This is a genomic window from Microbacterium sp. cf332 (assembly GCF_900102175.1).
Lineage (GTDB): Bacteria > Actinomycetota > Actinomycetes > Actinomycetales > Microbacteriaceae > Microbacterium.
Genome location: NZ_FNKN01000002.1, coordinates 830,633 through 885,490 on the forward strand (window position 1 = coordinate 830,633; position 54,858 = coordinate 885,490).

The 54,858-nt window shown below is 71.5% G+C and carries 54 protein-coding genes and 1 tRNA gene (2 of these 55 only partly in view); 32 read left to right on the forward strand and 23 right to left on the reverse strand.

What is annotated here, in order from left to right; all coding sequences use genetic code 11:
- The 9 genes in view from BLT21_RS10940 to BLT21_RS10980 are tightly spaced (at most 4 nt apart) and all read left to right on the forward strand, a layout consistent with a single transcriptional unit that may run on beyond the window.
- On the forward strand, positions 1–177 hold the end of the coding sequence (locus BLT21_RS10940; protein ID WP_091501885.1) for an ABC transporter substrate-binding protein. It extends 1,434 nt beyond the left edge of the window; the window shows 177 of its 1,611 coding nt (coding positions 1,435–1,611); its start codon lies beyond the left edge, outside the window; it ends in the stop codon at positions 175–177.
- A 1-nt stretch (position 178) separates the two neighbouring features.
- Positions 179–1,144 (forward strand): ABC transporter permease, encoded by a 966-nt coding sequence (locus BLT21_RS10945; protein WP_091501887.1) that lies wholly within the window; start codon positions 179–181, stop codon positions 1,142–1,144.
- On the forward strand, positions 1,141–2,025 hold the full coding sequence (locus tag BLT21_RS10950; protein ID WP_091501889.1) for an ABC transporter permease: 885 nt from the start codon (positions 1,141–1,143) through the stop codon (positions 2,023–2,025). Before BLT21_RS10945 ends, BLT21_RS10950 begins: the two co-directional genes overlap by 4 nt.
- Entirely contained in the window at positions 2,022–3,014 is a 993-nt protein-coding gene (locus tag BLT21_RS10955; protein ID WP_091501890.1) for an ABC transporter ATP-binding protein, read from the forward strand. Before BLT21_RS10950 ends, BLT21_RS10955 begins: the two co-directional genes overlap by 4 nt.
- A complete protein-coding gene (locus BLT21_RS10960; protein WP_091501892.1) occupies positions 3,011–3,781 on the forward strand; it encodes an ATP-binding cassette domain-containing protein in 771 nt (256 codons plus the stop codon). The genes BLT21_RS10955 and BLT21_RS10960 overlap by 4 nt, the downstream gene beginning before the upstream one ends.
- Positions 3,778–4,797 carry a P1 family peptidase gene (locus BLT21_RS10965; RefSeq protein ID WP_256336035.1) on the forward strand — a complete coding sequence of 340 codons (1,020 nt, stop codon included), beginning with the start codon at positions 3,778–3,780 and terminating at the stop codon, positions 4,795–4,797. The genes BLT21_RS10960 and BLT21_RS10965 overlap by 4 nt, the downstream gene beginning before the upstream one ends.
- Positions 4,798–4,800: 3 nt before the next feature.
- Complete coding sequence (locus BLT21_RS10970) at positions 4,801–5,442, forward strand: FMN-binding negative transcriptional regulator (RefSeq protein ID WP_091501894.1); 642 nt, start codon at positions 4,801–4,803, stop codon at positions 5,440–5,442.
- On the forward strand, positions 5,439–6,506 hold the full coding sequence (locus tag BLT21_RS10975; protein ID WP_091501896.1) for a C45 family autoproteolytic acyltransferase/hydrolase: 1,068 nt from the start codon (positions 5,439–5,441) through the stop codon (positions 6,504–6,506). Before BLT21_RS10970 ends, BLT21_RS10975 begins: the two co-directional genes overlap by 4 nt.
- 4 nt (positions 6,507–6,510) lie before the next feature.
- Positions 6,511–7,113, forward strand: coding sequence for a hypothetical protein (locus BLT21_RS10980; protein ID WP_091501898.1), 603 nt, complete (start codon positions 6,511–6,513; stop codon positions 7,111–7,113).
- Positions 7,114–7,563: 450 nt separating this feature from the next.
- Here the strand turns inward: BLT21_RS10980 and BLT21_RS10985 are convergent, their stop codons facing one another.
- Both BLT21_RS10985 and BLT21_RS10990 read right to left on the reverse strand, forming a co-directional pair.
- Positions 7,564–8,208, reverse strand: a complete 645-nt coding sequence (locus BLT21_RS10985) for a TetR/AcrR family transcriptional regulator (protein WP_091501900.1) — start codon at positions 8,206–8,208, stop codon at positions 7,564–7,566.
- A 58-nt stretch (positions 8,209–8,266) separates the two neighbouring features.
- Positions 8,267–9,565, reverse strand: a complete 1,299-nt coding sequence (locus BLT21_RS10990) for an MFS transporter (RefSeq protein ID WP_218125790.1) — start codon at positions 9,563–9,565, stop codon at positions 8,267–8,269.
- A gap of 207 nt (positions 9,566–9,772) precedes the next feature.
- Between BLT21_RS10990 and BLT21_RS10995 the strand changes: the two genes are divergently transcribed.
- Entirely contained in the window at positions 9,773–10,756 is a 984-nt protein-coding gene (locus BLT21_RS10995; RefSeq protein ID WP_091501904.1) for an NAD(P)-dependent oxidoreductase, read from the forward strand.
- Positions 10,756–11,400, forward strand: a complete 645-nt coding sequence (locus BLT21_RS11000; RefSeq protein ID WP_091501906.1) for an RraA family protein — start codon at positions 10,756–10,758, stop codon at positions 11,398–11,400. The genes BLT21_RS10995 and BLT21_RS11000 overlap by 1 nt, the downstream gene beginning before the upstream one ends.
- Positions 11,401–11,585: 185 nt before the next feature.
- Here the strand turns inward: BLT21_RS11000 and BLT21_RS11005 are convergent.
- The 6 genes from BLT21_RS11005 to BLT21_RS11030 all read right to left on the reverse strand — a co-directional run bounded on the left by BLT21_RS11005 (position 11,586) and on the right by BLT21_RS11030 (position 17,551).
- Positions 11,586–11,659 (reverse strand) — tRNA-Gly (locus tag BLT21_RS11005).
- A 25-nt stretch (positions 11,660–11,684) separates the two neighbouring features.
- Complete coding sequence (locus BLT21_RS11010; protein ID WP_143024974.1) at positions 11,685–11,984, reverse strand: hypothetical protein; 300 nt, start codon at positions 11,982–11,984, stop codon at positions 11,685–11,687.
- Positions 11,985–12,027: 43 nt separating this feature from the next.
- The gene (locus BLT21_RS11015) at positions 12,028–14,250 is read right to left on the reverse strand and encodes a beta-xylosidase/alpha-l-arabinosidase (protein WP_091502272.1); all 2,223 of its coding nucleotides are present in this window, start codon (positions 14,248–14,250) and stop codon (positions 12,028–12,030) included.
- Between the two features lie 78 nt (positions 14,251–14,328).
- Positions 14,329–15,225, reverse strand: coding sequence for a carbohydrate ABC transporter permease (locus tag BLT21_RS11020; protein WP_091501909.1), 897 nt, complete (start codon positions 15,223–15,225; stop codon positions 14,329–14,331).
- The gene (locus tag BLT21_RS11025) at positions 15,222–16,238 is read right to left on the reverse strand and encodes a carbohydrate ABC transporter permease (protein WP_091501911.1); all 1,017 of its coding nucleotides are present in this window, start codon (positions 16,236–16,238) and stop codon (positions 15,222–15,224) included. The genes BLT21_RS11020 and BLT21_RS11025 overlap by 4 nt, the downstream gene beginning before the upstream one ends.
- An 8-nt stretch (positions 16,239–16,246) precedes the next feature.
- Positions 16,247–17,551, reverse strand: coding sequence for an ABC transporter substrate-binding protein (locus BLT21_RS11030; protein ID WP_091501913.1), 1,305 nt, complete (start codon positions 17,549–17,551; stop codon positions 16,247–16,249).
- A gap of 205 nt (positions 17,552–17,756) precedes the next feature.
- Here BLT21_RS11030 and BLT21_RS11035 point away from each other — a divergent pair, with 205 nt between their 5' ends.
- The gene (locus BLT21_RS11035; protein WP_091501915.1) at positions 17,757–18,770 is read left to right on the forward strand and encodes a LacI family DNA-binding transcriptional regulator; all 1,014 of its coding nucleotides are present in this window, start codon (positions 17,757–17,759) and stop codon (positions 18,768–18,770) included.
- A gap of 36 nt (positions 18,771–18,806) precedes the next feature.
- The gene (gene dcd / locus BLT21_RS11040; RefSeq protein WP_091502274.1) at positions 18,807–19,412 is read left to right on the forward strand and encodes a dCTP deaminase; all 606 of its coding nucleotides are present in this window, start codon (positions 18,807–18,809) and stop codon (positions 19,410–19,412) included.
- 64 nt (positions 19,413–19,476) lie between these two features.
- On the opposite strand, the gene BLT21_RS15680 is transcribed toward dcd, so the two are convergent.
- A complete protein-coding gene (locus BLT21_RS15680; protein ID WP_091501917.1) occupies positions 19,477–20,118 on the reverse strand; it encodes a MarR family winged helix-turn-helix transcriptional regulator in 642 nt (213 codons plus the stop codon).
- Positions 20,119–20,230: 112 nt separating this feature from the next.
- On the opposite strand from BLT21_RS15680, the gene BLT21_RS15865 reads away from it, so the two are divergent.
- The 3 genes from BLT21_RS15865 to BLT21_RS11060 all read left to right on the forward strand — a co-directional run bounded on the left by BLT21_RS15865 (position 20,231) and on the right by BLT21_RS11060 (position 23,048).
- Positions 20,231–20,791, forward strand: a complete 561-nt coding sequence (locus BLT21_RS15865) for a MarR family winged helix-turn-helix transcriptional regulator (protein WP_256336036.1) — start codon at positions 20,231–20,233, stop codon at positions 20,789–20,791.
- 78 nt (positions 20,792–20,869) lie between these two features.
- The gene (locus BLT21_RS11055) at positions 20,870–22,537 is read left to right on the forward strand and encodes a BCCT family transporter (protein ID WP_091501919.1); all 1,668 of its coding nucleotides are present in this window, start codon (positions 20,870–20,872) and stop codon (positions 22,535–22,537) included.
- Positions 22,538–22,601: 64 nt separating this feature from the next.
- On the forward strand, positions 22,602–23,048 hold the full coding sequence (locus tag BLT21_RS11060) for a GNAT family N-acetyltransferase (protein ID WP_091501921.1): 447 nt from the start codon (positions 22,602–22,604) through the stop codon (positions 23,046–23,048).
- Positions 23,049–23,053: 5 nt separating this feature from the next.
- Here BLT21_RS11060 and BLT21_RS11065 read toward each other — a convergent pair whose 3' ends face one another.
- Together BLT21_RS11065 and BLT21_RS11070 are read right to left on the reverse strand one after the other, a co-directional pair.
- Complete coding sequence (locus BLT21_RS11065; RefSeq protein ID WP_091501923.1) at positions 23,054–24,508, reverse strand: MFS transporter; 1,455 nt, start codon at positions 24,506–24,508, stop codon at positions 23,054–23,056.
- 109 nt (positions 24,509–24,617) lie between these two features.
- Positions 24,618–25,337, reverse strand: a complete 720-nt coding sequence (locus BLT21_RS11070; RefSeq protein WP_091501925.1) for a response regulator transcription factor — start codon at positions 25,335–25,337, stop codon at positions 24,618–24,620.
- A 333-nt stretch (positions 25,338–25,670) separates the two neighbouring features.
- On the opposite strand from BLT21_RS11070, the gene dnaK reads away from it, so the two are divergent.
- From dnaK to BLT21_RS11095, 5 genes are all read left to right on the forward strand, one after another.
- Entirely contained in the window at positions 25,671–27,539 is a 1,869-nt protein-coding gene (gene dnaK, locus BLT21_RS11075; RefSeq protein ID WP_091501927.1) for a molecular chaperone DnaK, read from the forward strand.
- Between the two features lie 2 nt (positions 27,540–27,541).
- Positions 27,542–28,165 carry a nucleotide exchange factor GrpE gene (locus BLT21_RS11080; RefSeq protein WP_091501929.1) on the forward strand — a complete coding sequence of 208 codons (624 nt, stop codon included), beginning with the start codon at positions 27,542–27,544 and terminating at the stop codon, positions 28,163–28,165.
- Between the two features lie 11 nt (positions 28,166–28,176).
- Positions 28,177–29,184 carry a DnaJ C-terminal domain-containing protein gene (locus BLT21_RS11085; protein WP_091501931.1) on the forward strand — a complete coding sequence of 336 codons (1,008 nt, stop codon included), beginning with the start codon at positions 28,177–28,179 and terminating at the stop codon, positions 29,182–29,184.
- 83 nt (positions 29,185–29,267) lie between these two features.
- Positions 29,268–29,708 carry a heat shock protein transcriptional repressor HspR gene (locus BLT21_RS11090; RefSeq protein WP_091501933.1) on the forward strand — a complete coding sequence of 147 codons (441 nt, stop codon included), beginning with the start codon at positions 29,268–29,270 and terminating at the stop codon, positions 29,706–29,708.
- A 189-nt stretch (positions 29,709–29,897) separates the two neighbouring features.
- Positions 29,898–30,518 carry a hypothetical protein gene (locus tag BLT21_RS11095; RefSeq protein ID WP_256336037.1) on the forward strand — a complete coding sequence of 207 codons (621 nt, stop codon included), beginning with the start codon at positions 29,898–29,900 and terminating at the stop codon, positions 30,516–30,518.
- A 132-nt stretch (positions 30,519–30,650) separates the two neighbouring features.
- Here the strand turns inward: BLT21_RS11095 and BLT21_RS11100 are convergent, their stop codons facing one another.
- Positions 30,651–31,253, reverse strand: a complete 603-nt coding sequence (locus tag BLT21_RS11100) for a hypothetical protein (RefSeq protein ID WP_091501935.1) — start codon at positions 31,251–31,253, stop codon at positions 30,651–30,653.
- Between the two features lie 228 nt (positions 31,254–31,481).
- Between BLT21_RS11100 and BLT21_RS11105 the strand changes: the two genes are divergently transcribed.
- A complete protein-coding gene (locus tag BLT21_RS11105) occupies positions 31,482–32,630 on the forward strand; it encodes a glycosyltransferase (protein ID WP_091502278.1) in 1,149 nt (382 codons plus the stop codon).
- Between the two features lie 2 nt (positions 32,631–32,632).
- Positions 32,633–33,754 carry a glycosyltransferase gene (locus tag BLT21_RS11110; RefSeq protein WP_091501937.1) on the forward strand — a complete coding sequence of 374 codons (1,122 nt, stop codon included), beginning with the start codon at positions 32,633–32,635 and terminating at the stop codon, positions 33,752–33,754.
- Here the strand turns inward: BLT21_RS11110 and BLT21_RS11115 are convergent.
- Complete coding sequence (locus tag BLT21_RS11115) at positions 33,684–33,980, reverse strand: hypothetical protein (protein WP_091501939.1); 297 nt, start codon at positions 33,978–33,980, stop codon at positions 33,684–33,686. The genes BLT21_RS11110 and BLT21_RS11115 overlap by 71 nt on opposite strands.
- Positions 33,981–34,051: 71 nt before the next feature.
- Here BLT21_RS11115 and BLT21_RS11120 point away from each other — a divergent pair, with 71 nt between their 5' ends.
- The 3 genes from BLT21_RS11120 (at position 34,052) to BLT21_RS11130 (ending at position 38,558) form a co-directional block, all read left to right on the forward strand.
- Positions 34,052–35,050, forward strand: coding sequence for a helix-turn-helix domain-containing protein (locus BLT21_RS11120; RefSeq protein WP_091501941.1), 999 nt, complete (start codon positions 34,052–34,054; stop codon positions 35,048–35,050).
- Positions 35,051–35,114: 64 nt separating this feature from the next.
- Positions 35,115–37,343 (forward strand): ATP-dependent Clp protease ATP-binding subunit, encoded by a 2,229-nt coding sequence (locus BLT21_RS11125; protein ID WP_091501943.1) that lies wholly within the window; start codon positions 35,115–35,117, stop codon positions 37,341–37,343.
- A gap of 390 nt (positions 37,344–37,733) precedes the next feature.
- A complete protein-coding gene (locus BLT21_RS11130) occupies positions 37,734–38,558 on the forward strand; it encodes a UbiA family prenyltransferase (protein ID WP_091501944.1) in 825 nt (274 codons plus the stop codon).
- Positions 38,559–38,650: 92 nt separating this feature from the next.
- On the opposite strand, the gene BLT21_RS11135 is transcribed toward BLT21_RS11130, so the two are convergent.
- The 4 genes from BLT21_RS11135 to BLT21_RS11150 form a co-directional block, all read right to left on the reverse strand.
- Entirely contained in the window at positions 38,651–39,874 is a 1,224-nt protein-coding gene (locus BLT21_RS11135; RefSeq protein ID WP_091501945.1) for an FAD-dependent oxidoreductase, read from the reverse strand.
- On the reverse strand, positions 39,867–40,565 hold the full coding sequence (locus tag BLT21_RS11140) for a methyltransferase domain-containing protein (RefSeq protein WP_091501947.1): 699 nt from the start codon (positions 40,563–40,565) through the stop codon (positions 39,867–39,869). The genes BLT21_RS11135 and BLT21_RS11140 overlap by 8 nt, the downstream gene beginning before the upstream one ends.
- Positions 40,556–41,800, reverse strand: coding sequence for a type III polyketide synthase (locus tag BLT21_RS11145; RefSeq protein WP_091501949.1), 1,245 nt, complete (start codon positions 41,798–41,800; stop codon positions 40,556–40,558). Before BLT21_RS11145 ends, BLT21_RS11140 begins: the two co-directional genes overlap by 10 nt.
- 211 nt (positions 41,801–42,011) lie before the next feature.
- A complete protein-coding gene (locus tag BLT21_RS11150) occupies positions 42,012–42,593 on the reverse strand; it encodes a nitroreductase family protein (RefSeq protein WP_091501952.1) in 582 nt (193 codons plus the stop codon).
- 134 nt (positions 42,594–42,727) lie between these two features.
- Between BLT21_RS11150 and BLT21_RS11155 the strand changes: the two genes are divergently transcribed.
- Positions 42,728–43,117, forward strand: coding sequence for a VOC family protein (locus BLT21_RS11155; protein ID WP_091501954.1), 390 nt, complete (start codon positions 42,728–42,730; stop codon positions 43,115–43,117).
- 83 nt (positions 43,118–43,200) lie between these two features.
- Here the strand turns inward: BLT21_RS11155 and BLT21_RS11160 are convergent, their stop codons facing one another.
- The 3 genes from BLT21_RS11160 to BLT21_RS11170 form a co-directional block, all read right to left on the reverse strand.
- Positions 43,201–44,289 (reverse strand): ABC transporter permease, encoded by a 1,089-nt coding sequence (locus BLT21_RS11160; protein WP_091501957.1) that lies wholly within the window; start codon positions 44,287–44,289, stop codon positions 43,201–43,203.
- Positions 44,286–45,182: an ABC transporter ATP-binding protein gene (locus BLT21_RS11165; protein ID WP_091501959.1), complete on the reverse strand. Its 897-nt coding sequence runs from the start codon at positions 45,180–45,182 to the stop codon at positions 44,286–44,288. Before BLT21_RS11165 ends, BLT21_RS11160 begins: the two co-directional genes overlap by 4 nt.
- 131 nt (positions 45,183–45,313) lie before the next feature.
- A complete protein-coding gene (locus BLT21_RS11170) occupies positions 45,314–46,678 on the reverse strand; it encodes a glucose-6-phosphate dehydrogenase (RefSeq protein WP_091501961.1) in 1,365 nt (454 codons plus the stop codon).
- Positions 46,679–46,765: 87 nt separating this feature from the next.
- Here BLT21_RS11170 and BLT21_RS11175 point away from each other — a divergent pair, with 87 nt between their 5' ends.
- On the forward strand, positions 46,766–48,595 hold the full coding sequence (locus BLT21_RS11175) for a glycoside hydrolase family 15 protein (RefSeq protein ID WP_218125791.1): 1,830 nt from the start codon (positions 46,766–46,768) through the stop codon (positions 48,593–48,595).
- 80 nt (positions 48,596–48,675) lie between these two features.
- Positions 48,676–50,010: a glycosyltransferase 87 family protein gene (locus tag BLT21_RS11180; RefSeq protein WP_091501966.1), complete on the forward strand. Its 1,335-nt coding sequence runs from the start codon at positions 48,676–48,678 to the stop codon at positions 50,008–50,010.
- Positions 50,011–50,023: 13 nt separating this feature from the next.
- Here BLT21_RS11180 and BLT21_RS11185 read toward each other — a convergent pair whose 3' ends face one another.
- The 3 genes from BLT21_RS11185 to BLT21_RS11195 all read right to left on the reverse strand — a co-directional run bounded on the left by BLT21_RS11185 (position 50,024) and on the right by BLT21_RS11195 (position 52,996).
- On the reverse strand, positions 50,024–50,719 hold the full coding sequence (locus tag BLT21_RS11185; protein WP_091502280.1) for a response regulator: 696 nt from the start codon (positions 50,717–50,719) through the stop codon (positions 50,024–50,026).
- A 56-nt stretch (positions 50,720–50,775) separates the two neighbouring features.
- Positions 50,776–52,062 carry a sensor histidine kinase gene (locus tag BLT21_RS11190; protein ID WP_091501969.1) on the reverse strand — a complete coding sequence of 429 codons (1,287 nt, stop codon included), beginning with the start codon at positions 52,060–52,062 and terminating at the stop codon, positions 50,776–50,778.
- A gap of 94 nt (positions 52,063–52,156) precedes the next feature.
- Positions 52,157–52,996: an exodeoxyribonuclease III gene (locus BLT21_RS11195; protein ID WP_091501971.1), complete on the reverse strand. Its 840-nt coding sequence runs from the start codon at positions 52,994–52,996 to the stop codon at positions 52,157–52,159.
- A 205-nt stretch (positions 52,997–53,201) separates the two neighbouring features.
- On the opposite strand from BLT21_RS11195, the gene BLT21_RS11200 reads away from it, so the two are divergent.
- The 3 genes from BLT21_RS11200 to BLT21_RS11210 all read left to right on the forward strand — a co-directional run.
- The gene (locus BLT21_RS11200; protein ID WP_091501973.1) at positions 53,202–53,696 is read left to right on the forward strand and encodes a metallophosphoesterase family protein; all 495 of its coding nucleotides are present in this window, start codon (positions 53,202–53,204) and stop codon (positions 53,694–53,696) included.
- 67 nt (positions 53,697–53,763) lie between these two features.
- Positions 53,764–54,342: an orotate phosphoribosyltransferase gene (gene pyrE / locus BLT21_RS11205; protein ID WP_091501975.1), complete on the forward strand. Its 579-nt coding sequence runs from the start codon at positions 53,764–53,766 to the stop codon at positions 54,340–54,342.
- Between the two features lie 142 nt (positions 54,343–54,484).
- Positions 54,485–54,858, forward strand: partial view of an alkene reductase gene (locus tag BLT21_RS11210; protein WP_091501977.1) — the 5' portion only. Its footprint extends 718 nt past the window's final position; only the first 374 of its 1,092 coding nucleotides appear in the window; the start codon lies at positions 54,485–54,487; its stop codon lies beyond the right edge, outside the window.

Consider the following 54,858-nt stretch of genomic DNA (forward strand, 5'->3'; position numbering starts at 1 on the left):
CGGGCGGCGACCTTCGCCGACCTGTGCTCGCTGGCCGATGAGCAGAGCGAGATGGTCCCGCTCGTGCTCCGGCCGTCGACGATCGGGTGGAACACCGCGTCGCTCAGCCCCACGCTGAGCGCCGACGAGGGCTACGGCGACTTCCTCCGACGCATCACCGAATTCCGCGCCGGCTGACATGACCGTCATCCTGTGGTCGATCCGGCGCGTGCTGGCCGCCCTCCTCACGCTCGCCGGAGTCTCGGTGCTCATCTTCGCCTCGGTGCGACTGATGCCCGGCGACTACACCGACCTCGTCCTGGGTCCGCTCGCCACCGAGGCGCAGCGGGCCCAGGCCGTGGGCGAGTCCGGTCTCGACGCGCCCGTCGTCGAGCAGTACTTCCGCTGGGTCGGGGGCGTGCTCACCGGCGACCTCGGCTACTCCTTCGTCTCGAACGTGTCGGTGACGGAGGAGTTCGCCGCCCGGCTGCCCGTGACCGCGACGATCGCGGCCATCACCGTCGTCATCACGCTGCTCGTCGGCATCCCGCTCGGCTTCGTCGCGGCCCTCCGGGCGGACGGATCGGCGGGGGCGGCCGGCAAGCTGCTGAGCGCCCTCGGCATCAGCATCCCCGAGTTCCTGCTCGCCGGTCTGCTCGTATTCGCCGTCTCGACGCTCGGGCTCGGCGTCTCGGTCGGCCAGTACGCCGCCTTCGCAGACGATCCCGCCCGCTTCTTCGGCTCGCTCGTACTGCCCGTCGCGGTCCTGGCGGTCGGATGCGTCGCCGTGGTCGCCCGCAACACACGCGACGCCGTCCTCAACGTCCTCGTCGAGCCGCACATCCAGGCGGCCGTCGCCCGGGGGGAGACGCCCATGTCCATCATCCGTCACCACGTCGTGCGCAACGCCGCGGCACCCATCCTGACGATCGTCGGAGCTCTCGTCGCCGTGCTGCTCGGTGGCACCGTGATCGTCGAGTTCGTGTTCAACGTGCCGGGCATGGGCTCGTACCTGCAGACCGCGCTCGGGCGCCGCGACTACGCCATCATCCAGGCCGCGGTGCTGCTCGCCGCGACCGTGTTCATCCTTGCGGCCCTCGTCGTCGACCTCGTCTCGAACGCGCTCGACCCGCGGCTGCGCCTCACCGGGGGGAGCCGGCGATGACCGTCACCCCGACCACCACCCAGCGCCTCTCCGGGGCCCGGCGCCGCACCCGCATCGCCTGGCGCGAGGTCGACGTGCTCACCCGCACCGCCATGATCGTCCTCGCGGCGATCGTCGTCGTCACGATCGTCGCGACCCTCACGGGCATCGCCGGATCGACCAGCGCCACCATCGGCGGACGGTTCCAGCCGCCCGCGCTCGACGCGCCCCTCGGCACCGACAACCTGGGGCGGTCGTTCCTGCCCCGGCTGTTCGAAGGGATCGGCACGACGCTCGTCGTCTCGATCGTCGCGGTCCTCTGCTCGGCCGCGGTCAGCGTGCTCCTCGGCATGGCCGCAGGCTACTTCGGCGGGGCCGCGAACGAGATCGTCATGCGTGTCGTCGACATCCTCTACGCGTTCCCTGCCCTCGTGCTCGCGATCCTCGTCTCGGCGCTGATCGGGCCCGGCCGGCCCGCGGCCATCATCAGCATCGTGGCGATCACCATCCCGCTGATGACCCGCGTCGTGCGCCTGGCGACGCGCTCGGTCGCCGAACGCGACTTCATCGTCTCGGCGCGCATCAGCGGCGTCCGCACCCCGGTCATCTTCGCGCGGCGACTGCTCCCGAACATTGCCGGCACCGTGATCGTGCAGGCGAGCTACGCCCTGTCCGTCGCCATCCTCGTCGAGGGAGGGCTGAGCTTCCTCGGCTTCGGCGTGCAGGTGCCCGAGGCGTCGCTCGGCCTGCTCATCCAGCAGGGCACGCTCTACATGACCCTCGCCCCGCACCTGCTCATCGTCCCGGGTGCGGTGCTGGTCGTGTCGATCCTCTGCATCAACATCGTGGGCGACAGCCTGCGAGACCGACTCGAACCCCGAGAGACGAGGTCGCTGACATGAGCGCCGTCACCATCCGCGACCTCGCCCTCGACTTCGTCGGCGCGACCACCGTGCGCGCCCTCGACGGCGTCGACCTCGAGATCGGCGTCGGCTCGTCGCTCGCGCTCGTCGGCGAGTCGGGGTCGGGCAAGTCCACCCTGGCGTCCGTCCTCGGGCGGATGCAGCCGAAGTCGGCCACCGTGGTGCGCGGTGACATCCGCGTCGCCGGCATCGACGTGCTGGCGCTCGGTACCAGCGCGCTGCGCCGGTACCGACGCGACCAGCTCGCCTACATCGCACAGGACCCGATCGGATCGCTCGACCCCACGATGCGCATCGGACGTCAGCTGCAGCTCGTGCTGCGCTCGACGGGCCAGAACGCGTCGACCCCGCGCCGGCGCGAGCTACTCGAGGCCATGCAGATCGAGAACCCCGACCGCGTGCTGAAGCTGTACCCCCACCAGGTCTCGGGCGGGATGGCGCAGCGCGTCGCGATCGCGCTCGCGATGTGCCGGCGGCCCCGTCTGCTCATCGCCGACGAGCCGACCGCGGCCCTCGATTCGCAGGTGCGCGAGGAGGTCGTGCGGCTCATGTTCGAGCAGGCGCGCTCGCTGGGAACGACGATCCTGTGGCTCAGCCACGATCTGCCCGCCGTCGCACGATGGTGCGACGAGGTCGCCGTCATGTATGCCGGCCGGGTGGTCGAGCGCGGGCGCGCCGCCGACGTGCTCGGCGCACCCGTGCACCCGTACTCGCGAGCGCTGGCCGCGACCGACCCGTCACGCGTGCGGCGAGGCGATCGGCTCGCCAGCATCCCCGGCTCTCCGCCGGTGCTGCACGGCGAGTCGGCCGGATGCGCCTTCAGCGCGCGGTGTCCCGTCAGCGTCGCGGCGTGCGCGACGACCCGGCCGCAGCCGACCACCGTGCGCGCGAGTCTGTGCATCCGCACCGACGAGCTGTTGCGTCATGACAGCGATCGACGAGGCAGGGACCAGGGGGTGACGGCATGACCGACGACCGGCGACCCGTCGTCGAACTCGACGACGTGTCGGTGCGCTTCACGTCGGGCTTCGGCCCCGCTCGGCGTTCCGTGCAGGCGATGACGGGCATCTCGTTCGACGTCGCGCCCGGCGAGACGCTCGGACTCGTGGGCGAATCCGGATCGGGGAAATCGACGACCGGCGCCGTCGTGCTCGGGCTGCAACGACCCGACAGCGGCGTCGTCCGGTTCGAGGGCGCCCCGCTCGCCCGGAGTCTGCGGTCGCGAGCCGGCCGCATTCAGGCCGTGCTGCAGCACCCGCGGTGGGCGATCGACCCGCGATCGAGCGTGCTCGACGCCGTGCTCGAGCCGCTGCTCGTGCACGAGCGCCGCAGCGCCGCCGCGGAGGCGCGGGCGCGGGCGATGCTCGATTCCGTCGGTCTTCCGGTGTCGTTCGAGCAGCGACGCCCGCACCAGCTCTCCGGTGGGCAGCTGCAGCGGGTGAGCGTCGCCCGGGCGCTCGTGACCCACCCGGCGTTCGTCGTTTTCGACGAGGCCGTCAGCGCGCTCGACGTCTCGGTGCAGGCGCAGATCCTCAACCTCATCCAGGACCTGCAGCGCGAGCACGCCTTCGCGGCGCTGTTCATCTCGCACGACCTCGCCGCCGTGCGGTACATCTCCCATCGGGTCGCCGTCATGCGCCGGGGCGAGATCGTGGAGCTCGCCCCGACCGACGTCTTCTACGAATCGCCCGCCCACCCCTACTCGCGTCAACTGTTCCAGGAGCTCTCATCGTGACCCCTTCACCCCGTCTCGCCCCCGTCCGCACGCAGGGGCCCCGGCTCTCCAACGGCGACTTCGCCCTGCTCCCCGCGCACGGCACCGATCGCGGGCAGATCGCCTACGACTTCCCGGGCGTGCGCGTCGGCACCGCGGAGTACGCGGAGGGACCCACCGGTGCCACCGTGCTGTCGATCCCCCGGGGGGCGCGCACCTATGCCGACCGGCGCGGCGGGGCGGTGGGGGCGAGCGGCCTCTACAGCTTCAACCACGCGATCTGCCTCGCCGGCGGATCCGTGTACGGCCTGTCGGCCGTCGCCGGCGTCTCGGAGGCGCTGTTCGACACGGTCGAGCACCGGGCGGGCTTCGACGAGCTGCAGCTCGTCTCGGGCGCGATCATCTACGACTACTCGGTCCGCGACAACGGGGTGTTCCCGGATGCGGCCCTCGGGCGGGCGGCGTACGACGCGGCGCGTGACGGCGTCGTCGAGGTGGGCCGCGTCGGCGGGGGCGCGTCCGCCTCGGCGGGCAAGGTCGACCCCGCCCGCGTGGAGTTCACCGGGCAGGGTGCCGCGTTCCGGCAGGTCGGCGACGTGAAGGTGCTCGTGGTGACGGTGCTGAACCCGTACGGCGTCATCCTCGATCGGTCGGGGCGCATCATCCGCGGCAACTACGACGAGATCAGCGGCGCACGGCGGCATCCGGCCGAGGATTACGAGGCCGCGATCGCCGACGCGCGGCTCACGACCCCGGTGTCGGGCAACACGACCATCACCGCGGTCGTGACGAACGTCCGCCTCAGCGACACCGACCTGCAGCAGTTCGCCCTGCAGGTGCACAGCTCGATGCATCGCGGCATCCAGCCGTTCCACACCTCGATGGACGGCGACACCCTGTTCGCGCTGACGACCGACGAGATTGAGCTGCCCGTCGACCCGGCCACGGCGCACGGACGCCTGTCGCTCAACCCCACCGCCGTCGCGACCCTCGCGGGTGAGGCCGCGTGGGACGCCATCCTCTGCGCGGCGGGCTGAGCCGTGCACGAGTTCCCTGCGTACCGCGCCCCGTCGCAGCGCGAGGTCACCGACCTCGTGCGTGCGAACCCCTTCGCGCTCATCGTCTCGGGCGGATCGGCCGAAGAGGCGCCGGTCGCGACCCACACGCCCGTCATCATCGAGCACCTCGCCGCCGACGACGGCCTCGTCGGCGGCGAGATGCTCGGACACATCGCGCGAAAGAACCCGCAGTGGCGCTCGTTGCGCGACGGGCAGCCGGTGCTGCTCGTGTTCTCGGGTCCGCACGGCTACGTCTCGCCGACGGCGTATGCCGACGATCCGAACGTCCCGACCTGGGACTACGCCGCGGTGCATCTGACGGCGCGCGTGACAGTGCTGGACGACCCGACCGAGAGCATGCACGTCGTCACCCGGACGGTGCACGAGCTCGAGGCACTCGAGTCCACCGCGTGGGATCCGACCGGATCGCTGCCGACCTTCGAGCGCATCGTCGGGGGCGTCGTCTCGTTCCGCTTCGCCGTGACCGACCAGCGCGCCGTGTTCAAGCTGAGCCAGGACAAGCCGGCGGATGTGCGCGAGCGGGTCGTCGCCGCCGCGCGCGCCCGCGGGTGCCCGCACGGCGACGTGGGCGGCCTCATCGAGCGGATCGGAGCCGGGTCATGATCGTTCACGAGTGGTCGGCCGAGTCCACGGACCCCGAGGCCGAGGGGCGCCGCCTGGGGGAGGCTTGGGCGCCGCAGCTGCGCGCGGCGCACGCGTCGTACCTCGAGCTGTTCGCCCAGTCCGGTGTGCCGGCGGCGGATGCCGTCGACGTCGCGCGCGCCTGCGGGACGGCCGTCGCCGAGCACGCGCCGGAGGTGGCCGCGGAGTTCCGGGGCGTCGCGGCCGGCAGCGGCCTCGCCCTCACCGATGTCCTGATGCTCACGGCCCGCACCGAGATCCTCGCCCGGATGACCCCCTCGATCCCGTCCATGGAGTGCTCGACCATCGTCCACGTGCCCGAAGCCGGTGCGCCTCGCACGCTGCAGACCTGGGACTGGCACCAGACGCTCTCGAACGAGACTCTCGTGCGCCGGTGGCAGAGCGCCTCCGGGGCGCGCGTCGCAGCCTTCGCGGAGTTCGGGCAGCCCGCCAAGATCGGCGTCAACGACCGTGGGGTCGGCGTGCACTTCAACATCCTCCACCACCGTTCCGACGGTTCGCAGGCCGGGGTGCCGGTGCACGTCCTCGCCCGGATGATCCTTGATCGAGCCGAAAGTGTCGACGATGCCGCCTCCATCGCGCGGTCGGTGCCGCTGGCGGCATCCAGCGTCATCACGGTCGTCGACCGGGACTCGGCGGCGGCGATCGAGGTCGCCCCCGCGGGCGTGGCCGTGCTGCCCGTGTCGCGCGGCGAGACGTTCGCGCACACGAACCACTTCCTCGACCCCGGCCTCGCCGCGCGGGAGTACTCGCCGTACGAGACGACGAGCGTGCCGCGCTACACCTGCCTCGTCGACAACGCCGAGCTCGCCGGCATCCCGGATGCCCGGGAGCGCGCCCTCGCGTTCGGCGCGGTGGCGGGCGACGGCATCTCGGTGCGGCCGCGCCCCGAGCAGCCCGACCACCTGCGCTGGGAGACCAAGCTCACCGTCGCGCTCGACGTCGCGTCCGGCGCGCTCGAGTTCGCGGCCGGGGCGCCCGCTGACATCGCATCCCTGTCGTGGCGTCGCTTCACGGCGGTGTGACACGGTGTCGGCTGCGCTGCACCTGAGCGCGCTCGCGGCCGCGGTCGTCGGCACGGCGGTGCTGCTCGTCCGTCCCCGCGGGACGCAGGCGGCGGCCGTCGCGGCGTCGGTCGTCATGGCCGCAGCGATGGCCGACCTGACCCTCTGGCGTGCCGTGCCCGCGGTGTGGTGGGTCGCCGCGCAGCTGGCCCTCGCCGTCGTGCTGGCGGTCGTCGCGCGGTGCGCCGGCGCGCGACCGGCCGTCGACGGGCGCGCGGCTCGCGGCGCGGTCTGCCCCCTCGCCGTGCACGCCGCCCTCGGGCTCGTCGTCATGGCCGCCTGCGCCGCGATGATGGTCGGAGCGGGAGCGGGAGCGGGAGCGGGAGCGGGAGCGGGAGCGGGCGCGGGCGCGGGCCTCGGGGGTGTCGGGGGTGTCGGCGGTGTCGGGGGTCACGCCCACACGTCGCCGGCGGGGCTGCTGGTCATCCTGGGCGGGCTCGTCCTGGGGTACGCCGTCGTGACGGCCCGCCACGTGCGACTGCTGCCGCATCCCCGCCATCGGGTGCACGCCGGCCTCATGCTGGCCTCCGCAGCCGCGATGCTCCTCGCGACTGCAGCCGGTGTGTGACCCGACGGGTCTGCTCTGCGGGGGCCTGGGGCGGCGCGGGGCGGGTCGCGGATGCAAGGGTTCGTGTCCGACACCCCGGGCGGGGACGCCCCACCCCGGTGTGTCGGCATGGATGTCTTGCATCCCGGCTCCACGGCCCGCCGCCGCGCCTCGGGCTCGGAGCCGTGCGCCGATGCAAGGGTTCGCCCCCGACACCCCGGGCGGGGATGCCGCACCCCGGTGTGTCGGCATGGATGTCTTGCATCCCGGCTTCACGGCCTGCCGCCGCGCCTCGGGCTCAGGGCCGTGCGCCGATACAAGGGTTCGCCCCCGACACACCGGCGGGGGATGCTGCACCCCGGGGTGTCGGGCACGAACCCTTGCATCCCGGCCCACCAGCCCCACCACGGCCCCCACCCCGGCCCACCCACCCCGGCCCACCCACCCCGGCCCCCGCCCCCGCCCCGACCCCTACGGGTAGGTCGTGCGGGCGATGCCGCGGAGGGTGCCGCGGTACGTCTCGGTGAGGTCGCGGATGATGTGCGAGGGCGCGCGACGCGCGACGGTGTGCAGATCGAGCAGCTCTCGCGAGTTGAACAGCGCGTTGCAGGTGGCGAGGGCGTAGTCGTAGAGCGTCTCGTCCGCATCCTCGATGCGCATGAGCTCCCGGATGGCGGGACCCCAGGCCGCGTCGATGATCCTCGCGTGGCGCTCGCCGCGGGCGAGGCGGGTGAGGAATCCTTCGCGCGACCGGACGAGCACCATGGCCGGACCGTGGCTCACGACGAGCTCGAACCATTTGCCGAGCACCGCCTCGAAGAGGTCGGCGCCGTCGAGGTCGAGCGTCGCGGCGTAGTGCACGAGCTGGTCGAGCACGTTCAGCAGGTACTCGCGATGGAGTTCGTCGAGCGACGGGTAGTAGCGGTAGGCCGTCGCCACCGACAGCCCCGCCCGAGCCGCGATGGCGGGCATGGTCGCCGAGTCGGGGTCGTCGCGGAGCAGCTCGCCGGTCGCCGCGAGGAGGGCCGCCTTGTTGCGGGCGACGTCCTGGCGCGGTCCCCGACGCCGCGCCGGCGCCGGGCTGCCGGATGCGGCGGCGGCCGGGGCGGTGCTCATGATCGGAAGATTAGCGCGCGATGCCGGTCGGCGCCGACCACCGGCATCGCGCGGCGGCTCACCGGTAGAGGTGGCTCGTCGTGTCGCGGTTGCCGCGCACACCGGTTCCGACGAGGACCAGTCCGAAGACACCCGCCGCGATGAGGATGAACGCGGGCATGTAGGTGTTGCCCGTCGTGTCGATCAGGAGCGTCGCGAGGTACGGGCCGGCGCCGCCGCCGATCACCGCGCCGACGCTGTGGCCGACGGCGACACCCGTGTGGCGGATGCGGGTCGGGTAGAACTCCGCGACCGACCCGTAGGTGCCGGCCTGGCACAGGGCGTAGGGGATCATGCCGAGAGCGAGCCCGAGGACCGCGAGACCGAACGATCCGGTGTTCATGAGCAGGAACGACGGGAACGTGATCACGACGTACGCGGTGTAGGCGATGAGCAGGGTGCGCTTGGCCCCGACGCGGTTTCCGAAGACGCCCGCGAACGGGATGAGGCATGCAGCGAGCAGTACGGCGACGAGCACGATCGTCGAGGCCTGGCTCGAGCTGAAACCGAGCACCTGCGAGAAGTAGACCGCGACGAACACGGTGCCCACGTAAGTGCCGAGATTCTGCACGGTCGAGATGCCGATGACCTTGAACAGCTGCGGCCGGTACTCGCGCACCAGATCGACGAACGGCCGCTTGGTCGTGGCGTCCTCGCTCTCGAGCGCCGTGAACTCGGGGCTGTCCTCGACCTTGAGTCGCAGATAGAGGCACAGGATGCCGAGCGGCAGCGCCGCCAAGAACGGGAGACGCCATCCCCACTCGACCATCGCCTCGGCGGGGATGAGGGCGGCGACCAGAGCGGCGGCACCGGCGGCGAGGCCCTTGCCGAGGTTCGCGACGCTCGGGATGAACGAGATGTACAGCGGGCGACGGTGGGGCGGGGCCCATTCGCGGATGTACGACGCAGCGCCGCCGATCTCACCGCCGGCGGAGAACCCCTGCAGCATCCGGAACGTGACGAGCAGGATGGGCGCGAGGATGCCGATCTGCGCGTAGCCGGGCAGGAGGCCGGTGAGCGTCGCTGCGGCCCCCATGAGGGTGATGCTCGCGATGAGGCTGATGCGTCGTCCGCGCCGGTCGCCGAGGCGCCCGAAGTACCAGGCTCCCAAGGGGCGCACGAGGAAAGCCGATCCGAAGACCAGCAGCGTGTTCAGCAGCCCGACCGTCGGGTCGTCGCTCGGGAAGAACACGAGCGACAGGGTGGCCGCGACGTAGCCGTACACGCTGAAGTCGTAGTACTCGATGAACGTGCCGAAGATGGCGGCGCCCGTCGCCTTCTTCGCCCCCGTTCGGCGTTCGGCGGTAACAGCGGTCATCGGTGTACTTCCTGTCGTCATTGACTAAATGCGTGAGTGATCACACTTTGCGAACGTCAGCTTCGACGAAGTCGGGGCGGGTGTCAAGTGCTGTGCGGGCCCACTCGTACTGAACGAGAGCCTCGGGGGCGGGGTTGAGCCAGTGCGCCGGTGACCCGTATGGTTCTCTAACTGAGACTTTCTTCTCGATTAGCAAAGGTGCGATTGATGAGCCACGTGCATGTGACCGATCCCGTCGACGAGGGCGTGCTGTCACGACTGCGGCGATCTCACGAGGTGACCCTCGGGTACGGTCCCGAGGCGCGCACCTGGGAGCAGGTGGCCGACACGGTGGAGGCCGCGCTCGTGCGGGCCGAGACCATCACGGGGGAGCGCATCGCGGCCGCCCCGCGGCTGCGGATCGTCGCACGACACGGCGTGGGCACCGACAACGTCGACCTCGAGGCCGCGGCGCGGGCGGGGGTCTGGGTCACCACGACGCCCGGGGCGAACGCGCGTGCCGTCGCGGAGCACGTCTTCGCGCTGCTGCTCACGCTGATGCGCCGTACGCGAGAGGCCTCCGCGCACGTGCGGGACGGCCACTGGAGCGAGGGGAAGACCGCGCTCACCGGTCTCGAACTGCACGGCAAGCGGATGCTGCTGATCGGCGGGGGAGGCATCGCACGGCTGGTGATCCCGATCGCCCATGGCTTCGGGATGCGCGTGCTCGTCGCCGACCCGTACCTCGACGCCGCGGTCGCGGACGAGCTCGGTGTCACCCTGACCGACCTCGACGCCGGGCTCCCACTGGCCGACGTGGTCAGCATCCACGTCCCCTTCACCGACGCCACTCGACATCTCCTCGACGCGCGCCGACTGGCGCTCCTGCCCGAGCGGGCCGTCGTGATCAACACGTCCCGGGGCGGCATCGTCGACGAGGCGGCGCTGATCGAGCGCGTCCGCGCCGGTGACCTCGCCGGTGCGGGGCTGGACGTCATCGAGAGCGAGCGGGTCGATACGAGCGACCCGCTGCGGCACAACACCCATGACCTGTCCATCGCGGGCGTCATCGTGACTCCGCACGTCGCGGGCCAGACGGCGGAATCCCTCACGGCCGTCGGCATGCTCGCCGTCGAGAGCATCGAGGATGTCCTCGCCGGGAGGCGTCCCGCCCGCGCGGTGCAGGAGCCCGCGGGATCGGCGGTCGTCTGATGTTCATCTCCGCCGACGCATCCTCGATCACGGTCGCGCCCGACTGGCATCGGCCCGACCCCAAAGTCATCCACCGCATCGCCCGTCATCCGGTCGCTCTGATCGGCGATGTGACCGGGCGCATCGGAATGATGACCTCCGTCATCCGCCCCCAGAACAACCTGCCGCGCCTCACGGGCGCCGTGCTGCCCGTGCTCACCCGCGACGGCGACAACCTCGCCATCCACCGGGCCCTCGACCTCGCTCAGGCGGGCGACGTGCTCGTCATCGACGCGCACGCCGAGACGCACCGCGCTGTCTTCGGCGACATCCTGGGCGAGATCTGCCTCGCGCGCGGCGTCGCCGGGGTCATCATCGACGGCGCCACGCGCGACGTCGAGGAGCTCGAGAAGCTCGGGCTGCCCGTGTACGCCCGCGCGGTGAACCCCGCCGGCCCGAGCAAGGCCGGTCCGGGTTCGGTCGGGCATCCCGTCGCCGTCGGCAACGTGGTCTGCAGCGCGGGCGACGCCGTCTTCGCCGACGCCGACGGCGTGGCCGTGCTTGCAGCCGCGACCCTCGACGAGGTCGCGGAACGGCTGGTGGCGCAGGACGCCTTCGAGAACGCCCTGCGCGACCGCATCCGCCGCGGCGACCACGCCGGCTGACGCGGCACGCCGGGGGATGGCCCGTGCGCGGATGCAAGGGATCGTCGCCGACACGACGGTGAGGGATGCCGCTTCCCGGGGTGTCGGGTCGGATCCCTCGCATCCCGGGCCCCGCGGCGTCGCGCACGCAGGCGGACGCATCCAGGAACGAGAAAGGCGTGGCCGGTGGGCCACGCCTTTCACGATGGAGGGGCTGACGGGAATCGAACCCGCGCTATCTGCTTGGGAAGCAGAAGTTCTGCCATTGAACTACAGCCCCATGCACCCGAAGGTGCTCCGCCAGCTTACCCCACCGGTCCCGAACCGCCCGGAGCACCCGGAGCAGCCGGTCCGCCGGGAGCCCCCGGGTAGGGCGGCGCCGCCGGGCGGGGCCCCGGTCCGGGGCCGTAGCCGCCGCTTCCGGGCGCGGGGAACGGGCCGCCGCTCTCGCGCATCGCGAGCAGCATCCCGTTCTTCACGGCGGTGCGCATCAGCAGGTAGCTCACCCACAGGATGAGCGCGATCGTGCCGAGGTAGATCACGATGCCGAGCACGACGAAGCCGATGCCGAAGGCGGCCGCGGGGCCGGAGTAGTCGTTGTACATGGCCCGAACCATACCGGCCGGGTCCGCGCGGCACAGCCCCTCGTCAGCGATCGACGGTCGCCTCTACGATCCGGCGGTCGGATGCCGTCACGCGGTGCACCTCGCCGACGATGTCGATCGCGGTCTCGGTCTCGCGCTCGGCGCACGAAGGCCCGACCCAGACTTCGATCGCGCCGGGCTCGACGATGCGCGCGCCGTCGCGGCCGGTGAACGCCAGGCGCGTGGTCGGCACGTCGAACGACACGGTCGCCTCGGCGCCGGTGTCGAGTTCCACCCTCGCGAAGCCGAGCAGCTGTGCGACCGGACGTGTCACGCTCGCGTGCACGTCGCGCGCGTAGAGCTGCACGAGGTCGGTCCCTCTCCGCGGCCCCGTGTTGCGCACGCGCACCGTGGCCGTGAAGGCACCTCCGGCCGAGACCGCGCTCGCGACCGTGAGTCCCTCGTGCTCGAACGTCGTGTAGCTCAGTCCGTGGCCGAACGGCAGGGCGGGGGTGCTGTCGGCACTCGTGATCTCGGTCGGTCCGCCGAGGGTCGGATGCAGGTAGCTGTAGGGCTGCGCACCCGAGGAGCGGGGGAGCGAAACGGGCAGGTGCCCCGAGGGCGACACCGCGCCGATGAGGACGGCGGCGATCGCCGCCCCGCCCTCCTCACCGGGGAAGAAGCTCTGCACGGCCGCCGCCGCGCCGTCGCCGGACAGTGCCCAGTCGATCGCGTACGGCCGGCCGGAGAGCACGACGAGCACGACGGGCGTGCCCGTGGCGATCAGTCGCTCGACGAGCTCGCGCTGCACGCCGGGCAGCTCGAGAGAGTCGACGTCGTTTCCTTCGCCGACGGTGCCGCGCCCGAACAGACCCGCCCGGTCGCCGACGGCGACGATCGCGACATCCGCCGCGCGTGCGGCATCCTCCGCTTCGGCGAAGCCCGACCGGTCGTCGCCCTCGGCCTCGCAGCCGCGCACGACGGCGACATCGGTGTCGGGCAACGCGGCGGCGACGGATGCCGCGAGCGTCGGGATGTCGAACCCCATCGGCACGCCGGGGTGATGTGCGAGCACGTGGTTGGCGAACGAGTAGCAGCCCATCAGGGCCTCGGCGCTGTCGGCGTTCGGGCCGATGACCGCCACGCGCCGGGGAGCCGCGAGCGGCAGCACGCCGTCGTTGGTCAGCAGCACGACGGATTCCTCGGCCAGGCGACGAGCGACGGCGCGATGCCGAGGGGAGTCCAGGTCGACGGCCGTCGGCGGGGTCTCGAAGGTCTCGTCGAGCAGCCCGAGCTCCTCCTTCTGGGTCAGCACGCGGCGCACGGCGCGGTCGACGAGTGTCTCGTCGACGAGTCCCGCACGCACCCGCTCCGCGAGCGGGCCGACATAGGCGTCTCCCGTCGGCAGCTCGACGTCGATGCCGGCCTCGAGGGCGAGCTGCGCCGCTTCGCCGCGATCGTGGGCGACGGCGTGCATCGTGTGGAGGAAGGCGACCGAGAAGTAGTCCGACACGACCGTGCCGTCGAAGCCCCAGGTGTCGCGCAGGATGTCGGTCAGGTATGCGGGTGTCGCCGCCACCGGCATCCCGTCGATCTCCGCGTACGAGTTCATGACCGACCGTACGCCGCCGTCGCGGACGGCCATCTCGAAGGGAGGGAGGAAGACGTCGGCGATCTCGCGCGGACCCGCGTGGACCGGTGCGTGGTTACGACCCGCCTGCGATCCCGAGTAGCCCACGAAGTGCTTCAGCGTCGCGTGCACCCCCGTGCTCTGGAGTCCCCGCACGTAGGCGGTGCCGATGACGCCGACGACGTAGGGGTCCTCGGCGATGCACTCGTCGACGCGGCCCCAGCGCGGGTCGCGGATCACATCGAGCACGGGAGCGAGTCCCTGGTGGATGCCGAGCTCGCGCATCGACTCGCCGATGAGCGCGCCCATCTCCTCGACGAGGTCCGGGTCGAAGGCCGCGCCCCAGGCGAGGGGAGTGGGGAAGGTCGCCGCCTGCCAGGCGGCGAGCCCGGTCAGGCACTCCTCGTGGACGAGCGCGGGGATGCCGAGCCGGGTGTCGCGCACGAGTCGCCGCTGTTCGTCCCACAGCCACGCGGCGCGCTCGATCGGATCGACGGGTCGGGTGCCGTACACGCGGGTGAGCTGCCCCAGGCCGTGCGCGGTGGCGTCGGTGTACGCGGTCGACGAGGCCATCTCGCCGGCCATGGGGGCAACGACCTCATCGCCCTGGTCGACCCAGAACCCGACCAGCTGGGCGAGCTTCTCGTCGAGGGTCATGCGCGCGACCAGGTCGGAGACGCGCGTCGAGACGGAGATATCGGTGAGGGTCACGATTCGTGCTTTCTCTGGAGGGGATCAGCCCTTGACGGCGCCGGTCAGGCCGCCGACGATGCGGCGCTCGAACAGGCTGAAGAACGCCAGGGCGGGGAGCATCGACAGGGAGGTGAAGGCGAGAACCTTCGCGGTGTCGACGGAGTACTGCGACGAGAACGCCTGCACACCGAGCGGCAGCGTGAAGCTCGCCTCGTTGTTGAGGATGAACAGGGGCAGCAGGTAGCTGTTCCAGCTGCCGATGAAGGCCAGGATGCCGACGGTGATGACGCCCGGCACCGACAGCGGCAGCACCATGCGCCAGAAGAACGACAGTCGGCCGCACCCGTCGATGAACGCAGCCTCCTGGATCTCGTCGGGGATGGCGCGCAGGAACGGCACCAGGATGATGATCGTCATGGGCAGCGCGAACGCGATCTGCGGCAGGATGATGCCCGCGAGCGAGTTCATCAGGCCCAGGTCGCGGATGACGATGTAGAGCGGTGTGATCGCGACGGTGATGGGGAACATCAGGCCCGAGGCGAAGACGGCGTAGAGCACGCCCCGTCCGCGGAACCGGTAGCGGGCGATGATGTAGCTGGCCATGAGGCCGAGCAGCACCGCTCCGAGAGTCGTGGCGCCGGCGGCGATGAGCGAGTTCAGCACCTGCTGCCAGAACCGCGACCCGGTCAGCACCGAGACGTAGTTCTCGACGTTCCACGGGTCGGGCCAGCCCGCCGGGTCGACGGTGATCTGGGCGTTGCTGCGGAAGCCGCCGATGATGATGTACAGCACCGGGGCGAGCATGAGCGCGATCACCACGAGGGCGACGAAGTACACGACGGGGCTGCCCCAGGGCAGGCGCTCGCGGCGGCGGCCGCGACGGTCGGTGACCGCCGGGGTGATGATCGCGCGGGTGGCGGGCGAGGTGAGGGCGGTCATCGCTCCTGCTTCCCTTCGGTGACGGCCCCGGCGGTGTCGCGGCGCAGCACGTAGCGCTGGTAGATGATCGCGACGACGAGGGAGATGAGGAAGATGACGACGGCGACGGCATTGCCGAACCCGTAGTTGCCCGCGTTGCGGCCGTTGACGACCATGTAGGTGGCCATCGTCGAGGTGCCGGCGGTCGAGGCGACGTACTGGCCCCAGATGATGTAGACCAGGTCGAACAGCTGCAGGGCGCCGATGATCGACAGGAACGCCCAGATGCGCAGTGTCGGCGCGAGCAGCGGCAGCGTGATGCGCCAGTGCATCTGCCAGTAGCCGGCGCCGTCGAGGGCGGCGGCCTCGTAGAGCTCCTCGGGGATGCCCTGCAGGCCGGCGAGGAAGAGGATGACGGCGAAGCCGACGTACTTCCAGGTGAGGATGGCCATGAGCGACCAGATCGCGATCGACGGATCGGCGATCCAGTCGCGCGTGAGGGCGCCGAGACCGAGCTGTTCCAGCGCCCCGTTGAGGGCCCCCTGGGTCTGCAGCATCAGGCCGAAGCCCGTGCCGACGACGACCTCGGCGATGACGTACGGCACGAAGATGAGGACGCGGATGAGCGACTGGCCGCGCATCCGGCGGTTCAGCAGCAGGGCGAGCAGCACCGCGACGGGGCCCTGCAGCACGAGCGATGCCACGACGATGACCGCGTTGTGACTCAGTGCCTCGACGAAGGTCGGGTCGGTGAGGATCGTGATGTAGTTCTGCAGTCCGACGAAGTCGGTGGGTGCGCCGTATCCCTGCCAGCGGAAGAAGCCGTAGTAGGCGGCCATCACGACGGGGAAGATGACGAACCCGAGGAACATCAGGAGGGCGGGACCGACGAGGACGGCGATCTCGATGCGGCCGGACCAGCCCAGCCCTCGGCGGCGCCGGGGAGGCGGGGGCGTCGTGTCGACGCCCCCGCTCCGGGCCGCGAGATCCGCGCCGGCGGCGTCGTGCGCCACGGCAGTCTCGCTGAGCGACATGATGCGGGTCAGCCCTTCTTCGCCGCGTCCGAGACCGACTGGATCATCTGGTCGGGCGAGCTCTTGCCGGCCAGCAGATCGACGACGGCGACGTTGAGCGCGTTGCCGACGTTCTGTCCGAGCACGGTGTCGAGCCACTGCGAGACGAAAGGTGCCTTGTTGTAGGCGGCGAGCACCTCCTGCAGGTGCTCCTCCTCGACGGCGCCCTGCGCGACCGAGTTCACCGGAGGTGCGTTGAAGGCCTGGTAGTAGGCCTCCTGCTGCTCCGAGGTGGCGAGGAAGTTCAAGAAGTCCGCGCACTCCTTCGGAGCCTTCGCCGAGCACGAGTAGCCGTCGACGCCGCCCATGATCGAGCCGGGCTCGCCCGCTCCGCCCGACAGCTCGGGGAAGGGGAACCAGGCGAGGTCGGGCAGCGGCTGCTCGTCGGGGGTCAGCGATGCGATGACGCCGGGGTTCCAGGCGCCCATGAGCTCCATCCCCGCCTGATGGTTGGCGACGAGCCCGGCGCTGCTGCCGGCGCCCTGCTGGGCGGAGGTCGTCAGGAAGCCTTCGTTGAAGGGCTGCAGCTCGGCGAAGTCGGCGAGGTCCTCGGCGGATTTGAGCCAGCAGTCGTCGCTGAAGTCCTTCGAATCGCCCGTGGCCTCGATCGTCTCCGGGCTGCACTCGCGCAGGGCGAAGTTGTAGAACCAGTGCGCTGCGGGCCAAGCGTCCTTCGCGCCGAGCGCGATCGGAGCGATGCCGGCATCCTTGAGCTGACCGACCACGCCCTCGAGATCGTCGACCGTCGTGGGGGTCTCGGTGATCCCGGCCTGGGTGAACAGGTCCGAGCTGTACCAGAACCCGCTGGGGAGGACGGCGAGCGGCATCGCCCACACCTTGTCCTGGTAGGTCTCGGCCTTGAACGAGCCTTCCGAGATCTCCTCCTTCGCCGTGTCGCCCACGAGGTCGGTGAGGTCCATCAGCTGGCCGGCCTGCACCATCGCGGCCATCTTGCCGCCGCCGCGCTGCAGGAAGATGTCGGGCGGGTCGCCCGCGTTCAGGGCGGTCTGGAGTTTGCCGTCCATGTCCTCGTTCTGGACGGACTGCATCGAGATCGTCACGTTCTCGTTCTCGGCCTCGAACGCCGCGATGGCGTCCTTCCAGAACTGCTGCCCCGGACCGGTCGTGGAGTTCTGCCACAGGGTCATCTCGACGGTGCCGTCGCCGCTGCCCCCGTCGCCGTTGCCGCTGCAGGAGGTGAGCGCGAGCGCTCCCACCGCCAGAACGGCCGCGGTGACGGCGGCCTTGCGGCGTGCCGTGATGGTGCGTGCCATGGGATTCCTTCTCTCTTCGTTGAGTGGACATCTGCCGGTGAGCACACCGCGGCCGGGCCCGTGCAGGGCTGCTCGGACCGCCGAGCGGCGGTGCTCGGGATCGTCGGACATTCGCTGGTGCTGTCGGACACCGAAAGTTTGCGCGGGCAACAAAGCAGTGTCAAACGTTTTCGAAAACGGTTTCGATCGGGGCTAGCATGCGGCTATGACGCGTCATCGACCGACCATCCACGACGTCGCGGAGCGGGCCGGGGTCTCGGTGTCGACCGTCTCGAAAGCGGTCAACGGCCGGTACGGCGTCGCGACGGCCACGGTCGACGCGGTGATGGCGGCGGTGGCCGAGCTCGGCTACGAATCGAGCCTCATCGCGAGCAGCATGCGATCGCGGACCACGGGGGTCATCGGTGTTCTCGTCGCCGACTTCGAGCCGTTCAGCGCCGAGATCCTGAAAGGCGTCGGCGAGGCGTTGCGCGACACCAGCTACGACCTGCTCGCGTACTCGGGCTCGCGCGGCGACGAGGAGGGGTGGGAGCGCCGGTCGCTGTCACGTCTGAGCGGCACGCTGATCGACGGCGCGATCATGGTCACCCCCACCGTGGTCCGGGCGAGCGCCGATGTGCCGCTCGTCGCGATCGACCCGCACACCGGGCCCGCCGACGTGCCGATCGTCGAGAGCGACAGCTACGGGGGAGCACGCGAGGCGACGGCGTACCTGATCGGCCTCGGGCACACCCGCATCGGCTACATCGCCGGGCGCGCCGACCTGCGGTCGTCCATCGCGCGGGATGCCGGCTACCGGCGCGCGCTCGCGGACGCCGGCATCCCGTTCGATCCATCGCATGTCGGCGCGGGGCGCTATCGCGAGGCGACGGTGCGGGAGGTCGCGATCGAGATGCTGTCGGCACCGAGCCGGCCGACGGCGGTGTTCGCGGCGAACGACGTCTCGGCGATCGCCATCCTGCAGGTCGCGGCGGAACTCCGCCTCGAGGTGCCCCGCGATCTGTCGATCGTCGGCTTCGACGACATCCCCGAGGCGACGCGGCTGCCGGTGCCCCTCACGACGGTGCGACAGCCGATGGGCCGGCTGGGAGCCGCCGCCGTGCAGATGCTCCTCGCGCTGATGCGTGGCGAGACTCCGCCGACGACCCACCTGCGGCTGCCGACGAAGCTCGTCGCGCGCCAGACCACGGCCCCGCCGCGGCTGCACGCCGGCGGGTGAGGGGCATCCGGCTGCCATGCGCCCTAGGCTGTGAGCGTGCTGCTGAGTGATCGCGACATCCGTGCCGGAATCGACGAGGGGCGCATCGGCCTCGATCCGTGGGATGCCTCGATGGTGCAGCCCTCGAGCGTCGACGTCCGCCTCGATCGGTACTTCCGGCTGTTCGACAACCACAAGTACCCCTTCATCGACCCGGCGCAGGACCAGCCCGAGCTGACGCGGCTCATCGAGGTCGAGCCCGACCAGCCGTTCATCCTGCATCCGGGCGAGTTCGCGCTGGGCTCGACCTTCGAGCAGGTGCGGCTCGGCGACGACGTCGCGGCCCGGCTCGAGGGCAAGTCCTCGCTCGGACGTCTCGGGCTCATCACGCACTCGACGGCGGGCTTCATCGACCCCGGTTTCGGCGGGCACGTCACGCTCGAGCTCGCGAACGTCGCGACGCTGCCCATCAAGCTCTGGCCGGGCATGAAGATCGGGCAGCTGTGCTTCTTCCGGCTCACCTCGGCCAGCGAGAATCCCTACGGCTCGGGGCCCTACGGCAACCGCTACCAGGGTCAGCGCGGGCCGACGGCGTCGCGGTCGTTCCAGAACTTCCACCGCACCGATGTGGGCGGCAGCGACGCGGGGGCGCGGGGCGCCTGACGCCGGGAACGCGCTCGACCCCGAGGAGAGTTCCCCGGGGTCGAACATGGGTGGATGCGGTGGGTCAGGCGGCGTCGCGACCCGCCTGGAATCCGGCGGTGAAGCCGCGCTCAAAGGCGCGCTCGCCGCGGTGACGCGGGTGCTCGCCGTGCGGGTGCTCGCCGCGGTGTGCGCCGTGCTCGGGACCGAAGCCCGCGCGGAAGCCGCCGAACCCGCCGAAGCGATGGCCGAAGCCGCGGCCGGGGCCGAAGCCGTGGCGTCCGCGGGGTCCACACGCGCGCGGCGCATTCTCGTCCCAGCCGAGCGCTCGTGCGATCTTCTCGAGTGAGGCGACCGTCGTGGCGAAGTCCGCGTCCGAGACCGCGCCGCTCGCGCGGCCCCGCACCTCGCTGACGAGACCGTGGATGCGGTCGCGCTCGCGGCGCCCGTCTTCGGTGGCGACCCAGCGGCCGTCGGCCTCGGTCGCCCATCCGCGGGCGGCGAGGGCTCGGACGCGCTTGCCACCGCGCTGCACCCGCTCGTCGAGGCCGGGCATGCTGCGCTCGCCCGTCAGGACGTTGAGCACGCCCCAGTCGCGGCGGTCGAGGCCCTCGTCGGCCAGCACGCGAGCGAGCTCGGCGCCGAAGGCGGAATGGGCCGCGCGCATCCAGAAGCGCAGCGAGCGGTCGGGGGTGGTGTTCTGCGATGTCGTGTCGTGGGTGTTCATGGTGTTCCTCTCGTGGGCCGGGCGTTCCGGCTACGAATGTATGTTGTTTAGCATGTACATGCACTATGACATGGGATAGTGGTGCATGTCAAGTCGCATGTATTCTCGGAGCATGCCTGCTGCCGACGATGCCCAGATCGACGCGATCGCCGAGGCCCTGTCACGTCTTCGCGGCTTGCGCCGCGTCGGTCCCGGTCCCGACGGGCAGATCCACCGAGGCCCGCACGACGGACCGCCGCATCGCCACGCGGGTGGCCATGGACCGTTCGGCGCCCACGACGGCCGTGGCCCGTTCGGGTCCTCCGCCGTCCCCGGCGACGGGCGCGGACGGATGGCGGGACTGGCGCGCCTGCGCATGCTCGAGGCGCTCGTCGCGGCATCCGATCCGCTGAGCGTCAGCGAGATCGGCGAGGCTATCGGCGTCGATCAGCCGCGCGCGTCGCGTCTCGTGCAACAGGCCGTCGAGCTCGAGCTCGTCCGCCGCGAGGCCGACCCCGACGACGCCCGACGCACCCGCATCGCATTGACCGATGCCGGCCGCCGTTTCGCCCAGGGAGTGCGCGGCGAACGTCGCGCGGCGCTCGGAGGCGCCCTCGCCGACTTCTCCGATGGCGAGCGCGCCGAGCTCGCTCGGCTGCTCGCCAAGCTCGCCGACGCCTGGCCGCCCCGCTGAGCGATACCCGCTCCGCCGCCCGGGTGCAAGCCGCGACCATCGCTTGGCGTTGCGGGGGTACCCTGTCACCCTGGTTCGGTGAGCACCGAGAATCAGCCCTCCCCCGCAGAACGCATCGCCGCGGTGTCGACCCCGGGCACGATCGCCCGCTGGGTGTTCTGGCCCGCGGCGGTCGTCATCGTCGGCTTCAGCGCCTTCGCGATCATCTTCCCGACGACCGCCGAGACGTTCTTCGGCGCGATCCAGACATCGATCGTCGACTCGTTCAACTGGTACTACGTCCTGATCGCGGCGTTCTTCGTCGGCTTCGCCCTCTTCGTCGGCTTCAGCCGCTTCGGCGACATCAAGCTCGGTCGTGACGACGACGAGCCCGAGTTCTCGACGGCATCCTGGTTCTCGCTGCTGTTCGCGGCGGGCATGGGCATCGGACTGGTCTTCTACGGGGTCAGCGAGCCGCTCAGCCACTTCGTCGACCCCCGGCCGGGCGTCACGGGCACCGAGCAGCAGCTCGCCCAGGGGGCGCTGACGCAGACCTACCTGCACTGGGGCGTCCACGCCTGGGCGATGTACGTCGTCGTCGGGCTCGCCCTCGCCTACGCGATCCACCGCCGTCGCCGCCCGATCTCGATCCGCTGGGCACTCGAGCCCCTGCTCGGCAATCGTGTGCGCGGCGCCACGGGCAACGTCATCGACGCCGTCGCGCTCGTCGGCACGCTGTTCGGCGTCGCGACGTCGCTGGGACTCGGCGTGATGCAGATGGGCGCCGGGCTGGAATTCATCGGCCTGCCCGAGATGAACGACCTCACCCTCATCGGCCTGATCGCGATCATCTCGGTGTTCGTGCTGTTCTCGGTGCTCTCGGGTGTCGCGAAGGGCATGAAGTGGCTGTCGAACTTCAACCTCATCGTGGCCGGCCTGCTGCTGCTCTTCCTGCTCTTCGTCGGACCCACCCAGTTCCTGCTGCGCGAGTGGGTGCAGTCGATCGGTGCCTACATCCAGGACTTCGTCGGCCTGTCGTTCACCGTCAGCGCCCTGCAGGGCGTGGCCGGTGAGGAGTGGCAGGCGCAGTGGACCTCGTTCTACTGGGGCTGGTGGATCTCGTGGGCGCCCTTCGTGGGCATCTTCATCGCTCGTGTGAGCAAGGGGCGCACGGTCCGCCAGTTCGTCGCCGGCGTGCTGCTGGTGCCGACGCTGATCGGCATCCTGTGGTTCGCCGTGCTCGGCGGCTCGGCTCTGTACCGCGAGCTCGAACGACCGGGCTCGATGCTCGCCGCGGACGGCACGGTCGACCTGCAGGGCGCGCTGTTCCAGCTCCTCCAAGGGCTTCCGGCCGGTGGCGTGCTGACCATCGGCGCGATCGTGCTCATCGCGGTCTTCTTCATCACCTCCGCCGACTCGGGAGCCCTCGTCATGGGCATGATCGCGACCGGCGGCAACCCCGAGCCGCCGCGGTGGGTGCGCACCTTCTTCGTCGTCATCACCGCGACCCTGGCGAGCGCACTGCTCGTGGCAGGCGGTCTGCAGGCGCTGCAGACGGCAGCGATCCTCATCGCGCTGCCGTTCTCGATCGTCATGCTGCTGATGTGCTGGTCGACGGTGCTGGCGTTCCAGCGCGAACGCCGTGCCTACGCGCGAGCGGAGCGGGCGCAGTTCATCGAGGGCATCGGCGACCACTACGGGCTCGAGGTCGAGGAGCCCAACGAGCGCGGGGTGCGCTTCCCGTGGATCGGGGGCAGGCGCGGCTGACCTCCCTGAGACGCGTCGAAGGCGCCGGACCGCCCGTCCGGCGCCTTCGTCGTACGCTGGGCGGATGCCTCCGCTATCGTTCGCCCGCCTCGCCGATGTTCCCGCCGAAACGCTCTACCGCATCCTCTGGCTGCGTGTGAGCGTCTTCGTGGTCGAGCAGGCTGCGGCGTATCCCGAGCTCGACGGCCGTGACATCGAGCCCGACACCGAGCTGTTCTGGGTCGAGGAGGACGGCCGGGTGCTCGCCACGCTGCGCCTGCTTCGCGACGCGGACGGCGCCGCCCGCATCGGACGCGTCGCGACCGCTGCCGATGCACGCGGAAGGGGTCTGTCCGCCCTCCTCATGCGTGCGGCGGTCCAACGCGCGGGTGAGCGCTGGCCCGGAGTCGCGATCGATCTGGATGCGCAGAAGCATCTCGCGGAATGGTACGCCCGCTTCGGTTTCGAGATCAGCGGGCCGGAGTTCTCGGAGGACGACATCCCGCACGTCCCGATGCGTCGCGCCGCCTGAGGCGGTCAGCGGATGCCGGCCTGCTTCGGCAGCCGCACGAACAGCAGCAGCACGAGCCCGAGCAGGAGAACGACGGCGAGCCCGAGCACGCCCCAGATGATGCTGCCGAACCAGGCGATGAACAGTGCCCACATCGCGGGCGAGAGGAAGCTGGCGACGCGGCCGGTCGTGGCGTAGAGACCGAAGATCTCGCCCTGCATGCCCGGAGGAGTCACGCGGGCGAGAAGCGACCGGCTCGCGGCCTGCGCGGGGCCGACGCACGCCGAGAGGATGAGCCCGGCGATCCAGAAGACCACCGACCCGGCGTCCTGCAGCACGAACAGCACCAGCGCGATGCCGATGAGGCCCGAGAGCGTCGCGATGATCACCGCCCGGGCGCCGAACCGGTCGTCGAACCTACCGGCGACGATCGTGGATGCGCCGGCGACGAGGTTGGCGGCGATGCCGAACACCATCACCTCGGTCGTCGAGAAGCCGAAGGCCCGCGCGGCTAACACGCCGCCGAACGCGAAGACGCCCGCGAGGCCGTCGCGGTAGACAGCGCTCGCCAGCAGGAACCAGAAGGTCGGCCGCTCGGTCCGGTACAGGCGGGCGACGTCCGCGACGAGGCGGCCGTAGGCCTGGAAGAAGCCGACGCGTTCGGAGGCGGGGGGCGCGGGGCGTTCGGGCACGTTCACGAGCAGCGGGATGGCGAAGACGATGGTCCACACGCCGCATCCGACCGCGATGAGGCGGTAGGCGAGTCCGCCGCTCGTGTCCATGCCGAACCAGTCGGCGAAGGTGAGGACGACGACGAGCGCGAGCGCGATGATGCCGCCGATGTAGCCGAGCCCCCACCCCAGGCCGCTCACCCGGCCGATCGTGCGCGGGCTCGAGACCTCGACCAGCATCGCGTTGTAGTTGACCCCGGCGATCTCCGACACGACGGCACCGAGAGACAGGACGATCGCGCCGTACCAGAAGAAGGCGGGGTCGGCGAAGGTGAAGAAGAGCGCGAACTGCAGCAGCGCGAGGATGACCGTGAAGACGCCGAGCCAGCGCTTCTTCCGGCCCGACCGGTCGGCGGTCTGCCCCAGCACGGGAGCGAGCAGCAGGATCAGGATGCCGGCCGCGGTCGACGCGACGCCGTATCCGCTGGCGAGCTCCGCGATGGCTGCCTCCTTCACCGGGTCCCTGTCGGCGAGTGCGGCGATGTCGGCGGGCAGGAACGCGTCGGAGACGAGGAAGAGCGAGGCGAAGACGAAGGTCAGGATGACCGAGTTGAACGGCTGCGTCGCCCAGTCCCAGAGCGCCCACGAGATGACGGTCTTGCGTGGCACCGCGCGGTCGTCGTCGTCCCGAGCCTGCACGTCGGCGATGCGGCCGAGGGCCTGCGTGCCGGCTGCGGTCGGCGGGGCGGCGACCCCCGGAACCGGCTGCGCAGCACGGTTCTCGCCGGAGGGGTTCGTCTCGGGTGACATGCCGGGCACGCTAGGACCTCTCCGTGAACACTCGGTGCCGCCGGTCGGCGGCCGTCGCATCGTCGCGACGGGGTCAGCGTAGCCGTCGCGCGGCGCGCGACGGCTGTTTTCAGCCGCGGCGCGCGAAACGGTAGCCGATGCCGCGCACGGTCTCGATCCAGCGTCCGGTGCGTCCGTCGTCGCCGAGCTTGCGTCGGAGGTTCATCATGTGGACCTCGACGGCATGCAGATCGTGCCCGCTCACGTGCTCGCCGTGCGCACCGCTCTGGCGGCGCAGCATCAGCGCGATCCAGGCCTTCTCGATGACGTCGCCCGGTCGCTGCATGAGTGCCTGGAGGACGTCGAACTCCGAGCGGGTGAGGTCGAGCGCACGACCGTCGAGTTCGGCCCGGCGCGATCCGGGGTTCAGCCGCAGTGCGCCGGCCTCGAGCCACGACGACGTCGAGGCCTCGTGGGGCTGGATGCTGCGCGGTCGCCGCATCAGGGCGTCGATGCGTGCGCGCAGCTCATAGGGCCGCCACGGTTTGACGACGTAGTCGTCGGCGCCGCTGCGGAACCCTTCGACCGTCGCGGTCTCGTCGTCGACCGCGCTGATGATCAGCACATAGCCGTCGTGGAAGGCGCGGATGCGGCGCACCGCCTCGAAGCCGTCGATGCCCGCGAGCTTGACGTCGACCGTGGTGAGGTCGGGTCGCAGGAGCCGCACGGCGTCGACGCCCGACGGGCCGTCGGCGAACGCATGGACGACGAACCCGTGCTGCTCGAGCGTCTGGGTGAGCAGGTTCCGAAGATCGTCGTCGTCCTCGATCACCACGACCGAACGCGTCATCGCCGTCTCCGGCCGCGCGGGAGCGCTCGACGACCAGCCGTCACGGGCTCGAGGTCGACGAGGAGCGGGTTCGGGTTCACGCTTCTTGTCATCGGTGGACTCAACCTATAGTCCGCGCCTGGAAGGAGTCGATGATCCTCCCGTGATCGCGCTCAGGTTTTCCTCAAGGCGAGATCACACTTCGCGAATTTCGCCACCCCTGAGAACTTGATATGACTCGACTCAAGTTCGTTTGACACTGTTCGGGGCGGGGGGTACAGTTGAGCCATCGCGGCTCAGGTTGGGCCGCCGCAGATTTCAGATCCATTCGAACCGCAAGTAAGGAGACAACTCATGGCACGTGCAGTGGGTATCGACCTGGGCACGACGAACTCCGTCGTCGCCGTCCTCGAGGGCGGCGAGCCCAAGGTCATCGCCAACGCCGAAGGGCTCCGTACGACCCCCTCGGTCGTCGCGTTCACCAAGGACGGCGAGGTGCTGGTCGGCGAGACCGCCAAGCGCCAGGCCGTCACCAACGTCGACCGGACGCTGACCTCCGTCAAGCGCCACATGGGCACCGACTGGAAGACCCAGGCGATCGACGGCAAGGCGTACACGCCGCAGGAGATCTCGGCCCGCATCCTCCAGAAGCTGAAGCGCGACGCCGAGCAGTACCTGGGCGACACCGTGACCGACGCGGTCATCACCGTGCCGGCGTACTTCAACGACGCCGAGCGCCAGGCCACGAAGGAGGCCGGTGAGATCGCGGGCCTCAACGTCCTGCGCATCATCAACGAGCCCACCGCGGCCGCCCTCGCATACGGCCTCGACAAGGGCAAGGAGGACGAGCTCATCCTCGTCTTCGACCTCGGTGGTGGAACCTTCGACGTCTCGCTGCTCGAGGTGGGCAAGGACGACGACTTCTCGACCATCCAGGTGCGCGCCACCGCCGGTGACAACCGCCTGGGCGGCGACGACTGGGACCAGCGGGTCGTCGAGTACCTCATCAAGCAGTTCAAGGACACCACCGGCGTCGATGTGTCGGGCGACAAGATCGCGCTGCAGCGCCTCAAGGAGGCCGCCGAGCAGGCGAAGAAGGAGCTCTCGAGCTCGCAGTCGACCTCGATCAACCTCCCTTACCTCTCCCTGACCGACTCGGGTCCCGTGTCGCTGTCCGAGACGCTCTCGCGTGCGAAGTTCGAGGACCTCACGAAGGACCTGCTCGACCGCACCAAGAAGCCGTTCGAGGACGTCATCCGCGAGGCCGGTATCAAGGTCGGCGACATCGACCACGTCGTGCTCGTGGGTGGTTCCACCCGCATGCCGGCCGTGTCGGAGCTCGTGAAGAAGGAAGCCGGCAAGGAGCCCAACAAGGGCGTGAACCCGGACGAGGTCGTCGCCGTGGGCGCCGCCCTGCAGGCCGGTGTCCTCAAGGGCGAGCGCAAGGACGTCCTCCTCATCGACGTGACCCCCCTGAGCCTCGGCATCGAGACGAAGGGCGGCATCATGACGAAGCTCATCGAGCGCAACACCGCCATCCCGACCAAGCGCAGCGAGACCTTCACGACCGCCGACGACAACCAGCCGTCGGTCGCCATTCAGGTCTTCCAGGGCGAGCGCGACTTCACCCGTGACAACAAGCCGCTCGGCACGTTCGAGCTCACGGGCATCGCCCCGGCGCCCCGCGGCATCCCGCAGGTCGAGGTCACCTTCGACATCGATGCGAACGGCATCGTGCACGTCTCGGCGAAGGACAAGGGCACCGGCAAGGAGCAGTCGATGACGATCACCGGCGGCTCGTCGCTGCCCAAGGACGACATCGAGCGCATGGTGCGCGAGGCCGAGGAGCACGCGGCCGAGGACAAGAAGCGCCGCGAGGCCGCCGAGGTCCGCAACCAGGCCGAGACGCTCTCGTACTCGATCGAGAAGCTCATCGCCGACAACGCCGACAAGCTCCCCGACGACGTCAAGTCCGAGGTCCAGGGCGACGTCGACGCGCTGAAGACGGCGCTCGCGGGCGACGACGACGACGCGGTGAAGACCGCGTTCGACAAGCTGAACGCATCGCAGGGCAAACTCGGCGAGGCCATCTACGCGCAGGGTCAGGCCGACCAGGCGCAGGGTGCCCCGACCGACGCTCCGGCCGGTGACTCCGGCGCTGCGGCATCCGATGAGGATGTCGTCGACGCCGAGGTCGTCGAAGACGAGGACGAGAAGAAGTAATCATGACCGACAAGGACTTCGAAGAGCCGCACGGCGACGACGAGGTCCTCGGCGAGGAGGGGTCGGACGCGCAGGCGTCCGGCCCCGACGCGCACGGGGAGCCCGGAGCGTCGGACGCCGCGGACGATGCGGCCGCAGACGAGCTGACCATCGACGACATCCTCGGCGCGGCGCAGACCGACGAGGCCGCCGTCGCCGAGGCGCCGGCGGGCGACCACGACCTGCTGATCGACCTCAAGCGTGTGCAGGCGGAATACGCCAACTACCGCCGCCGCACCGAGGAGCAGCGCGAGGTCGAGATCGAGCGTGCCAAGGGCTCGGTGGCCAAGGGGCTGCTGCCCGTGCTCGACGACCTCGATCGTGCCGACAAGCACGGCGACCTCGTCGAGGGCACGCCGCTCGCGGCGATCGCCGACAAGCTGCGCGGCGTGGTCGCGCGTCTCGGCGTCGAGACCTACGGCGCCGCCGGCGACGCGTTCGACCCGCAGCAGCACGAGGCGATCTTCCAGGCGCCCACACCGGGTACGGCCGAGCCGACGATCCTCGAGGTCGTCGAGGTCGGCTACCGCCTCGGCAGCATCGAGCTGCGTCCGGCGAAGGTCGTCGTCGCCGTGCCGGCCGAATAGGAGGCACTCACATGGCCAGTCAGGACTGGTTCGACAAGGACTTCTACAAGGTGCTGGGCGTCGCCAAGGACGTCTCCGACACCGACCTGAAGAAGACCTACCGCAAGCTCGCGCGTCAGTACCACCCCGACTCGACGCAGGGCGACCCTGCGGCCGAGGCGAAGTTCAAGGAGATCAGCGAGGCGTACTCCGTGCTCTCCGACAAGGAGCAGCGCGCCGAGTACGACCAGATCCGGGCGATGGGGGCGGGCAACGCCCGCTTCACCGCGGGTGGCCAGGGTGCCGGAGGCTTCGAAGACGTCTTCAGCGCGTTCAACCAGGGCGCTCGCGGCGGGACCGGCGCCCGCGGTGCCGACTTCGACGACATCTTCGCGATGTTCAACCAGCAGGGCGGCGGTCGGGGGAGCCGGTTCGGCTCGGGCGGCTTCGGCCGCTCGAGCGGCGGGTTCCAGGGCTTCGGCGGACCGCAGCGCGGTGCCGACGTCACGGCGCGCACGACGCTCGACTTCGCCACGGCCGTCCGCGGCGACACCGTCACGCTCCAGGGCGAGGACGGCAAGCCGTTCAAGGTCAAGGTGCCGGCGGGCGTGGCCGACGGTCAGAAGATCCGGCTGCGCGGTCGTGGGCGTCCCTCGCCCGACGGTGGCGAGCCGGGCGACATCGTCGTCTCGGTCACGGTGCGGCCGCATCCGGTGTTCACGCGTGACGGGCTCAACCTGCGGGTCGTGGTGCCGGTCACCTTCACCGAGGCGGCGCTCGGCGCGACGATCGAGGTCCCGACGCTGGGCGGCGATCCCGTCAAGCTGCGCGTTGCCCCCGGCACGCCCTCGGGCCGGGTGCTGCGCGTCAAGGGACGCGGCGTGAGCACGACGAAAGGCACCGGCGACCTGCTGGCCGAGGTCCAGGTGGCGGTGCCGACGCACCTCGACGACGAAGCGCGTGCCGCTCTCGAGCGGTTCGCCGAGGTGGAGCCGAACGAGAACCCGCGGGCCGACCTGATGAACAGAGCGCGCGGGTGACCCCGGAGCGTTCCGACCCGCCCGCTCCCGCGGAGCGCGTCGGAACGCTCGCTCCCGCGACATCGCCGAGGAGGTGACAAGCCATGGCTGAAGACGACATCGACGAGGACGCCCCGATCTTCGCGATCGCGGCGGCCGCCGAGCTGGCGGCCATGCACGCGCAGACCCTGCGGCAGTACGACCGGCTGGGCCTCGTCGTGCCCGGCCGGACGCCGGGCGGGTCGCGCCGCTACTCACTGCGGCACATCCGCCAGCTCCGCGAAGTGGCCCGGATGTCGGCGGACGGGATCAGCCTCCCCGCGATCGCCCGCATCCTCGAGCTCGAGAACGAGGTGGCGGGGCTGCGCCGCGAGGTACGCGATCTCGAGCAGCGGCTGCGCGACGAGATGCAGCAGCGCCCCGGCGCGCGCGTGTTCGCCGCCGGTGCGACGGGCGCCGTCGTGACCCTGCGCCATGGTGCCCGCGTGCGTCGCGCGACCGAGGTCGTGCTCTACCGCCGCCCGGCCGATCCCCCCGCCGACTAGCCACCCGAGCCCGCTGCCCCCGCCGCGCCGCTGACCCGACGCGAAGCGTCGTCATCCGGCGTGCGAGACGACCATGCGCGTCGGCTCGCAGTGCGTCGGTGGCTCCTCCCCAGGAGGGGAGGGGGTGCGAGGGGCACGAGAGGGTGGGATGCGGGATGGATGCGGCGCCGGGCGCGGCACCGTGAGGGGATGCCGCGCCGTCGCGCTGAGTTGCCCCTGGCCCTTCCCGACGTCTTCACGGTCGAGTTCGCGCGGGCCGCGGGGGTGACGCGGGGCCGGCTGCGGTCCAGCGATCTGAGCGCGCCGTTCCGCGGTCTCCGGTCGCGCGGCGAGGCCTCCGATGTGCGGGCGCTCGTCACCTCGTACCTGCCGAAGCTCCGGCCTCGCGAGCACGTCAGCCACGCGACCGCGATCGCCCTCGTGGGTGGCTGGATCCCCGACCGACTGCGCACCGCGGTGGACGTCGCCGTGCCGCGGCCCTGCGGCCGGGCGCGGGGCCGGAACGTGCGCGGCCACGAGGCGGCGGAGGCTGGCGGCTGGCGGTTCGGCCCGGTGCCCATCGCGCATCCGGCCGTGGCCTGGTGCCAGGCGGCGGAGCTGATGGACGAGCGCGAGCTCACGATCGCCGCCGACTCGCTCATGAGGCGACACGACCCCGTGCTGTCGCGCGTGCATCTCGGGACCGCGGTGGCGCCCGGGTGGTCCTCGAGTACGACGGCCAGCAGCATCGCCTCGACGACACGCAGTACGCGTGTGACGTCGACCGGCTCGACGAACTGTCCCGCCTGGGGTGGCGCGTCATCCGCGTGAACAGGACTCACCGCGGCGCATCCCGTCGCGCCATCCTCCTCCGCGCCCGCGATGCGCTCCGGTGAGCACGAGCCGACGCGCATGGTCGTCACCTGCGACGGCGAGCGACCGCTCGCGTCGGTTCGCGCGCGGTCAGGAGGGAGGGGAGGGCGGGAGGCGAAGGGTGGGGGCGGACTCGTCGAGGGTCAGGTCGTCGACGACGCGCAACGAGCGGGCCAGGTGGTCGAGCTCGTCGAGCACGGTGCCCACGCGCTCGCGGTCGCTGCACACGGCCGACAGCGTGACGAGGTGCGTTCCCGTGTCCCAGGTGTACGAGACGAACGGCGGCGTCCGGGGATCGGGCGGCAGCGTCATCACCAGCTTCTCGCCGACGCCCAGGTAGGGCGAGCGGAAGTCCTCGGTGTCGTCGTACTCCATCGGCATCATCGCGCGGGCGGCGCGTACCTGCGGCGTGGCCTCCTGCATCTGCGCGAGCACGACGAGCAGCTCGGGATCGGCCTTCCACATCCAGGCGCGCACCCGTCCGTTCGCGCGGCGCATGAGCATCGGCACGGCCTGGCTGGCGGCCCACGCGGCGAAGCGCCCGCCGGGCCGTGGTGCTGCGCCGATCGCGGCGTTCGCCTGGCTCAGCAGCATCCCGATGGCCCGCTTCCGGGCACGGCGGCCGGAGAAGCCGAAGGATTCGGTCACAGCCACCCAGCGGGCGGGGTCGGCATCGGCTTCGAGTCGGGCCATGCGCTCAGCCTACGGAGCGCGGCTGGACATCCGCTCCCCGCGGGGCCGGTTTCCCCCAACGCCGCCCCGCCTCCGGGGAGCGCCGAGGCCGCTCGGGTAAGCTCGGGGCCGCCGCGTCGGCCACAGTCGATGCCGCTCCGCCGTACAGATTGGGCCTGACCCGTGACCGAATCCACGACGACCGAGGGTGTTCCCGCCGCGAACTCGCGCGCACCCCTGACCATCGTGATGGGCGCCGATACCTTCGCCCCTGACGTCAACGGTGCCGCACGCTTCGCCGAGCGGCTCTCGGCCGGGCTCGCCGCCCGCGGCCACGAGGTCCACGTCGTGACCCCGAGCGTGAAGCATTCGCAGTCGGGTGTCTTCACCGAGAACATCGAGGGCGCCGACATCACCGTGCACCGTCTGCCGGGCTGGCGCTGGTACCCGCACGACTGGCTGCGCTTCGTGCTGCCCTGGCGCTCGAAGCACTACGCCCGCCAGGTCCTCGACTCGGTCGAGCCGGATGTCGTGCACAGCCAGTCGCACATCGTCATCGGCCGCGGCCTGACCCGCGAGGCGACGAAGCGCGGCATCCCGGTCGTCGCGACGAACCATGTTATGGCCGAGAACGTCATCGACTTCACGACGCTGCCGCCGTTCCTCGACAAGATCATCATCAAGCTCTGCTGGGACGACGCCAAGCGCACATTCGACATGTCGCGCGCCGTGACGACTCCGACGCGCAAGGCCGCGGAGTTCCTGCAGGACACGATCGACATCTCGGGCGTCATCCCCATCAGCTGCGGCATCGACAAGCGCAACTACACGCCCGACCTCACGCCGCGCGAGCACCGCCGCATCCTGTTCGTCGGGCGCCTCACGACCGAGAAGCACGTCGAGGTGACCCTCAAGGCCGTCGCGAAGCTCGCGCCCGAGCTCGACGTGCACTTCGACATCGTCGGCGGCGGCGACCAGCGCCGCAACCTCGAGCAGACCGCGCAGCAGCTCGGCATCACCGACCGCGTGACGTTCTTCGGGCGCACGGACGAGGCCGACCTGCGCGCGGCCTACACCCGGGCCGACGTGTTCGCGATCGCGTCGATCGCCGAGCTGCAGTCGATCGCCACGATGGAGGCCATGGCGTCGGGTCTGCCGGTCGTCGCGGCGGATGCGGTGGCTCTGCCCCACCTGGTGCAGACGGGCGTCAACGGATACCTCTTCGAGCCCGGCAACGTCGACGACCTCGCCGACAAGCTGCGCCGCGTGCTCACCGCATCACCCGAGGAGTACCTGCGGATGCAGCAGGCCTCACTCGACGGCGTCGAGATCCACGACATCGAGCGCACCCTCGACACCTTCGAGAAGCTCTACCGCGGCGAGCCGCTCGACGCGTGACGATGCGGCTCTTTTTCGACGCGCGATACATCCGCACCGACTTCCACGACGGCATCAGCCGCTTCTCGCACGAGCTCGCGCACGCCGTCTTCGCCGCGGCCGGGGCCGCGAGGATGGCGGAGGATGCCGTGGAGGTCACGTTCATCGTCCATGACCCCGCGCAGCTCGCGTTCCTGCCGTCGGGGGCGCCGCACGTGACGCTGCACGCCCCGACCTCGGTGCTCGAGCCGTTCGCCGCGCGGCGCCTCAACAGCCATCGGCCCGACGTGGTCTACTCGCCGATGCAGACGATCGGCGCCCTCGGGCGGCGGTTCGCGCTCATCCTGACCCTGCACGACACGATCTACTACCGGCACCGCACGCCGCCGCGCGACCTGCCGTGGTTCGTGCGGCTGGGGTGGCGCCTGTTCCACCTCTCGTATGCGCCCCAGCGGGCGACGCTCAACGCGGCCGACGTGGTCGCGACCGTGAGCGAGACGAGCAAGCGGCAGTTCGCCGACGTGAAACTCACCAAGCGTGAGGTCGTGGTGCTGCCCAATGCGCCCCAGCGTCTGGCCGACCTCGCGCCGGCAGGAGCCATGCCGGGCGCCGCCAAACCGCAGAACATCGTCTACATGGGCTCGTTCATGCCCTATAAGAATGTCGAGACCCTCGTCCGGGCGATGCGGTGGCTGCCCGGACGCACGCTGCACCTGCTCAGCCGCATCTCGGACGCCCGGCGCGCGGAGCTCGAGAAGCTGGCGCCGGCCGACGCCCGCATCGTGTTCCACGGCGGCGTGACGGATGCCGAGTATGCGGCGATCCTCGCCGACGCCGGGATGCTCGCGACGGTGAGCCTCGACGAGGGTTACGGCCTGCCGATCGCGGAGGCCCTCGAGCTCGGCGTTCCCGCCGTGGTGAGCGACATGCCGATCTTCCACGAGGTCGGCGGCGGCGGCGCGCTGTACGTGCCGCCGCGCGATCCCCGGGCATTCGCGGAGGCCGTCGCGTCGCTCGACGACGACGACGCCCGCGCCGCCGTCGTCGCGGCGGGCCGCGAGCACGTCTCCCGCTTCACCTGGGCGGAATCGGCGTCGCGGCTGCTCGCCGCTTCGCGTCGCGCGCTGGCGCTCCGCTCGCGCTGACGGCCGCCGCACGGCCGGCGAGGTGCCGGCCCGGAAGGTCGCGGTCCGCTCGCTGCGCCTCGCGCCGACCGGCCAGCGGCTGGGCGGTCTCGCGCGCCCGGGGAGCCAGGCGTGCGGGGTCGGTAGGGGTGGGGCGGTAGCCGTCGCGCGCGACCACCACGAGGGTGGCCGCCGCGGCGACGACGACGACCGAGAGGACGAGGGCGAGGAGGAGTTCACGGGGCATGGCAGAAACGCTACGATTGTCTCCATCCTGCCGACACTGGCGGGAAAGACAGCATCCGAAGGATTTCTGCCATGCACACGGTCGCCTGCGTCGTCCAGCCGGGATTCGCCCCGTTCGAGTTCGGTCTCGCGTGCGAGGCGTTCGGCCTCGACCGCAGTGACGACGGCATCCCGAACTTCGACTTCCGCGTCGTGGCGCCCGATCCCGGGGTGGTCCCCGCCAATCTCGCGTTCTCGCTCAACGTCGAGACGGGGCTCGGCTTCGCGGACGAGGCCGACCTGGTCGTGATCACCCCGATCCCGCGCGAGAGCTGGGATGCCGTGGACGAACGCGTCAGCGGGGTGGTGCGTCGAGCGGTGGCGCGGGGCGCGTGGGTGCTGACCGTGTGCAGCGGCGCGTTCGCCGTCGCCGCATCCGGTGTGCTCGACGGCAAACGCGCCACGACCCACTGGCGCTATGCCGACACGATGGCGCGGATGTACCCGGAGATCGAGGTCGACCCCGACGTGCTCTACGTGCAGTCCGACCGCATCATCACCTCCGCCGGCACCGCGGCCGGACTCGACGCCTGCCTGCACCTGCTGCGGATCGAGCTCGGTGCCGAGGCCGCCAACACGATCGCGCGCCGGATGGTCGTGCCGCCCCTGCGGGACGGTGGCCAGGCGCAGTTCATCGCGCGGCCACTGCCCGAGGTCGCGTCGCTCTCGCTCGCACCGATCACCGATTGGATGATCGCCAACCTCGACCTCGACCTGTCGGTCGATCTGCTCGCATCGCGCGCGCACATGTCGCCGCGCACCTTCGCCCGGCGCTTCAAGGCGGACTACGGCACGACGCCGGCCGCCTGGCTCGGCCGCCAGCGCATCCTCCGAGCCCAGCGCCTGCTGGAGCAGACAGACCTCGGGCTCGAGCAGATCGCCGCCGACAGCGGCTTCGGTTCGGCCTCCGTGCTGCGCCAGAACTTCGCCCGTGCGCTCGGACTCAGCCCCAGCGCCTATCGTGCACGATTCGCGTGCACGCCGGAAGCGGCGTCGGCGGCCGGGGTGGCGGCGGAGGCCGTAGCGTCCTGAGCGACACGGTGATAAACTTGAGTCATTCAGGCTCAAGTTTGAGCCGCGAGATTTCAGGAGACGCATGAACGCCACGCAGCAGCCCGGGCAGGAGGACGCGCAGAGCGCCCTCGAGCAGTTCGGCATCAACCTCACCGACCGTGCCCGTCAGGGCAAGCTCGACCCCGTGATCGGCCGCGACAGCGAGATCCGGCGCGTCAGTCAGGTGCTCACGCGCCGGACGAAGAACAACCCCGTGCTCATCGGCGAGCCCGGCGTCGGCAAGACGGCCGTCGTCGAGGGCCTCGCCCAGCGGATCGTCGCGGGCGACGTCGCCGAGAGCCTGAAGAACAAGGAGCTCGTCTCGCTCGACATCTCCGCGCTCGTCGCCGGCGCGATGTACCGCGGGCAGTTCGAGGAACGCCTGAAGAGCGTGCTCAAGGAGATCACCGAGTCCGACGGGCGCGTCATCACGTTCATCGACGAACTGCACGTGCTCATGGGTGCGGGCGGCGGCGAGGGCTCGGTCGCCGCATCCAACATGCTCAAGCCCATGCTCGCGCGCGGCGAGCTGCGGCTGATCGGCGCGACCACCCTGGACGAGTACCGCGAGTTCATCGAGAAGGACGCCGCCCTCGAGCGACGCTTCCAGCAGGTCTACGTCGGCGAGCCGAGCGTCGAAGACACGATCGCGATCCTCCGCGGCCTCAAGGAGCGCTACGAGGCGCACCACAAGGTCGCCATCGCCGACGGCGCGCTCGTCGCCGCGGCATCCCTGTCGAACCGCTACATCCCGGCGCGCCAGCTGCCCGACAAGGCGATCGACCTGATCGACGAGGCCGCCTCGCGTCTGCGCATGGAGATCGACTCGGCGCCCCTCGAGATCGACGAGCTGCGCCGCCACGTCGACCGGCTGAAGCTCGAGGAGCTCGCGCTGAAGAAGGAGAAGGATGCCGCATCGCGCGAGCGTCTCGAGACCCTGCGCGCGACCCTGAAGGACGAGCAGCAGAAGCTCGACGACCTCCAGGCCCGATGGGAGCGGGAGCGCGCGTCGCTCAACCGCGTCGGCGACCTCAAGACCCGACTCGATGCGGCGCGCGTCGAGGCCGAGCGCGCCCAGCGCGAGGGCAACCTCGAGAAGGCGTCGCGCCTGCTCTACGCCGAGATCCCCGCGCTCGAGCGCGAGGTCGTCGAGGCCGAGCGTGCCGAGACGGCCGTCGACGGTCCCGAGCGGATGGTCAACGAGCAGGTCGCTGACGAGGACATCGCCGCCGTCATCGCCGCCTGGACCGGCATCCCCGTCGGGCGCCTGCTGCAGGGAGAGACCGAGAAGCTGGTGCGACTGGAGTCCGAGCTCGGCAAGCGCCTGATCGGCCAGAAGACGGCCGTCAAGGCCGTCGCCGACGCGGTGCGCCGCTCGCGCGCGGGCATCAGCGACCCCAACCGGCCGACCGGCTCGTTCCTGTTCCTCGGCCCGACCGGTGTCGGCAAGACCGAGCTCGCCAAGGCGCTCGCCGAGTTCCTCTTCGACGACGAGCACGCGATGGTGCGCATCGACATGTCGGAGTACGGCGAGAAGCACTCCGTCTCGCGGCTCGTCGGTGCCCCTCCCGGATACATCGGGTACGAGCAGGGCGGTCAGCTCACCGAAGCGGTGCGGCGGCGCCCGTACTCGGTCGTCCTTCTCGACGAGGTCGAGAAGGCCCACCCCGAGGTCTTCGACGTACTGCTGCAGGTGATGGACGACGGCCGCCTCACCGACGGACAGGGCCGCACGGTCGACTTCCGCAACGTCATCCTGATCCTCACGTCGAACCTGGGCTCGCCGATCCTCATCGATCCGACACTGAGCCCCGAGCAGAAGCGCGAGCAGGTGCAGATCCTGCTGCGGCAGGCCTTCCGACCCGAGTTCCTCAACCGGCTCGACGACACCGTCATGTTCGAGGCGCTCAGCCAGGACGACCTCGCGCAGATCGTCGAGCTGTCGGTCGACGCGCTGCAGCGGCGGCTGAAGGATCGGCGGCTCGCGCTCGCGGTCACGCCCGACGCGCGCGCCTGGCTCGCCGAGCGCGGTTACGACCCGGTGTTCGGCGCACGGCCGCTTCGCCGCCTCATCCAGTCCGAGATCCAGGACCGTCTCGCGATGGCCATCCTGTCGGGCGGGGTGCGCGACGGTGATGTCGTGCGGGTGGATGTCGCCGCCGACGGGTCGACGCTCGTCCTCACGAGCGCGGGCCCGGCGACCGAGCCCGCCGCGGGTGCCGCGACCGGGGGGGACGACGACGTGATCGAGGCCGAGCTGCTCGACGACTGATCGGGTGTCCGGGGCTGAGCTCGGCGCGGGTCGCGCGCGCTGCGGTGCGGTGCGCGCGCGGTGCGGTGCGGCCGGCCGGTTCGTTCCGTCCACAGGACGGCTCGGCTTCCGGCGCCTGGCCGCGGCAGCCTGGGGACGCTGAGCCTGTCGGCGGCCCGGCTGGTCGGCCCCACCGGGGTGGTTCGCGGCTGTACGGGACAGCGGCGAGGTGTCGGCTGAGCCTGGCGCATGACGTCCTGCGAACAGGCTGAGCGCCGGTCCGGACGCGGCGCGGACCCCCGAGCGACGAACCATCCTGTCGACGGCACGCTGCGACGGTGGATCGGCCGGCGTGCGCATGATGGCGAGCCCCGTGAACCGGGCACGCGCGCCGCGTGAGAGTCTGAGAGCATGCAGACGGTCCGAGCCCTCTGGGGTGCTTCGCATCCGGGACCGTCGGTCGTCGTCACGACCCTGTCCCTCGCGCTCGGTCTGGCCGTCGGGCTCGAGCCCTGGCGGATGGTGGTGCTCGTCGTATCCGTGTTGCTCGGGCAGCTCTCGATCGGCATCTCGAACGATGCGATCGACCGGGAGCGCGACCGCGCGGTGGGGCGCACCGACAAGCCGTTGGTGAGAGGCGCCGTGTCGAATCGGACGGCGTGGCTCGCGGCGGGCGGCTCCTTCGTCATCGCGCTCGCGCTCTCAGCTGTCCTCGGGTGGGGGATGCTGATCGCTCACACGGTGACGATCGCGTCGGGCTGGGCGTACAACCTCGGGCTGAAGTCGACCCCGGTGTCGGTCGTGCCCTTCCTCGTGAGCTTCGGGCTCTTCCCGTCGCTCGCGACGCTGTCGGCCTCCGACCCGTCGCTCGCGGCCCCGTTCGCTGCCGTCGCGGGCGCCGCACTCGGGGCGGCGGTGCACCTGACCAACGTGCTCCCCGACCTCGATGACGACCGCGAGACCGGCGTCCGCGGCCTGCCGCACATGCTCGGCGCCGCCGCCTCGGTCTTCGTCGCTGTCGCCGGCATCGTCGTCGCAGCGATCGCGGTACTCGCCGGCGGCAGGGGCGAGGGGCCGCTGCCGTGGCTCTTCTTCGGAGCGGTCCTGGTGCTCGCGATCGCGGTCGTCGTCCGGATGCGGCTGCGCGGCCCCGACCGCGCCGGCTTCCGCCTCGTCATGGCTGCGGCCCTCGTGCTGGCCGCGCAGTTGGTGGTGGCCGCAGGCTCGCTGCGCTGACCGAGCACACCCCTGCGTGCCGAGCACACCCCTCGTGTCCGGTGGATAAAGGGTGGGGTCGGGAGCTTCGGGCGGATCCGGCGGCGGCAGCCTCAGCGGGTGCGGGCGGCCGCATCGAGACCCATCGCATAGGCGCGGGGGACGAGCGCGCCGGTCGCCGCGAGCACGGTGCCGAGGCTGCGAGCACGCGCCGCGTGCGTCGCGCGGCTCACGGGGCGGCCGAGGCCCATGTTGATCGCGGCGAGGCGTCCGGCGGCGCGTGCCGAGCGCAGGCGATCACGCTCCCACCGCGCGAGGGCGGCGACGGGTTCGGTGCCGGTGCGGATCCAGTCGGCGAGGAGGGGAGCGAGGGTCGCCGCGTCGAGCAGGCCGAGATTCATGCCCTGACCGCCGATGGGGCTGATCTCGTGGGCCGAGTCGCCGATGACGACGAGACGGCCGCGGCGCAGAGCCGGCGCCAGCACGCGCCGCACGCGGAAGCCCGTCGCTTCCGTCAGCGCCTCCGCGGCCTCGGCCTCGCCGCGCTCGCGCATCGCGGTCCGGAGACGATCGAGACGCGCCCCGGCCTCGTCGAGGTCAGGGTGCCACGGCCCGCCACCATCCGCATGCCCGCCACCACCCGCATGCCCGCCACCACCCGCGCGCCCGCCACCCCCGCCCGCATCCCACGCCACAAAGCGACGCCGGCCGTGCGGCAGGGGGAACGACTCGAGCACGCCCGAGCGGGCGAGGTGCACGACGGCCACGTCGGAGTCGGCTCGCTCCGGAACGTCGACGTCGCTCATGAGGTAGCGGTCGGGATATCCCGTGCGCCGCAGCGCCCCGTCGCGGAAGACGAGGTCGCGGGCGCCGACACCGCCCGCCACGACCACGATCGGAGCCGACAGCTCCCGTTCGCCGCCGGTGCCCGAGGTCTCGAGGGTCACGCGGTCGCCGCGCGGCCGCACACGCGACACCGCGACCCCGCGCCGGGGCGTCGGCGCCCCCACCGCGAGCGCGGCCTCGGTATGCGCCTGAGGCAGCGTCGCGACGTAGGGATGCCGCACCGGCAGGCGATCGAAGCGGACCACCCCCAGCAGTCGGCCGTCGCTCCGGGCCTCGCCGCGCGACACGCGGACGGCGTGCTCCAGGATGCGGTCGGTCGCGCCGCCGCCCTCCAGCGCCGCGAGCACGGGGGCGTGCAGCCCGATCGCGCGCGATCCGTCGCCGCTGCGCCCGCGCCGCTCGACGACCTCGACGTCGACCCCGCGGCGTGCGAGCTCGGCGGCCAGCAGCATGCCCACCGGACCCGCTCCGACGACGATGACCTCAGCCACGCCCGCGCCCCATCGCGAGCACCCGGAAGGGTGCCGGCCGGACCACGTGCCACTCGCCGTGCCCGGCGAGCGTCGCCCGCAGCTCGGGTGCGCGGTAGCTGCGGCGGATCGAGCGCAGGCCGTCGGTGCGCAGGAAGGTCCCGCGCTGCAGCGGCAGGATGCCGGCGGCGTAGAGGGCGTACGCCGTGCGCCCGCGCTCGATGTCCGCGTGGAGCACGATCCCGCTCGACAGTGCGAGCGAATCGGCGAGGAACGCACCGAGCTCGGGTTCGCCGAGGTGGTGAAGCACGTGATTGGAGATGACGGCGTCGAAGCGTTCCCCCGTCGCGCGCAGCGCGGTCGAGTCGGTGCTGCGGAACTCGACGTCGGGCCGCGCGCGCTCGCGGGCCACGGCGAGGGCGCGGGGGTCGGGATCGATGCCGAGCCAGGTGACGCTCAGGCCGTCGCGTTCCGCCAGCCGAGCGAGACGGGCGGTGACGTCGCCACCGCCCGATCCGATGTCGAGCACGCGCGCGGGACGGTCGAGGCGAGCGAGCACCGGCCGCAACCGGCGCCGCCAGACCGTCCCCCACCCGCTCACGGCACGATTGACGACGTCGAAGCGCCGCAGGGTCCGGGCAAGGGCCGCCGGGTCGCACGCCGGGTCGTCCATGAGCTCGCGCAGGGCGACGTCGCGGTGCCTCAGGTCCACGATGCGACGGGTTCCGCCCGCACGGCGTCCGTCCGCCCGGCACCATCCGCCACGGCATCCGCCCGCACCGCACCGTCTTCGGCCACCCCCGCTGTGAGCAGGGCCGCCTCCATCGTCAGCCCGGGTCCGAAGGCGAGCGTCGCGATCGTCTCACCGTCGCTCAGGTCGTCGCCCAGAAGGATCGAGCGCAGGATGAACAGGATCGTCGCGCTCGACATGTTGCCGTAGTCGCGCAGCACAGCCCGCGAGACCTCGAGCGCGTCCGGCGGCAGGTCGAGCCCGGACTCGACCCGGTCGAGCACGGCGCGGCCGCCGGGGTGGACGGCCCAGGTGTCAACGGACGCGCCCGCGATGATGTCCCCGACGGCTTCGCGGATCTCGCGCCCGATGATGCGGGGGACCTCTGCGGTGAGGACCATGTCGAATCCCGTGTCGCCCACCGTCCAGGTCATGTCGCGTTCGCCGTCGTCGGTGACGGCGGTGGCGAAGCGGTCGAGGTCGAGCCACCGTCCGCTGCGGCGAGCCGGATCCGCGCTGACCACCGCGGCGGCGGCGCCATCGGCGAACAGCGACGCCGCGAGGATCTGGTCGGGGTCGTCGGCGACGCGGAAGTGCAGCGTGCACAGCTCGGCGCACACGACGAGCACGACCGCGTCCGGCTGTGCGGCGCACATGCGAGCCGCCGCTCGCAGCGCCGGCACGGCGGCCGCACAGCCGACGAACCCGAGGTGGTACCGCTCGACGGTCGTCGGCAGATCGAGATCGCGGATGAGGCGGTAATCGGGACCGGGCGCATACATCCCGGTGCACGAGACGGTCACGACGTGCGTGATGTCGCCGGGGGCGACGGATGCCGAGGTCAGCGCGTCGCGGGCGGCGCGGGCCGACAGTTCGGGCGCGAGGGCGATGTAGGCGTCGTTGCGGGTGCCCGTGGAGGGCGACAGCAGGGCGCCCGCGTCGGAGATGACCGCGAGGGAGGCCCCGTCATCGGACCCCGGCTCTGCGGCCGCCGGCTCGCCGGCATCGGTCGGCGCGGTCCCGCGATCGAGGGCCTCGGCGAGGTCGGCCAGGACGGTGTGCCGGGTCTCGATGGCGGAGGCGTCGAAGGCGGCGCGCACGAGGCGCTGAGACAGCCGTGCGATGCCGGGCTGCGCGGCGAAGAGATCGCGCACCGCGTTTTGGTGGAGCACGGCCGGCGGCACCGCGGTGCCGATCGACAGGATGCTGGCGGTCATGCTTGACGATAACCGCCGCGCGGGGCCCCGCGGGCCGGGGTGTCGCAGGCTTCGGGCCTCGTCTAGGGTGCGGTCGCCGGCCCGGGCCCCCGACACCGACCCGCGACCGTCCCCGCGACCGCTCGAACGACGCCACGCGGAGGGTGCGGCGGCCGGGAACGCGGCAGCGCCCCGCGGGCGGGGCCGGCGGGGCGCTGCTGGGCGGGATGGATCAGTCGTCGATGACGACGGACTCGGAGACCGGGCGGCGGGTACGGGGCGACAGCTCGCGCTCGCGCACGGCTGCGGGCGCGGCGTCGACATCGCCGAGGTCGCCGACGGCCATGACGGTCACCGGCACGAACGGGGCCTCGATGCCGAGCTTCGCGGCGAGGTCGGCGGCGTCGAAACCGGTCATCTGGTGGGTGTAGAGGCCGTCGGCGTGGGCCTGCACGGTGAAGTGCGCGGCAGCCTGGCCGAGGTCGTAGAGGGCGGTGGCCACCGGCTTGCCGTCGTTCTCGGTCTGCGCGACGAACACGATGAGGGCGCCGGCGGGACCTGCCCAGGCCTGGTTGAACTCGACGAGCGTCGAGACGACCTTCTCGTGGGTCTCGGTGCCGCGACGGGCCACGACGAACCGCCAGGGCTGCGCGTTGAAGGCCGACGGAGCCCAGCGTGCGGCTTCGAGGGCACTCGCGAGGGCGTCTTCGTCGACGGGCGAGACGTCGTCGTACAGACGCGTGCTCCAGCGGGCGGCGAGGATGTCGAGGACGGGGGCGTCGGTCTCGGCGACGCGCTCTTCGATGAGGGACATGGGTTCTCCCGATGATTCAGTGGACAGGCGTCGGACACCATCGTCCCGCCAAAAGCGAACGACGAACGCCTCGCCGTCATTCCCCGTCATCCGGAGCTCTTGCGTCCGGCGCCCGCGGGGGCGACCCTGTCGGCATGAGCGCATTCAGCACATCCGGGGCATTCAGCGGGTTCAGCGTCGACGACCTCGACGCCGCCCGCGCCTTCTACGCCGACACCCTGGGCCTCGACGTCGAGACCGACGACATGGGGTTCCTCGAGATCCGTCTCGCCACGGGCGGCAGCATCCTGGTGTACCCCAAGCCCGGTCACACGGCGGCGAGCTTCACCATCCTGAACTTCCCGGTCGACGACATCGACGCCGCGGTCGACGACCTGCGGGCCCGAGGCGTCGAGACGAAGATCTACCCCGACGACGAGTTCCCCTCCGACGATCGCGGCATCGTCCGCGGCGACGGTCGCGGTCCCGACATCGCCTGGTTCCGCGACCCCGCCGGCAACGTCCTCGCCGTCCTCGAGGCCTGACGCATGAGACGCCGGCGCCGGGCGCGTTCCTCACGAGAGGATGTCGCACCCGGCGCCGACGCTCGACCGGACGGTCCGCCGGCTCAGCGCCGGAGGGCGTCGCCCAGCTTGACGCGCGCGCCCATGCGCAGCAGCGAGTTCTCGTAGATCTTCGCGCCGACGAGGATGGCCCCCACGCAGGTCAGCAGCAGGACCGCCAGCGACACCAGCGGCTCCCACCACAGTGCGCTGCCGAGGAAGAGGCGCATCGGCATCCCGACGGGCGCCGAGAACGGCACGTACGACATGATCCCGAGGATCAGCGGATTGTTCCAGGCGAAGATGACGAGGAAGTACGGCGCCATCACCAGCAGGATGAGCGGCGTCGTGGTCGCCCCGATGTCCTCCTGCCGCGACACCATGGCGGCCGCCGCCGCGAACAGTGCGGCGAGCAGGACGAAGCCGAACAGGAAGAACACCGCGAACCAGGCGATGGGCGCGCCGATCCCGGTGAGCAGCGCCGTCTGGTCGGTGACCGTCAACCCGATGACCGCGACCGCCGCCAGGATGAGGATCTGCCCCATCGCGAGCACCGTGTTGCCGATCACCTTGCCCGCGAGCAGCGCCCGCACGGGCACCGCCGAGATGAGCAGCTCGACGACGCGGGTCTGCTTCTCCTCGACGACCGACTGCGCGATCGTCGCACCGAAGGTCTGCGCCGAGATGAAGAAGATCGCTCCGAATCCGACCGCGACGATGTAGCCGAGGAAGCCGGCATCGCCCGAGGGATCGAGCAGCTCGACCTTCGGCAGCTGCGCGAGCGACATCAGGAGCGTGTTCGACACCGACGTGTCGCCGATGACGACGTAGCCGCCGGGGGCCGACGCGTCCGCGACGATCGCCGCGTCGACGTCTCCGTCGCGGACGGCGCTCTCGGCCGCCGCGCGGTCCGCGACGTCGCGGACTTCGAGTCCCGGAGCGTCCTGCACGAAAGAGACCGCGTCGGGGGTGACGGCGACAGGCGTGCCGCTGTCGTCGCCGGCCGAGAAGCCGCCCCACACCACCAGCGCGAGCGCGCCGAGGAACAGGATGGCGAACGAGATGACGAACGACTTGCTGCGCAGCTTCGAGCCGATCTCGCGCTCGGCGACGAGCCAGGTGCTCTGGGCGAAGGTGGGGGATGCGGTGCTCACGGAGCAACCTCCTGGATGACTTCGGTGAAGATCTGGGCGAGGGACGGATGCCGCGGGGTGAAGCTCGCGACGTCGCCGTGCTCGACCGCGCGGCGCAGGACGCGCTGCGCGGTCTCGTCGGCGTCGACGTCGAAGAGCGCGTACCCGCCGTCGAACTCGACGACCTCGACGCCGGGCTCGGAGCGCAGCCAGCCGGCGTCGCCCGTCGAGACGAGCTCGTAGCGATGGCCCTGGTGCTGACGGCGCAGACCGTCGCGGGTGCCGGCGGCGCGGATGGTGCCGCCGGCGATGATGACGAGGTCGTCGCACAGACGCTCGACCACGTCGAGCTGGTGCGAGGAGAAGAGCACACCGACCCCCTGCGCGGCACGGCTCTGCAGCACGCCGGCGACGACGTCCACGGCGAGCGGGTCGAGCCCGGAGAACGGCTCGTCGAGGATCAGCACCTGCGGGTCGTGCACGAGCGCCGCCGCGATCTGGGCGCGCTGCTGGTTGCCGAGCGAGAGCGTCTCGATGTTGTCGTTCAGTCGCTCGCCGAGCCCGAGCTCCTCGAGCAGCGCGCGGGCGCGGGTGGTCGCATCCGTCTTCGAGAACCCGTGGAGGCGGGCGAGGTACACGATCTGTTCGAGCACCTTCATCTTGGGATACAGGCCGCGCTCCTCGGGCATGTACCCGAACCGCCGACGGTCGGATGCCGTCAGCGGCGTCCCGTCGATCGTGACCTCGCCACTGTCGCGCGACAGCACGCCGAGCATGATGCGCATCGTGGTCGTCTTGCCGGCGCCGTTGCCTCCGACGAACCCGGTCAGGCGTCCATCGGGCACGCGGAACCCCACGTCGTCGAGCACGCGGTGCGTGCCGTAGTTCTTGGTGATGCCGCTCAGTTCGAGCATTCCGCCTCCTTAGCCGATGACCCCACGCTAGGGACGACGGGCGGTGCGGCGGATCCCCCCTCCGGCGGATCGTGCGCGCAGGCCGCCCGCCGTGCGGGGGAGCGTCCGGGGTGGGCGGGCGTTCGGCGTGCTCAGCGCTGCGGCCACCCGGCGGGTGACGAGACCCCTGCCGGGTACTCGTCCATCGGCACGGCACCCGCGTGCCAGGCGTCGAGAACCGGCTGCACGATGCGCCAGCAGTCGACGGCGGCGTCACCGCGCACCGACAGCATCGCGTCGCCGTCGAGGATGCCCGACAGCACTTCGGCATACGCCTTGAGTGCGCCCTCGCCGAGCTCGGCGAGCATCGTCGCGCGTTCGAGGTGCAGCGGGTCGGCGCCGCTGTTGACGTTGAGCTCGAGCGCCATCGTGTCGGGACCGAGGGCGAAGCGCAATGCGGACGGCTGCGGGTCGCCGGTGAACCCCGCGGGCAGGTGACGCACCGGATGGAAGCGCACGACGACCTCGGCGTCGAGGTGTCCGAGTGCTTTGCCGGATCGCAGCGTGATCGGCACGCCCTGCCACCGGGCATTGCGGACCTCGACCACGATCTCGGCGAGCGTCTCGGTCTCTCGGGCCGGGTCGACTCCCGGTTCGTCGACGTACGAGGGGTAGTGCCTGCCCTCGACCGTGCCCGCGGTGTACCGGGCACGTCGCGACGAGGCCGCGGGGTCGTCGCCCCAGATCGCGGTGGCGCGCAGCACGGCGCCCGTCGCGTCGCGCAGGTCGCGCTCGTCGAGAGAGGCGGGCGGCTCCATGGTCACGAATGCCATGACCTGCAGCAGATGGCTCTGGATCATGTCGGTGAGCGCACCGGCGCGGTCGTAGTACCCCGCGCGGCCTTCGAGGCCCAGCGACTCGTCGTAGCGGACCTCGATCGAGGCGATGTCGTCGGCCGACCAGACCGGTTCGATGACCCGGTTCGCGAAGCGCACACCGAGCAGGTTCAGCACGGTCGAGCGGCCGAGGAAATGGTCGACGCGGAAGATCTGCTCCTCGGGTACGAGTCCCGCGAGCACCGCGTTGAGGCGTCGGGCGCCCTCGGCATCCGATCCGAACGGCTTCTCGAGCGCGAGGATCGTGCCCGCCGGCAGGGTGACGCGCGCGAGCGCCTCGCAGGCTGCTGCCGCGACCGCCGGCGGCACGGCGAAGTACAGGGCCGGTCGCCCCTCCGCCGCGTCGAGGATGGCCTGCAGCTCGTCGGCGCGCGTGATGTCGGCGTGGGTGTACGTGGTGTCCGAGAGGCACGAGAAGGCTGCATCCGCGTCCGTCGTGCGGAACGAGGCCCGTACGGTGTCGCGCCACCGGTCGTCGGACCAGTCGTCCATGCCGGCCCCGTGCAGCTTGACGCGTCGCTGCGGTTCGCGGGCGAGCAGCTGCCCCAGCGCCGGGAGCAGCAGGCGCGAGGTCAGGTCGCCCGAGGCGCCGAGGATGATGAGCGTCGTGTCGGCCGTCATGGGCGTCACGCTACTCACACGCGCCGACGGGCGCTCGCCGGCGCGCGATGCTTGCCGCGGGGATGGGGGAGGGGAACAATGTCGAGGATGCCCGCACCGATCGAGCGCTACGCCCTCCTGAGCAATTGCCGAAGCGCGGCGCTCGTGTCCGACGCGGGCGATCTGGACTGGCTCTGCCTGCCGCGCTACGACTCGGCCTCGATCTTCGGCGCCCTGCTCGGCGACCGGTCGCACGGATGCTGGAGCCTGCGTCCGAGCGATCCGGATGCCACCGCGACGCGACGCTACGACGGCGACACCTTCGTGCTCGTCACACGGTGGGTGTGCGCCGACGGCGTCGCCGAGGTGCGCGAGTTCATGCCCGTCGTCGAGGGCGTCGAGGCCGTGGTGCGGCGCGTCGTCGGGATCGCCGGTGCCGTCGCGTTCGTCAGCGAGGTGCGGCTGCGCTTCGACTACGCCCGGGCCGTGCCCTGGGTGCGGCAGCTCGAGACGGCGTCCGCGCGGCCGTCGGAGCCAGCCGGCGACGATGTGCCGACGGGGACGCTTCTCGCCGTGGCCGGGCCCGACGCCGTCACGCTCCGCGGCCCGCGCCTCGCGGCCGACGATACGCGTCATCGCGGAGCGTTCGTCGTCGCGGCAGGGCGCAGCGTCGACTCGGTGCTGCGGTGGGAGCCCTCGTACCGCGACGTCCCGCAGCCGTTCGACGTCGACGCGGCGGAGCAGCGCACCCGAACGTGGTGGACGACCTGGGCCGGTCGCATCGACGACGGCGGCCGGTGGGGAGCGGAGGTGCTGCGCTCCCTGCTCGTCCTGCGCGCGCTCACGCATACCGAGACCGGGGGCATCGTCGCGGCGGCGACGACGTCGCTGCCCGAGGACTTCGGCGGCTCGCGCAACTGGGACTACCGCTACGTGTGGCTGCGTGACGCGGCGCTGACGCTCGAGGCCTACATCGCTCACGGGTATCTCGACGCGGCGGTCCGCTGGCGCGACTGGCTGCTCCGCGCCGTGGCCGGCGATCCGGCCGACGTGCAGATCATGTACGGGATCGCGGGTGAGCGCGACCTGCCCGAGCGCGAGCTCGCGAGCCTGCCCGGCTACGCGGGGTCGGCGCCGGTGCGCATCGGCAACGGCGCGGTCGACCAGTATCAGGCCGACGTCATCGGCGAGGTCATGGTCGCGCTCGAGGCGGCCCGGCTCGCCGGCGTCGACGAGACGCCGTTCTCCTGGGCGTTGCAGCGGGCGCTGCTCGACCAGGTGATGGCCTGGATCGAGCGCCCCGACCACGGGATCTGGGAGATGCGCGGCGATCCGCAGATGTTCACCCATTCCCGCGCGATGATCTGGGCGGCCCTCGACCGCGGGGTGCGCGCCGTCGACGAGCACGGCCTCGACGGCGACGCCGCCACGTGGCGACGTCTGCGCGATCGCGTCCGCACCGAGATCGACCGGGACGGCGTGTCTGCCGCCGGCGGCCACTTCACGCAGTACGCCGGTACCGACGAGGTCGACGCCTCGCTGCTGCTGCTGCCCGCCGTCGGATTCTGCGCGCCCGACGACCCCCGCATGCTGGCGACCGTCGCGCGGATCGAGCAGACGCTGCTGCGCGACGGCCTCGTGCTGCGCTACCGCACCGAGGCGGGCGTCGACGGACTGAGCGGCACGGAGCACCCCTTCCTCGCGTGCTCGTTCTGGCTCGTCGAGCAGTACGCGGCGACGGGACGCCTCGACGCCGCCGCCGCCCTCATGGACCGGCTCTGCGCTCTCGCCAACGACGTCGGACTGCTCTCGGAGGAGTACGACGTCGGCGATCGGCGTCAGGCGGGCAACACGCCTCAGGCGCTCTCGCACCTCGCCCTCGTGGGAGCCGCCGACGCGCTCGCCGGTCACGCCGGCCGCGCGGCGCACCGCCGCTGAGCATGACCCCGCCGCGGCCGGCCGCATCGTGGCATCCGAACGTTCATCGCACGGATATGCGCGGGGCCTATGATGCCCGGGTGACGTCTCAACCGGCTTCCCCTCGCGCGTCGCGCCGAGAACGACTGGCGGCGTTCGGACGGACCCGGCGAGGGCTGGTCACCGGTTTCGCCGCATTCCACGTCGCGTACATCCTCGCGCTGCTGCCGCTGATCATCGCCGGCGGGACGGAGGGCGATCTGCCGCTCTACCGGCTGTGGGCGCAGGATGCCGTGCAGGGAACGTGGCCCATCATCGACTTCGAGTGGGTGTACCCGGCCGGTGCGCTGATCCCCGTCGTGGCGCCCATGGCGCTCGGCCCCTACCTGTATCAGCTCGTCTGGCTGCTGATGCTGGCGGCGGCCAACTGGCTCGCGATCACCGCGATCGCCGGCGCCCGCCTGCAGCGGCGCTCGGCGTACCCCGCGGCCTGGTACTGGCTGCTCAGCATCCTGCTGCTGGCCCCGGTCTCGATGCTGCGTCTCGAGGGCGTCGCGGCACCGCTCGCGATCGCCGGCCTCGTCTGGGTCTCGCGGCGCCCCGTCGTCGCCGGCGCGCTGATCGCCCTCGCGACCTGGATCAAGGTCTGGCCCGCCGCGATCGCGGCGGCCGTCGTGGCGGTCTGCCGCAGCCGCTGGTGGGTCGCGCTCGGCGGGCTCGCCGCGAGCGCCGTCATCATGGTCGCCGTCGTGGCCGCGGGCGGTGCGACGAACCTCTTCAGCTTCCTGACGATCCAGGGCACGCGCGCCCCGCAGCTCGAGGCACCGGTCGCGACGCCGTGGGTCTGGGCCACGATCTGGGAGATGCCGGGGGCGCGCATCCGACAGAACTACGAGCTCGCGACGCGCGAGGTGATCGGGCACGGGGCCATGGCCGCCGGCGAGGTCGTCGGATGGCTCATGATCGTCGCCTTCATCGCCATCGCGCTGCTGCTCGTCCGTGCGCGGACGACCGCGGTGCTCGGTGCGCCGCGCCCGGAGCATGCCGAGGCCGGCCTCGTGGTGCTCGGGGCGTTCGCGCTGACCGCCGCGCTCATCGTCTTCAACAAGGTCGGTTCGCCGCAGTACATGCTGTGGCTCGCCCCCATCGTCGCCGTCGGGCTGCTGGTCGACCCGGAGCGGTGGCGCATGCCGGCGCGATGGATGGCGGCGACGAGCTTCCTCACGACCCTCGTCTTCCCGATCTTCTACATGCCCCTCGTGCGCGCCGATCCCTTCGCGGCGAGCCTGCTGCTCGCGCGCAACGTGCTGTTGGTCGTCCTCTTCGTCTGGAGCATCCACGCCCTCTGGCGTCTCGCCGTGCCGCGACGTGCGGCCCGGCCCCTCGTCGCGCGGGCACGGCGCCGGTCGCTCGCGCCGGTCACCGACCCGGTCTGACCGGCGCGGCCGGTCAGACCCAGCCGTTGCGGTGCGCGATCACCACGGCGGCGACGCGGTCGCGTGCGCCGAGCTTGATGAGGATGTTCGACACGTGCGTCTTCACGGTCGCGTCGCCGATGAACAGCTCGCGCGCGATCTCGGCGTTACTCATCGCCCGGGCGAGGAGGCGCAGCACCTCGGCCTCGCGCTCGGTCAGACCGTGCTCGGCCGGCGTCCCGGCTGCGCCCGGCGGTGCGGATGCGGCGGATGCCGCGGGCTCCGCATCGACCCCGGTGCCAGCGCCGGTCCCGATCGCCGCGCCGGTCGTCGCGTCGCCCGGTGCTGTTGCGAACCGCTCGATGACACGGCGGGTCACCTCGGGTGCGAGCAGTGCGTCGCCCGCGGCCGCGACGCGCACGGCCGCGGTGAGCTCCTCGGGGCCGGCGTTCTTCAGGAGGAAGCCGCTCGCACCGGCCTGCAGTGCCTGGAAGAGGTAGTCGTCGCGGTCGAAGGTGGTCACCACGACGACGGCGCTGGTGTTGCCGGGCTCGGCGACGATGCGCCGCGTCGCCTCGAGCCCATCGAGCACCGGCATCTGCACGTCCATGAACACGACGTCCGGGCGCAGGCGGGCGACCGTCTCGACGGCGGCCGCCCCGTCGCCGGCCTCGCCGATGACGGCGATGTCGCCGGTCGCCTCGAGGATCATGCGGAACCCCGCCCGCATCACGGCGTGGTCGTCGACGAGCACGACGGTGGTCGGCGTCGGCGTCCGTGCGGCGCTCACGCGAGCACCGTCCGCTCGTTCGGCGCGGCCGACCGCATCCCGGCGGGCACCCGGGCGCGGACGAGGAACCCGCCGCGCGGCCGGGGCGCCGCCTCGAGCCAGCCGCCGGACGCCGCCGCGCGCTCGTTCATGCCGACGAGGCCGAGTCCCGGCTTCGCGCCGAAGCGCACGCGGCCGTCGTTGGCGATCTCGAGCTCGATCTCATCGCCGTCGAACCGCAGGCGGACGTCGGCGCGCGCGTCGGGCCCGCCGTGGCGGCGGGCGTTCGTGAGCGCCTCCTGCGCGATGCGGTAGAGGTTCACCTGCGCGACCTCGGATGCCGCGACCGGCTCGCCGACGACGCTGAAGGTCGTGGGCATCCCGTTCTCCTCGGCGTAACGGACGAGCTCCCCGATGGCGTCGAGCCGCAGCGTCGAGTCGCGCGGCGACGCGGCATCCGGTGTGCGCAGCGTCTCGAGCAGCTGACGCAGCTCGGCGAGCGACGCCCGCGCCGATTCCTCCACGACCGTGAGCGCCCGCCGCGCAGCGTCGGGGTCCCGGTCGAGCACCGTGCGGGCGGCGCCGGCCTGCACGCCCATGGCCGAGACGTGGTGGGCGACGACGTCGTGCAGTTCGCGGGCGATGCGCACCCGGTCGAGGGCGACGGCCTGCGCCGCCGTGATCTCGCGCTCTCGTTCGAGCTCCCGGGTTCGCTGTTCGAGCTCTTCGCGGCTGAGGGCTCCCACGAACGCGCGCTCGCCGAATGCGAACGCCCCCGCGAAGAAGACGACGTTGAAGAGGAACTGCAGCATCATCATCGCCGCGACGGGCGAGAACAGCGAGAACTCGGCCGCGCTCTCGCCGCCCTGATCGCTGGCCGCCTGGAACATCGTCGCGAGGAGCCAGACGAACATGCCGACGATGACGACGATGCGCACGATCATGGCGCGGCGGCGGTCCGCGACCCAGGCGCCGACGGAGTACATCGCGATGAACAGCGCGATGCTGCCCACGTACATCTCGGGGATGTGCACCGACATCCCGACGAAGTAGACGACGGCGACGGCGATGAGGGCGACCTCGGGCACCCGGCGCCGGAGGGCGAGCGGAGCGGTGAGGACGAGGCAGTACAGCAGTCCCCAGCCGAGGTGGGGCGGGTCGTCGCCCCAGACCTGGGCGACGTGGCCGAGCCAGGTGCTGAGGATCGCGCTGACGAGCATCGCCGCCGCGAGCCAGACGTCGTTGCGCAGCTGCTCGCGGGTCGGTGCCAGGCGCTCGTCGGAGACAGGTGAGGCCACGGACATGCCCTCCACGCTACGACCCGGCCGCGGCGGCGGCATCCCCCGCGCGGGGGACCGTGCGGGCGACGGCCACGGGGCGCGGGTCAGGGGGCGGGGGTCAGAAGATCATCGGGCGATCGTCGTCCTCGTCCCCCTCGAGGTCGAGGTCGACGACGACGGGCACGTGGTCGCTCGGTGCCTCGCCCTTGCGCTGATCGCGGTGGATGGCGGCGCCCGTGACGGCGTCGGCGAAGGCCGGCGACCCGAGGATGAAGTCGATGCGCAAGCCCTCGTTCCGCGGGAAGCGCAGCTGCTTGTAGTCCCAGTAGGTGAAGCCGGTCGGCACCAGCGGCCGCACCGTGTCGGACAGTCCCGCCTGCAGCAGGGCCTGGAATGCGGCGCGCTCGGGCGGCGAGACGTGCGTCGTCACCCCCTCGACGAGGGTCGGGTCGCCGACATCCTCAGGGGTGGGGCAGATGTTGAAGTCGCCCGTGAGCGCGAGGGGGAGCGCCGGCGAGGCGGCGAGCGTGTCGCGCGTGTACTGCTCGAGGGCCTGCAGCCAGTGCAGCTTGTAGACGTAGTGCGGGTCGTCGAGCGAGCGGCCGTTCGGCACGTACAGGCTCCACACGCGGACGCCGCCGACCGTCGCGGCGATCGCACGCGCCTCCTGCGGGGCGTCGGGGCCCTCATGGCCCTTGAGGAAGCCCGGCATCCCCGGGAAACCGATCTGCACGTCGGTCATCGGCTCACGGCTCGCGATCGCGACGCCGTTCCACTGGTTCAGGCCGTGCAGCTCGACGTGGTAGCCGGCCGCCTCGAACTGCTCGAGGGGGAACTGCTCGGGCTTGCACTTGATCTCCTGCATCGCCAGGACGTCGACGTCCTCGTTCACGGCGAAGCCCACGATGCGGTCGACGCGAGCGCGGATCGAGTTCACGTTCCAGGTGGCAATGCGCATGCCCCCAGCCTATTCGGCGGTCCCGACCCCGCCCTCCGCCCTCCGCCTCGGCTATCGCCCGCCGCGCGTGCGCGGATGCAAGCGTTCGTGGCCGACACCCCGGGTGGCCGGCCCATCCCACGGCGCGCCGCGCGGCATCCCTTGCATCCCGGCGCGCGCGCGATCCCTTGCATCCAGGCATCGGGGAGGGGGATAACGTCGGGGGATGGCCACGCGTCTGCTGCTCATCGCCGACACCCACGTTCCGCGACGGGCGCGGGCGTTGCCGGATGCGGTGCTCGCGGCGGCCGACCAGGCGGACCTCATCGTCCACGCGGGCGACTGGGTCACGGCCGACGTCCTCGACGAGCTCGAGCGGCACGGCGAGGTGCTGGGCGTATGGGGCAACAACGACGGCGACGATCTGCGGCGGCGGCTCCCCCAGGTGGCCCGCCGAAGCATCGAGGGCGTGCGGTTCGCGGTCGTGCACGAGACGGGCGCCGCGGCAGGACGGGAACAGCGGATGGATCTCGCGTACCCCGACGACGACGTGCTCGTGTTCGGGCACAGCCACATCCCGTGGGACACGACCACGCCCGGCGGGCTCCGGCTCCTCAACCCCGGCTCGCCGACCGACCGCCGCCGGCAGCCGCACAAGACCTTCCTCACGCTGACGGTCGACGCCGGCGAGCTGCGCGACGTCGACCTCGTCGTGGTCTGAGCGGCGCGGCCGGGCAGCCCGCGGCCGGCGGCACGGGTCGAGGGTGCGCCGCTCGTAGAATCGGGGCATGACCGTCGCAGGCACGCCCGAGCTCGAAGCCGACCGCCAGGATCTCATCCGGCTGATCCAGGACGAGGCGGTGTTCCACGGCGACTTCACCCTCTCGAGCGGCAAGAAGGCAACGTACTACGTCGACATGCGGCGCCTGACGCTCGACCACCGTGCGGCTCCCGCGATCGGCCGCATCATGCTCGACCTCATCGCGGATGTCGACGGCGTGGTCGCCGTCGGCGGACTCACCCTCGGTGCCGACCCCATCGCCAACGCCGTCATGCACGAATCGGTCCGCGCCGGTCAGCCGCTCGACGCCTTCGTCGTGCGCAAGGAGCCGAAGGATCACGGCCGCGGCCGTCAGGTCGAGGGCGCGGATGTCGCGGGCAAGCGCGTCGTCGTCGTCGAGGACACCTCGACGACCGGCCAGTCGGCTCTGAAGGCCGTCGAGGCGCTGCGGCGCGAGGGTGCCGAGCCCGTCGCGGTCGCGGTCATCGTCGACCGCAAGACCGGCGCGCAGGCCGCGGTCGAGGAGGCCGGCCTGCAGTGGCTCGCCGCGATCGACCTCGACGACCTGGGTCTCGCTCCGCAGTAGTCCGCGCCGCCCCGCGCGGGCCGGCCCCGCCACGCCTGGGTTGGCAGCATCCGCCGCATCCGCATGAGGGAACGGGCATGAACCGCCAGGCGAACCGCCTGGCGAGGAATAGTGCGCCGGGCGCGGGCTGTTGCGCTCAGGTATGAGCCTGTACGAGCCCGCCGTCTTCGGCGCCCTGAACCTCTCGAACCGCGTCGTCATGGCGCCGCTGACCCGCACCCGTGCGGGAGAGGACGGCGTTCCCACCGACGTCATGGTCGAGTACTACCGCCAGCGCGCGGGGCAGGGCCTCATCATCACCGAGGGCACGTGGCCCGTGGTCGAGGGAAAGTCGTACCCGGGGCAGCCCGGCATCGAGACCGACGCGCAGATCGCGGGCTGGCGACGCATCGCGGAGGCTGTGCATGAGGCCGGCGGCACGATCGTCATGCAGCTGATGCACGGCGGTCGCGTCTCGCATCCCGACATCACCGGCGCGGACCGGGTAGTCGGGCCGAGCGCGCTCGCCGCCCCCGG

What these genes read in the sequence shown, in the direction of transcription:
- BLT21_RS10945 (WP_091501887.1), top strand. Translation starts at nt 179, where the DNA reads ATGACCGTCATCCTGTGGTCGATCCGGCGCGTGCTGGCCGCCCTCCTC.
- BLT21_RS10950 (WP_091501889.1), top strand. Translation starts at nt 1,141, where the DNA reads ATGACCGTCACCCCGACCACCACCCAGCGCCTCTCCGGGGCCCGGCGC.
- BLT21_RS10955 (WP_091501890.1), top strand. Translation starts at nt 2,022, where the DNA reads ATGAGCGCCGTCACCATCCGCGACCTCGCCCTCGACTTCGTCGGCGCG.
- BLT21_RS10960 (WP_091501892.1), top strand. Translation starts at nt 3,011, where the DNA reads ATGACCGACGACCGGCGACCCGTCGTCGAACTCGACGACGTGTCGGTG.
- BLT21_RS10975 (WP_091501896.1), top strand. Translation starts at nt 5,439, where the DNA reads ATGATCGTTCACGAGTGGTCGGCCGAGTCCACGGACCCCGAGGCCGAG.
- BLT21_RS10985 (WP_091501900.1), bottom strand. Translation starts at nt 8,208, where the DNA reads ATGAGCACCGCCCCGGCCGCCGCCGCATCCGGCAGCCCGGCGCCGGCG.
- BLT21_RS10990 (WP_218125790.1), bottom strand. Translation starts at nt 9,565, where the DNA reads ATGACCGCTGTTACCGCCGAACGCCGAACGGGGGCGAAGAAGGCGACG.
- BLT21_RS10995 (WP_091501904.1), top strand. Translation starts at nt 9,773, where the DNA reads ATGAGCCACGTGCATGTGACCGATCCCGTCGACGAGGGCGTGCTGTCA.
- BLT21_RS11000 (WP_091501906.1), top strand. Translation starts at nt 10,756, where the DNA reads ATGTTCATCTCCGCCGACGCATCCTCGATCACGGTCGCGCCCGACTGG.
- BLT21_RS11010 (WP_143024974.1), bottom strand. Translation starts at nt 11,984, where the DNA reads ATGTACAACGACTACTCCGGCCCCGCGGCCGCCTTCGGCATCGGCTTC.
- BLT21_RS11015 (WP_091502272.1), bottom strand. Translation starts at nt 14,250, where the DNA reads ATGACCCTCGACGAGAAGCTCGCCCAGCTGGTCGGGTTCTGGGTCGAC.
- BLT21_RS11020 (WP_091501909.1), bottom strand. Translation starts at nt 15,225, where the DNA reads ATGACCGCCCTCACCTCGCCCGCCACCCGCGCGATCATCACCCCGGCG.
- BLT21_RS11025 (WP_091501911.1), bottom strand. Translation starts at nt 16,238, where the DNA reads ATGTCGCTCAGCGAGACTGCCGTGGCGCACGACGCCGCCGGCGCGGAT.
- BLT21_RS11030 (WP_091501913.1), bottom strand. Translation starts at nt 17,551, where the DNA reads ATGGCACGCACCATCACGGCACGCCGCAAGGCCGCCGTCACCGCGGCC.
- BLT21_RS11035 (WP_091501915.1), top strand. Translation starts at nt 17,757, where the DNA reads ATGACGCGTCATCGACCGACCATCCACGACGTCGCGGAGCGGGCCGGG.
- BLT21_RS15680 (WP_091501917.1), bottom strand. Translation starts at nt 20,118, where the DNA reads ATGAACACCCACGACACGACATCGCAGAACACCACCCCCGACCGCTCG.
- BLT21_RS15865 (WP_256336036.1), top strand. Translation starts at nt 20,231, where the DNA reads ATGCCTGCTGCCGACGATGCCCAGATCGACGCGATCGCCGAGGCCCTG.
- BLT21_RS11060 (WP_091501921.1), top strand. Translation starts at nt 22,602, where the DNA reads ATGCCTCCGCTATCGTTCGCCCGCCTCGCCGATGTTCCCGCCGAAACG.
- BLT21_RS11065 (WP_091501923.1), bottom strand. Translation starts at nt 24,508, where the DNA reads ATGTCACCCGAGACGAACCCCTCCGGCGAGAACCGTGCTGCGCAGCCG.
- BLT21_RS11070 (WP_091501925.1), bottom strand. Translation starts at nt 25,337, where the DNA reads ATGACGCGTTCGGTCGTGGTGATCGAGGACGACGACGATCTTCGGAAC.
- dnaK (WP_091501927.1), top strand. Translation starts at nt 25,671, where the DNA reads ATGGCACGTGCAGTGGGTATCGACCTGGGCACGACGAACTCCGTCGTC.
- BLT21_RS11080 (WP_091501929.1), top strand. Translation starts at nt 27,542, where the DNA reads ATGACCGACAAGGACTTCGAAGAGCCGCACGGCGACGACGAGGTCCTC.
- BLT21_RS11085 (WP_091501931.1), top strand. Translation starts at nt 28,177, where the DNA reads ATGGCCAGTCAGGACTGGTTCGACAAGGACTTCTACAAGGTGCTGGGC.
- BLT21_RS11090 (WP_091501933.1), top strand. Translation starts at nt 29,268, where the DNA reads ATGGCTGAAGACGACATCGACGAGGACGCCCCGATCTTCGCGATCGCG.
- BLT21_RS11095 (WP_256336037.1), top strand. Translation starts at nt 29,898, where the DNA reads ATGCCGCGCCGTCGCGCTGAGTTGCCCCTGGCCCTTCCCGACGTCTTC.
- BLT21_RS11100 (WP_091501935.1), bottom strand. Translation starts at nt 31,253, where the DNA reads ATGGCCCGACTCGAAGCCGATGCCGACCCCGCCCGCTGGGTGGCTGTG.
- BLT21_RS11105 (WP_091502278.1), top strand. Translation starts at nt 31,482, where the DNA reads ATGGGCGCCGATACCTTCGCCCCTGACGTCAACGGTGCCGCACGCTTC.
- BLT21_RS11110 (WP_091501937.1), top strand. Translation starts at nt 32,633, where the DNA reads ATGCGGCTCTTTTTCGACGCGCGATACATCCGCACCGACTTCCACGAC.
- BLT21_RS11115 (WP_091501939.1), bottom strand. Translation starts at nt 33,980, where the DNA reads ATGCCCCGTGAACTCCTCCTCGCCCTCGTCCTCTCGGTCGTCGTCGTC.
- BLT21_RS11120 (WP_091501941.1), top strand. Translation starts at nt 34,052, where the DNA reads ATGCACACGGTCGCCTGCGTCGTCCAGCCGGGATTCGCCCCGTTCGAG.
- BLT21_RS11125 (WP_091501943.1), top strand. Translation starts at nt 35,115, where the DNA reads ATGAACGCCACGCAGCAGCCCGGGCAGGAGGACGCGCAGAGCGCCCTC.
- BLT21_RS11130 (WP_091501944.1), top strand. Translation starts at nt 37,734, where the DNA reads ATGCAGACGGTCCGAGCCCTCTGGGGTGCTTCGCATCCGGGACCGTCG.
- BLT21_RS11145 (WP_091501949.1), bottom strand. Translation starts at nt 41,800, where the DNA reads ATGACCGCCAGCATCCTGTCGATCGGCACCGCGGTGCCGCCGGCCGTG.
- BLT21_RS11150 (WP_091501952.1), bottom strand. Translation starts at nt 42,593, where the DNA reads ATGTCCCTCATCGAAGAGCGCGTCGCCGAGACCGACGCCCCCGTCCTC.
- BLT21_RS11155 (WP_091501954.1), top strand. Translation starts at nt 42,728, where the DNA reads ATGAGCGCATTCAGCACATCCGGGGCATTCAGCGGGTTCAGCGTCGAC.
- BLT21_RS11165 (WP_091501959.1), bottom strand. Translation starts at nt 45,182, where the DNA reads ATGCTCGAACTGAGCGGCATCACCAAGAACTACGGCACGCACCGCGTG.
- BLT21_RS11170 (WP_091501961.1), bottom strand. Translation starts at nt 46,678, where the DNA reads ATGACGGCCGACACGACGCTCATCATCCTCGGCGCCTCGGGCGACCTG.
- BLT21_RS11175 (WP_218125791.1), top strand. Translation starts at nt 46,766, where the DNA reads ATGCCCGCACCGATCGAGCGCTACGCCCTCCTGAGCAATTGCCGAAGC.
- BLT21_RS11185 (WP_091502280.1), bottom strand. Translation starts at nt 50,719, where the DNA reads ATGCGGGCGGGGTTCCGCATGATCCTCGAGGCGACCGGCGACATCGCC.
- BLT21_RS11190 (WP_091501969.1), bottom strand. Translation starts at nt 52,062, where the DNA reads ATGTCCGTGGCCTCACCTGTCTCCGACGAGCGCCTGGCACCGACCCGC.
- BLT21_RS11195 (WP_091501971.1), bottom strand. Translation starts at nt 52,996, where the DNA reads ATGCGCATTGCCACCTGGAACGTGAACTCGATCCGCGCTCGCGTCGAC.
- BLT21_RS11200 (WP_091501973.1), top strand. Translation starts at nt 53,202, where the DNA reads ATGGCCACGCGTCTGCTGCTCATCGCCGACACCCACGTTCCGCGACGG.
- pyrE (WP_091501975.1), top strand. Translation starts at nt 53,764, where the DNA reads ATGACCGTCGCAGGCACGCCCGAGCTCGAAGCCGACCGCCAGGATCTC.